General features: G+C 37.1%; 50 protein-coding genes and 1 pseudogene (1 of these 51 running past the window's edge). 24 read left to right on the top strand and 27 right to left on the bottom strand.

Going from position 1 to position 57,671, the window contains the following annotated elements; all coding sequences use genetic code 11:
• Positions 1-1,565, bottom strand: the 5' portion of a protein-coding gene (locus EHQ31_RS10735) for a LamG-like jellyroll fold domain-containing protein (protein ID WP_135573856.1). The gene continues 2,143 nt to the left of window position 1, outside the view; 1,565 of the gene's 3,708 nt are visible here — the first part of the coding sequence; the start codon lies at positions 1,563-1,565; its stop codon lies beyond the left edge, outside the window.
• Between the two features lie 378 nt (positions 1,566-1,943).
• On the opposite strand from EHQ31_RS10735, the gene EHQ31_RS10730 reads away from it, so the two are divergent.
• Positions 1,944-2,207, top strand: coding sequence for an RNA recognition motif domain-containing protein (locus EHQ31_RS10730; RefSeq protein WP_100744458.1), 264 nt, complete (start codon positions 1,944-1,946; stop codon positions 2,205-2,207).
• 62 nt (positions 2,208-2,269) lie between these two features.
• On the opposite strand, the pseudogene EHQ31_RS10725 reads toward EHQ31_RS10730, so the two are convergent.
• A pseudogene (locus tag EHQ31_RS10725) lies at positions 2,270-2,479 on the bottom strand (helix-turn-helix domain-containing protein); the annotation flags it as partial.
• 53 nt (positions 2,480-2,532) lie between these two features.
• Between EHQ31_RS10725 and EHQ31_RS10720 the strand changes: the two are divergent.
• Positions 2,533-3,039: an amidohydrolase family protein gene (locus tag EHQ31_RS10720; RefSeq protein ID WP_135573860.1), complete on the top strand. Its 507-nt coding sequence runs from the start codon at positions 2,533-2,535 to the stop codon at positions 3,037-3,039.
• A gap of 33 nt (positions 3,040-3,072) precedes the next feature.
• Here the strand turns inward: EHQ31_RS10720 and EHQ31_RS10715 are convergent, their stop codons facing one another.
• Together EHQ31_RS10715 and EHQ31_RS10710 are read right to left on the bottom strand one after the other, a co-directional pair.
• Positions 3,073-5,073, bottom strand: a complete 2,001-nt coding sequence (locus EHQ31_RS10715; protein ID WP_135573862.1) for a sensor histidine kinase — start codon at positions 5,071-5,073, stop codon at positions 3,073-3,075.
• Positions 5,074-5,274: 201 nt separating this feature from the next.
• Positions 5,275-5,850 carry a WG repeat-containing protein gene (locus EHQ31_RS10710; protein WP_135574141.1) on the bottom strand — a complete coding sequence of 192 codons (576 nt, stop codon included), beginning with the start codon at positions 5,848-5,850 and terminating at the stop codon, positions 5,275-5,277.
• Positions 5,851-6,134: 284 nt separating this feature from the next.
• On the opposite strand from EHQ31_RS10710, the gene EHQ31_RS10705 reads away from it, so the two are divergent.
• The 3 genes from EHQ31_RS10705 to EHQ31_RS10695 all read left to right on the top strand — a co-directional run bounded on the left by EHQ31_RS10705 (position 6,135) and on the right by EHQ31_RS10695 (position 10,195).
• Positions 6,135-8,009 (top strand): AMP-binding protein, encoded by a 1,875-nt coding sequence (locus EHQ31_RS10705; protein ID WP_208652769.1) that lies wholly within the window; start codon positions 6,135-6,137, stop codon positions 8,007-8,009.
• A gap of 69 nt (positions 8,010-8,078) precedes the next feature.
• Positions 8,079-9,512: a RecQ family ATP-dependent DNA helicase gene (locus EHQ31_RS10700; protein ID WP_135573866.1), complete on the top strand. Its 1,434-nt coding sequence runs from the start codon at positions 8,079-8,081 to the stop codon at positions 9,510-9,512.
• 137 nt (positions 9,513-9,649) lie between these two features.
• Positions 9,650-10,195, top strand: a complete 546-nt coding sequence (locus EHQ31_RS10695; RefSeq protein WP_135573868.1) for a chemotaxis protein CheD — start codon at positions 9,650-9,652, stop codon at positions 10,193-10,195.
• 47 nt (positions 10,196-10,242) lie between these two features.
• Here EHQ31_RS10695 and EHQ31_RS10690 read toward each other — a convergent pair whose 3' ends face one another.
• The 6 genes from EHQ31_RS10690 to EHQ31_RS10665 form a co-directional block, all read right to left on the bottom strand.
• Complete coding sequence (locus EHQ31_RS10690) at positions 10,243-10,611, bottom strand: response regulator (protein ID WP_135573870.1); 369 nt, start codon at positions 10,609-10,611, stop codon at positions 10,243-10,245.
• Positions 10,612-10,623: 12 nt separating this feature from the next.
• Positions 10,624-11,655 (bottom strand): protein-glutamate methylesterase/protein-glutamine glutaminase, encoded by a 1,032-nt coding sequence (locus EHQ31_RS10685; RefSeq protein WP_135573872.1) that lies wholly within the window; start codon positions 11,653-11,655, stop codon positions 10,624-10,626.
• The gene (locus tag EHQ31_RS10680; RefSeq protein ID WP_135573874.1) at positions 11,652-13,520 is read right to left on the bottom strand and encodes a chemotaxis protein CheA; all 1,869 of its coding nucleotides are present in this window, start codon (positions 13,518-13,520) and stop codon (positions 11,652-11,654) included. The genes EHQ31_RS10685 and EHQ31_RS10680 overlap by 4 nt, the downstream gene beginning before the upstream one ends.
• Before the next feature lie 8 nt (positions 13,521-13,528).
• A complete protein-coding gene (locus tag EHQ31_RS19035) occupies positions 13,529-15,049 on the bottom strand; it encodes a methyl-accepting chemotaxis protein (protein ID WP_135573876.1) in 1,521 nt (506 codons plus the stop codon).
• Between the two features lie 14 nt (positions 15,050-15,063).
• Entirely contained in the window at positions 15,064-15,588 is a 525-nt protein-coding gene (locus EHQ31_RS10670) for a chemotaxis protein CheW (RefSeq protein WP_135573878.1), read from the bottom strand.
• A gap of 72 nt (positions 15,589-15,660) precedes the next feature.
• The gene (locus EHQ31_RS10665; RefSeq protein WP_135573880.1) at positions 15,661-16,896 is read right to left on the bottom strand and encodes an ATP-binding protein; all 1,236 of its coding nucleotides are present in this window, start codon (positions 16,894-16,896) and stop codon (positions 15,661-15,663) included.
• Between the two features lie 983 nt (positions 16,897-17,879).
• On the opposite strand from EHQ31_RS10665, the gene EHQ31_RS10660 reads away from it, so the two are divergent.
• Positions 17,880-18,305, top strand: a complete 426-nt coding sequence (locus EHQ31_RS10660; RefSeq protein WP_244247343.1) for a hypothetical protein — start codon at positions 17,880-17,882, stop codon at positions 18,303-18,305.
• A gap of 9 nt (positions 18,306-18,314) precedes the next feature.
• Here the strand turns inward: EHQ31_RS10660 and EHQ31_RS10655 are convergent, their stop codons facing one another.
• From EHQ31_RS10655 to EHQ31_RS10630, 6 genes are all read right to left on the bottom strand, one after another.
• Positions 18,315-18,689, bottom strand: coding sequence for a high-potential iron-sulfur protein (locus tag EHQ31_RS10655; protein WP_135573882.1), 375 nt, complete (start codon positions 18,687-18,689; stop codon positions 18,315-18,317).
• Between the two features lie 2 nt (positions 18,690-18,691).
• The gene (gene katG, locus EHQ31_RS10650) at positions 18,692-20,923 is read right to left on the bottom strand and encodes a catalase/peroxidase HPI (protein ID WP_135573884.1); all 2,232 of its coding nucleotides are present in this window, start codon (positions 20,921-20,923) and stop codon (positions 18,692-18,694) included.
• 355 nt (positions 20,924-21,278) lie between these two features.
• Positions 21,279-21,722 carry a cupin domain-containing protein gene (locus tag EHQ31_RS10645; protein WP_135573886.1) on the bottom strand — a complete coding sequence of 148 codons (444 nt, stop codon included), beginning with the start codon at positions 21,720-21,722 and terminating at the stop codon, positions 21,279-21,281.
• Positions 21,723-21,739: 17 nt separating this feature from the next.
• Positions 21,740-21,943 carry a hypothetical protein gene (locus tag EHQ31_RS10640; RefSeq protein WP_135573888.1) on the bottom strand — a complete coding sequence of 68 codons (204 nt, stop codon included), beginning with the start codon at positions 21,941-21,943 and terminating at the stop codon, positions 21,740-21,742.
• A gap of 22 nt (positions 21,944-21,965) precedes the next feature.
• Positions 21,966-22,199 carry a hypothetical protein gene (locus EHQ31_RS10635; RefSeq protein WP_135573890.1) on the bottom strand — a complete coding sequence of 78 codons (234 nt, stop codon included), beginning with the start codon at positions 22,197-22,199 and terminating at the stop codon, positions 21,966-21,968.
• 12 nt (positions 22,200-22,211) lie between these two features.
• Positions 22,212-22,433, bottom strand: coding sequence for a hypothetical protein (locus EHQ31_RS10630; RefSeq protein WP_135573892.1), 222 nt, complete (start codon positions 22,431-22,433; stop codon positions 22,212-22,214).
• Positions 22,434-22,728: 295 nt separating this feature from the next.
• Here EHQ31_RS10630 and EHQ31_RS10625 point away from each other — a divergent pair, with 295 nt between their 5' ends.
• The 4 genes from EHQ31_RS10625 (at position 22,729) to EHQ31_RS10610 (ending at position 26,713) form a co-directional block, all read left to right on the top strand.
• Positions 22,729-24,114, top strand: coding sequence for an ethanolamine ammonia-lyase subunit EutB (locus EHQ31_RS10625; RefSeq protein WP_135573894.1), 1,386 nt, complete (start codon positions 22,729-22,731; stop codon positions 24,112-24,114).
• 5 nt (positions 24,115-24,119) lie between these two features.
• Positions 24,120-24,902 (top strand): ethanolamine ammonia-lyase subunit EutC, encoded by a 783-nt coding sequence (gene eutC, locus EHQ31_RS10620; RefSeq protein WP_135573896.1) that lies wholly within the window; start codon positions 24,120-24,122, stop codon positions 24,900-24,902.
• A gap of 304 nt (positions 24,903-25,206) precedes the next feature.
• Positions 25,207-25,473, top strand: a complete 267-nt coding sequence (locus EHQ31_RS10615; RefSeq protein ID WP_338069463.1) for a cysteine-rich CWC family protein — start codon at positions 25,207-25,209, stop codon at positions 25,471-25,473.
• A gap of 154 nt (positions 25,474-25,627) precedes the next feature.
• On the top strand, positions 25,628-26,713 hold the full coding sequence (locus EHQ31_RS10610) for a helix-turn-helix transcriptional regulator (RefSeq protein ID WP_135573898.1): 1,086 nt from the start codon (positions 25,628-25,630) through the stop codon (positions 26,711-26,713).
• A gap of 48 nt (positions 26,714-26,761) precedes the next feature.
• Here EHQ31_RS10610 and EHQ31_RS10605 read toward each other — a convergent pair whose 3' ends face one another.
• Together EHQ31_RS10605 and EHQ31_RS10600 are read right to left on the bottom strand one after the other, a co-directional pair.
• Positions 26,762-27,823 carry a DUF1554 domain-containing protein gene (locus EHQ31_RS10605; RefSeq protein ID WP_135573900.1) on the bottom strand — a complete coding sequence of 354 codons (1,062 nt, stop codon included), beginning with the start codon at positions 27,821-27,823 and terminating at the stop codon, positions 26,762-26,764.
• Positions 27,816-28,778 (bottom strand): hypothetical protein, encoded by a 963-nt coding sequence (locus tag EHQ31_RS10600; protein WP_135573902.1) that lies wholly within the window; start codon positions 28,776-28,778, stop codon positions 27,816-27,818. The genes EHQ31_RS10605 and EHQ31_RS10600 overlap by 8 nt, the downstream gene beginning before the upstream one ends.
• 239 nt (positions 28,779-29,017) lie before the next feature.
• Between EHQ31_RS10600 and EHQ31_RS10595 the strand changes: the two genes are divergently transcribed.
• From EHQ31_RS10595 to EHQ31_RS10585, 3 genes are read left to right on the top strand one after another with little or no spacing between them, the layout of a single operon-like run.
• Positions 29,018-29,722: a glutathione S-transferase family protein gene (locus EHQ31_RS10595; RefSeq protein ID WP_135573904.1), complete on the top strand. Its 705-nt coding sequence runs from the start codon at positions 29,018-29,020 to the stop codon at positions 29,720-29,722.
• Between the two features lie 41 nt (positions 29,723-29,763).
• Positions 29,764-30,111 (top strand): ArsR/SmtB family transcription factor, encoded by a 348-nt coding sequence (locus EHQ31_RS10590; RefSeq protein ID WP_135573906.1) that lies wholly within the window; start codon positions 29,764-29,766, stop codon positions 30,109-30,111.
• A gap of 1 nt (position 30,112) precedes the next feature.
• A complete protein-coding gene (locus EHQ31_RS10585; protein WP_135573908.1) occupies positions 30,113-30,595 on the top strand; it encodes an SRPBCC family protein in 483 nt (160 codons plus the stop codon).
• Positions 30,596-30,650: 55 nt separating this feature from the next.
• Here EHQ31_RS10585 and EHQ31_RS10580 read toward each other — a convergent pair whose 3' ends face one another.
• On the bottom strand, positions 30,651-31,022 hold the full coding sequence (locus tag EHQ31_RS10580) for a hypothetical protein (RefSeq protein ID WP_135573910.1): 372 nt from the start codon (positions 31,020-31,022) through the stop codon (positions 30,651-30,653).
• A 318-nt stretch (positions 31,023-31,340) separates the two neighbouring features.
• Here EHQ31_RS10580 and EHQ31_RS10575 point away from each other — a divergent pair, with 318 nt between their 5' ends.
• Together EHQ31_RS10575 and EHQ31_RS10570 are read left to right on the top strand one after the other, a co-directional pair.
• Positions 31,341-33,131: a methyl-accepting chemotaxis protein gene (locus EHQ31_RS10575; RefSeq protein WP_135574147.1), complete on the top strand. Its 1,791-nt coding sequence runs from the start codon at positions 31,341-31,343 to the stop codon at positions 33,129-33,131.
• A gap of 19 nt (positions 33,132-33,150) precedes the next feature.
• Complete coding sequence (locus EHQ31_RS10570) at positions 33,151-34,443, top strand: alanine racemase (RefSeq protein WP_135573912.1); 1,293 nt, start codon at positions 33,151-33,153, stop codon at positions 34,441-34,443.
• 43 nt (positions 34,444-34,486) lie between these two features.
• Here EHQ31_RS10570 and EHQ31_RS10565 read toward each other — a convergent pair whose 3' ends face one another.
• Positions 34,487-35,515 carry an extracellular catalytic domain type 1 short-chain-length polyhydroxyalkanoate depolymerase gene (locus EHQ31_RS10565; RefSeq protein WP_135573914.1) on the bottom strand — a complete coding sequence of 343 codons (1,029 nt, stop codon included), beginning with the start codon at positions 35,513-35,515 and terminating at the stop codon, positions 34,487-34,489.
• A 129-nt stretch (positions 35,516-35,644) separates the two neighbouring features.
• Complete coding sequence (locus EHQ31_RS10560) at positions 35,645-36,625, bottom strand: LLM class flavin-dependent oxidoreductase (protein ID WP_135574149.1); 981 nt, start codon at positions 36,623-36,625, stop codon at positions 35,645-35,647.
• 247 nt (positions 36,626-36,872) lie between these two features.
• Here EHQ31_RS10560 and EHQ31_RS10555 point away from each other — a divergent pair, with 247 nt between their 5' ends.
• Together EHQ31_RS10555 and EHQ31_RS10550 are read left to right on the top strand one after the other, a co-directional pair.
• A complete protein-coding gene (locus EHQ31_RS10555; protein WP_135573919.1) occupies positions 36,873-37,646 on the top strand; it encodes a helix-turn-helix domain-containing protein in 774 nt (257 codons plus the stop codon).
• A gap of 54 nt (positions 37,647-37,700) precedes the next feature.
• Positions 37,701-38,537 carry an SDR family oxidoreductase gene (locus EHQ31_RS10550; protein WP_135573920.1) on the top strand — a complete coding sequence of 279 codons (837 nt, stop codon included), beginning with the start codon at positions 37,701-37,703 and terminating at the stop codon, positions 38,535-38,537.
• Between the two features lie 2 nt (positions 38,538-38,539).
• Here EHQ31_RS10550 and EHQ31_RS10545 read toward each other — a convergent pair whose 3' ends face one another.
• Positions 38,540-40,654, bottom strand: a complete 2,115-nt coding sequence (locus EHQ31_RS10545; RefSeq protein WP_135573922.1) for a cellulase family glycosylhydrolase — start codon at positions 40,652-40,654, stop codon at positions 38,540-38,542.
• A 412-nt stretch (positions 40,655-41,066) separates the two neighbouring features.
• Here EHQ31_RS10545 and EHQ31_RS10540 point away from each other — a divergent pair, with 412 nt between their 5' ends.
• Together EHQ31_RS10540 and EHQ31_RS10535 are read left to right on the top strand one after the other, a co-directional pair.
• The gene (locus EHQ31_RS10540; RefSeq protein ID WP_135573924.1) at positions 41,067-43,220 is read left to right on the top strand and encodes a neutral/alkaline ceramidase; all 2,154 of its coding nucleotides are present in this window, start codon (positions 41,067-41,069) and stop codon (positions 43,218-43,220) included.
• Positions 43,221-43,313: 93 nt separating this feature from the next.
• Positions 43,314-43,973, top strand: coding sequence for a TetR/AcrR family transcriptional regulator (locus EHQ31_RS10535; protein ID WP_135573926.1), 660 nt, complete (start codon positions 43,314-43,316; stop codon positions 43,971-43,973).
• Positions 43,974-43,997: 24 nt separating this feature from the next.
• Here the strand turns inward: EHQ31_RS10535 and EHQ31_RS10530 are convergent, their stop codons facing one another.
• Positions 43,998-44,654: a TetR/AcrR family transcriptional regulator gene (locus EHQ31_RS10530; RefSeq protein WP_135573928.1), complete on the bottom strand. Its 657-nt coding sequence runs from the start codon at positions 44,652-44,654 to the stop codon at positions 43,998-44,000.
• Positions 44,655-44,782: 128 nt separating this feature from the next.
• On the opposite strand from EHQ31_RS10530, the gene EHQ31_RS10525 reads away from it, so the two are divergent.
• Together EHQ31_RS10525 and EHQ31_RS10520 are read left to right on the top strand one after the other, a co-directional pair.
• Complete coding sequence (locus tag EHQ31_RS10525; RefSeq protein WP_135573930.1) at positions 44,783-46,780, top strand: oxidoreductase; 1,998 nt, start codon at positions 44,783-44,785, stop codon at positions 46,778-46,780.
• A gap of 10 nt (positions 46,781-46,790) precedes the next feature.
• Entirely contained in the window at positions 46,791-48,539 is a 1,749-nt protein-coding gene (locus EHQ31_RS10520) for an acyl-CoA dehydrogenase family protein (protein ID WP_135573932.1), read from the top strand.
• A 17-nt stretch (positions 48,540-48,556) separates the two neighbouring features.
• On the opposite strand, the gene EHQ31_RS10515 is transcribed toward EHQ31_RS10520, so the two are convergent.
• Positions 48,557-49,738, bottom strand: a complete 1,182-nt coding sequence (locus EHQ31_RS10515) for a serine hydrolase domain-containing protein (protein WP_135573934.1) — start codon at positions 49,736-49,738, stop codon at positions 48,557-48,559.
• 157 nt (positions 49,739-49,895) lie between these two features.
• Between EHQ31_RS10515 and EHQ31_RS10510 the strand changes: the two genes are divergently transcribed.
• Positions 49,896-50,234 (top strand): EF-hand domain-containing protein, encoded by a 339-nt coding sequence (locus EHQ31_RS10510; RefSeq protein ID WP_135573936.1) that lies wholly within the window; start codon positions 49,896-49,898, stop codon positions 50,232-50,234.
• Positions 50,235-50,342: 108 nt separating this feature from the next.
• Here the strand turns inward: EHQ31_RS10510 and mgtA are convergent, their stop codons facing one another.
• Positions 50,343-52,913, bottom strand: a complete 2,571-nt coding sequence (gene mgtA / locus EHQ31_RS10505; RefSeq protein ID WP_135573938.1) for a magnesium-translocating P-type ATPase — start codon at positions 52,911-52,913, stop codon at positions 50,343-50,345.
• 139 nt (positions 52,914-53,052) lie between these two features.
• Here mgtA and trhA point away from each other — a divergent pair, with 139 nt between their 5' ends.
• Entirely contained in the window at positions 53,053-53,880 is an 828-nt protein-coding gene (gene trhA, locus EHQ31_RS10500; RefSeq protein WP_135573940.1) for a PAQR family membrane homeostasis protein TrhA, read from the top strand.
• 155 nt (positions 53,881-54,035) lie between these two features.
• Here the strand turns inward: trhA and EHQ31_RS10495 are convergent, their stop codons facing one another.
• Positions 54,036-54,995, bottom strand: coding sequence for an NAD(P)-dependent alcohol dehydrogenase (locus EHQ31_RS10495; RefSeq protein ID WP_135573942.1), 960 nt, complete (start codon positions 54,993-54,995; stop codon positions 54,036-54,038).
• Positions 54,996-55,129: 134 nt separating this feature from the next.
• Here EHQ31_RS10495 and EHQ31_RS10490 point away from each other — a divergent pair, with 134 nt between their 5' ends.
• Positions 55,130-55,828, top strand: a complete 699-nt coding sequence (locus EHQ31_RS10490; RefSeq protein ID WP_135573944.1) for a TetR/AcrR family transcriptional regulator — start codon at positions 55,130-55,132, stop codon at positions 55,826-55,828.
• Positions 55,829-55,984: 156 nt separating this feature from the next.
• Here EHQ31_RS10490 and EHQ31_RS10485 read toward each other — a convergent pair.
• The coding region (locus tag EHQ31_RS10485; RefSeq protein WP_135582929.1) for an alginate export family protein at positions 55,985-57,671 on the bottom strand (1,687 nt) is incomplete at its 5' end.

Genomic DNA, 57,671 nt, shown 5'->3' with positions numbered 1-57,671 from the left:
CCTGACCATTCAGATATAAATAAATTGGTACCATCGGTTGTAATTCCATGAGGATCGTTAAATTGTGCCAAAGTCCCAATTCCATCGGTAGAAGCTTGCACTCCATCTCCCGCAATTGTATCCACTGCATTGGTTCCCGAAAGGGCAATTCTACGAATTTTATGTCCGCCACCAACACCAATATCAGTGACGTAAAGGTAGTTACCGAGGCCAACTATAGCGATTGGTGAGACAAAACGTGCGTTAGTTCCGACTGGGTCATTCGCAAAACTGCAAATAGTGGGTCCACCGGCAAGTGTGCTCACCGCTGTAGTGATGGGGTTAATGACGCGAATTGTACAATTTCCTCGATCTACAACATAGAGGTTCCCATTAAAAAGCGAAATCCAACTTGGACTGTTGAAGGAAGCAAGAATTCCTGATGTGTTATCTGCTGCTGCTGCAGTCCCAGAACCAGCAAAAGTAGAAACAACGGAGGTAGCTAAGTTTACCTTACGAATCCTTCTTCCACTTGATTCTAAAACAAATAAATTATTCCCATCATTGGTAAGACCTGTGATTCCATTGAATTCTGCCGCAGTGCCTACTCCATCTTTACAGTTGGTAGTGACTGTTCCTGGGCAAACTATACCACCTCCAGAATTTCCACCAGCTAAGATGGTGGTAGTTCCGTTCGATTTGTCAATCTTACGAATGACAGCATTGATCGAATCAGCAAGGTAAACAAAATTACTATCAGCTGTGATCATATTGGGGCCACTAAAACGAGCAGCCGTTGGTCCGGCACTGGCAGCAGCACCGCCAGGATTTGCACCACCTCCACCCGAATTGAATGGAAAAGAACCAACAAATGTCTTTATGAATGTTTGCCTACCAATTAGATTCGTGCCCAAATCCGAACTTGCTGTGGAATGGATGTTTCCACCTACAATATATCCATTCACACAAGTAATAAATATCGTAACATTTGCCGCCGCCATTGTCCCTAAAGTCAGAGTGGGGTCATCAAACGAACAGATTGTGCCGGTTGGCTGTGCTGTGAGAGTGACAGCATAATTAGATCCTGTAGAAATTAGAGATGTAAATTTTGTTAATCCGTTTGTAGCAATGTTTAGAGTATCTGCCCCATTGTTTTGGACGGTAATACTACCGCTGAGACCAGAAACATTCACACCTACTTCATGGAAGTTTGCGCCAGCACCGCATGTGATACTAATATTTGTTATACTGCTATTTTGGACCACACCTTGAGCATTGGCTATGGAACATGTGAGTCCCGAGCCATTGGTAACAAAACTAACATTGTAATTTTGGCCAGAACTAAGCTTTGTCGGGAATGTAAAATTACCATCACTTGAAACCGTAACCGAATCTTTGTTGTTGGTCAAGGTAACAGAGGTTCCGGAAATGAGTCCAGAGACAGCACCACCAAGACTATGTCCCGAAAATTGAGGGCCTGTGAAAAAACGTAAGAAGGTTAGATATTCTAGAGGATCTCTTGCAAGCGAAGGCAAGGTACAGGAAGAGAGAAAAAAAAATACCAGGGGTAATGACAGTCTCTTCATATGCAAAATCGTCGTTATATGGAACTATGGAATGATTGGTATATTTATCAAGAAATTTCGATGTCAAAGTTTGGAAGTCAAAAAATTTGTAATAAATTGGTATATTTAAACGGAATACTGATCAAAATTCAAAGCAGTTCTTTAGTAAAAAAAAACATAATAGATCTTGCTATTTAAATGGAACTATATTTAGTTGGTAACAGATTCAAAGTATATACGTTTTTTTAACCACTAAGTAGTCCTCACTTTCTTGCATCCTGATCTCCTTTAAAAGTTTTCCCCTGCATTTTCGTTGTGTTTTTACCTAATTTCCTTTTTGGAAAGTCGTTTCTAATTCATTAAAATTTAAGAGTCAAAATTAAAATTTGAGGAAATCAAATGTCAGTAAATATCTATGTAGGCAACCTTTCTTACGAAATGACAGAAAACAAGTTAAATGAGCTTTTTTCAGTACACGGAGCAGTATCTTCTGCGAAAATCATTACAGACCAGTATACTGGTGGTTCAAAAGGTTTCGGTTTTATCGAAATGAAAGAACGTAAAGATGCAGACAATGCAATCAATGATTTAAACGGAAAAAATATTCTAAACCGTGAAATGAAAGTGAATATTGCAAAGCCAAAAACAAATAATTGGAATTAGTTTTTAATTATTAAAGTATAAAATACAAACTAACAAAGTTATGTCGATTTGGTATTTCTTTGTTAGTTTTTTAAATTTTTTCTAAATTTTTTTGGCGTTGTTCCTGTCCAATTTTTAAACGCATGATAAAAGTTTGTTGGATCACTGTATCCTAGCTTTTCTGAGATTTTTTCAATACTTAGATTTGTAGATTCTAATAATTGAAAGGCTTCTTTTTTCAAAATTCCATTTACAATATGTTTATATGAGTATCCCTCTTTTTTAAGTCGCCTTCTTAGGGTCCAATGCTAGTTGTGCCGAGTATCAAAAATACAACGGCAAATCAATTGGCGAAATTGCTTCATTAACATCAAAACCACCGTTTCGAATTCTAGTAGAAATATTAAAGTTTTCTCATGCAGAGGCAAGAATGATATTACATAAATACTACCATAAAAATTTAATCCCACTACTAATGAAACACCCGGCTTCAATGTTTATGACCGATGCATGGCCTGAGCCTTCCGGAGTTCAAAATGCGAGCGCATTTGGAGCATTTCCAAAATTTTTAAGTATAGCGCGTGATACAAATTGTCTTACACTGGAAGAGGTTATTTTTAAGATGACAGGGTTAGCGGCCAGTAGGTTTAAATTGAAAAATCGTGGTATTATTGCCGATGGTAATTTTGCTGACTTAGTTGTTTTTGACTGGCATCAAATTCAAGATAATACAAGTCCAGAAAAATGTGATGCGGCTCCCACCGGTATTTCCCATGTATTTATCAATGGTATTCCTTGCATTTTGGATTCGAAGTTAACAAACCAAAAACCCAATGGTGAGTTTATCATTTAACTGAATGATTTGCGGTCTGGTCAAAGTATTCTTTTAAGAGATTTTGTCGTTTGAACTTCCATTAGGAAATTCTAATACAAATTTGCTTCCTGTTCTTCCATCTGAGTACACTTTGATACCACCACCATGAAGTCGCATAAGTTCAAAACAAAGTTTCAGACCAATCCCAAATCCTTTTTCACCCATAGTGCCAAGAGATGTTATGGGATTTGAAAATAAATCTGTTTGGCGTTCCCTAGGTATACCTTGGCCATTGTCTTCAATGTGAATTTCGGTAAACTCTTGGTTTGTTTCTGCATTTACTTTGACGCAACCATTTGGATAACTAAATTTAATTGCATTGGCAATTAAATTGCGGAGGATCTCAATCAATAAGGAAGTGTCTGCGTAAACTGTAGTAGTTTCAGAAAGCAAAATATCTAACTGTAAGGACTTTTTATTTAATTCAAATGAAAATGAGTTTGCCAACGGTCGCATAATTTCGATTAAATTATTTTCGGAAAACTGTAGGTGGATTTGACCTTTATCTATTCGAAATCGGTTGAGGTTAAGAAGGTGTTCGACTGTAGCCATTGCGTTTTCTAAAATCACGAACACTTGTTTTAGAATATGAGTATTTTCTTCCTCAGTTGAACTTTTGTCAGTGATCATTGTTAATGCTGAGTAAACTGTACTCAAAGGGGATCGAAGATCATGGGCAACAAGGGAAATGAATTTATCTTTCCATTGATTTGCATCTTCGGCAATTTGTTTTGCTTCTTTATATTCTTCAGTTCGAAGGATTACAGTTTTTTCTAATGATTCATTGAGTAGTGAAAGTTCTTTTCCAAGTATTTCATTTTTAAGAAATGATTTTGTAAAATAAGAAGCCAAAACAAGTGATTGAAACAACACGGTAGATAGATAGGAGTATTTAAGGATCAGAAAATTGTCTAAAATTCCGTAAAGAAATAAAGTATCATTGATAGCACTTAAAAATAAAAATATTTGAATCAAAAGAAGTGGAAAGGCCATATCTTTTTTTTGAAAGACGGCATTAAACATACAAATTATAGAATAAAATAAACCTATGATTGTCAGGGATATTCCATAAAAAGTGGTTTGAGAACCTAATTCTGATGGTGTAACCAATACAAAAATAAATAAACCTGTGCATGTGATGATAAAAAAACTGATAATTGAATTTGAAAAATTTTCAGGGAATCTTTGGTATAAAAATAAAAGATAACTCGGCATTGCTAAATAGAATATTAGCGATAGGGAAAATGCCAATCGGTAAGGTACATCGGGAAATAGAAAATATAAAGAATCACCATTTAAAGATATTGAATGTAATGCGATGATTAAACTATACAATCCGAAATAGAATATAATTGTTTTATGTCTTCGGAAAAAATATACTGTGAAGTGATAGAAGGCCATAAAAATAAGTGCACCTGTAAGTAATGCATCTCGAATGGATTCGTTAAATATTTGGTCATTGATTTTTTTGTATAAACCTAAGGTTGGTGGATACCAAAACGATCCATCGTCATGATAAAAATTTGAGATATGGACTAGAACATTGGTTTCTGCGTTTGGATGGGGGAGTAAAACGGTTCCTGAACTTCGAGTAGGGATCATTTCTTCCTTAGTTTTCCCTACTTTTCCGAGTTCAAGTTCCAGTTGACCATCAATAAATATTGACATTGCGGCTCCACCAGTTTGAAAGAACCTAAGCGCATAAATGTTTTTTTTTGCAACTTCTGGAAATAAGATTTTAATTTGGTATGTTGCGTAGCCAGTTCCTTGGAAATGTTTTTTCCATCTTTCACCAATCCTAATGAAACTTTCCTTTGGTTTGGGATTTGTTGGCCCGGGCTGATTTAAATTTTTCCAATCGAATGCCCACTCACCAGCAAGAGAAACCGTTTGGTGGAAATCATAGTTTCTTAAATCTAATTCTCCCTTGGTAGCAATGTTCGCATTTTTATCTTTTGTAACTTGTGAACAACTACAAAGAATCAATAATCCAATCAAAAATGTCTTATTCATTTTTTTGAAATCTGCCGGTTCGGATTTTGCCCGTCACTGCCATCGTTGTAAGAGGTAAAATAATGTCACAGGTATTTTGAATCGAATCACCTGCAAAACTGACTTGTTTTGTTTCGCAAACCGTAAAAGCCCCAAATTAGGAATTTATTTAATTCCTTTTTGAATGACTTGGGTTAGGCAGCCAAAAATCAGGTTAGGATTCTATTTAAAGTTGATTTTTGTTTTATTTTTGTTGGATACCACGGTTGCCGTTTTCTTTTTTGCATCAACAGAATCGATTGCATCATAGGCAACGGGTATGAGAATTTTCCCTTTTTTATTGATCACTCCGTATTTACCACCAATGATTCTGCTGTGTTCTTCTTCTAATTGAGACTCACAACCATTACAAACGATAGAAGTTCCATTTTCAAATGGATAAACAAAATCGTAAGCTGCTGAAATTTGTTTATTGCATCGTGAATCGAAAAAACCAAATTTTTTGTTTTCTACAAAACGAGCTAAGTTTTCTGAATAGTAGTCGGGACCATTATCATAAACAAATACTTCTAATAAAACTAAGTTCTTTGTATTGATACAAACCCATCGGTTATCCTTTACTACAAAGGCTATCTCCTCTTTTGTGAAGTCCATCGCATGTTGGTACTGAGGTTTGATCATAACCTTTCCAGATTTGTTTTTAAAACCGTAAAGATTGTTTTCTTCAAAAGAAATCGGAAGATTTGATTTCGCCAATATTGGCAAAGTTAAGAATATAAAAGTTAATATAAATTTCATAAAACCTACTGCATATAAATTAAAAGAAAAATAAATTCGATTCATTGTTTCTCTTATAGTCCCATTAAACTAAGTCGTAAAAAAAAATATGTCAAGGATTTTGGATTTATTCTAAAAATAAAAAATTTGTCTCTATGACTAGATGAATTCAATTATTAATGTATGAGAGAATACGTATGTAGATGTTCTTTTTACCTTTCTTTCTTTGTTTTTGACATATATTTAAAATTTTAGTTGGGATTTTACACGAATTCCCATCTTATAATCAATTAGGAAGTGATAGTATGGAACAAAAGGTTCATAACGAAGATACAACTAATTTTTGGATGTCTCAAATGAATCGTATACCTTGGGAAAAGAAGCCGACAAAAGCATACGGGATAGCAGGCGATGGACTTAATCATTGGTTCCCGGATGGAATATTGAATACATCCTATCTTGCCTTAGATCATCATGTAAATGATGGAAAAGGAAATGATCTTGCAATCATTTATGATTCTCCTGTAAGCAAAATTAAATCTAAATTCACCTATTTTCAACTTTTAGAATCTGTCGAAAAAATGGCCTTCGTCTTAGATTCCTTAGGTATCAAAAAGGGAGATACAATCGTCATTTATATGCCTATGATTCCAGAGGCATTGGTATCTATGTTAGCTTGTGCTCGTATTGGGGCTGTTCATTCTGTAGTTTTTGGCGGGTTTGCTCCTCATGAACTTGCTGTTAGGTTAGATGATTGTAAGCCTAAACTTGTAATTACCTCCTCTTATGGAATTGAAGTTTCGAAAATAATACCTTATAAACCTTTATTAGATGAAGCAATGCACCTATCTAATCATAAACCAGAATATGTAATTCTAAAGTCTCGTCCAAATTTAGAAGTAATCATGCATACTGGACGTGATTTTGATTGGGATGAACTGATGGAAACAGCAGGCAAAAAAAAATCAGTGCCGGTTGCCGCTTCAGACCCACTTTATATTCTTTATACATCAGGTACAACCGGAAAACCAAAGGGGGTTGTAAGAGATAATGGCGGCCATGCGGTAGCTATGCATTATTCAATGGAAACAATTTACGATATGAAACCCGGCGATGTTTTTTTTGCTGCATCGGACGTAGGTTGGGTTGTGGGACATTCCTACATCGTTTATGCACCGTTAATCTATGGTTGTACCACTGTTTTGTATGAAGGAAAACCTGTCCGTACACCTGACTCTGGTGCATTTTATCGAATCATTGAAGAATATAAAGTTAAAACATTGTTCTGTGCTCCCACTGCATTTCGTGCGATTCGAAAGGAAGATCCAGAAGGAAAGGAATTATCAAAATATAATATTTCATCTCTTAAATATTTGTTTTTAGCGGGAGAAAGGACTGATCCTGTTACTTATGATTGGGCTTGTGAACTTCTGAAAGTTCCTGTGGTGGATCATTGGTGGCAAACAGAAACAGGATGGGCCATAGCGGCCAATATGATGGGTTCTAATCCATTGCCAGCTAAAGCTGGTTCAGCGACGAAGCCAGTAACAGGTTTTGATGTTCGAATTCTTGATGAAGAAGGACATGAAGTTAATCAAGGTGAAAAAGGAAACATTGTAATCAAACTCCCTTTACCGCCAGGTTGTTTGCCAACACTTTGGAATGATCATTCTAATTTTGAATCTTCCTATTTATCTCATTATCCAGGATATTACCTAACTGGGGATGGTGGGTATTTTGATGAAGACGGTTATTTGTTTATTTTAGGCCGAATTGATGATGTGATCAATGTTGCTGGTCATAGATTGTCGACAGGTGAAATGGAAGAGATTGTGGCTGAAAATCCTGCCATTGCCGAATCGGCAGTAATTGGAATTGCTGATGAACTTAAAGGGCAAGTTCCATTGGCAATTGTAGTTTGTAAAGATGGTGTTGTTTTGGATCCAAAAGCTATTGAGTCAGATATAACTCACCGAATTCGAGAAAAGATTGGAGCCATTGCTTCATTGAAAACCGTTGTGTTTGTAAAAAGACTACCAAAAACTCGCTCAGGAAAAATTCTTCGTAAAACGATGAGGAAAATGATTGATGGAGAGACTTATGTTATCCCGTCAACGATTGACGATCCTTCTATTTTGGAAGAAGTAATGGATGCGGTTCAGTTAAAAATTCAAAGATAACATTTTGTCAAATCTTTAGAAGTAACCTCTCGAAAAACTTTAACTTGTGATAGGTGGGTTACGATTTCTTTGGATTTAGATAGTATTAAAAATACATTTGGGATTTCTTCTTTTCGCGGAAAACAAGAGACCATCATTAACCATATCATTAATCGGGGCGACGCTTTGGTCCTTATGCCTACAGGTATGGGCAAGTCTTTGTGTTATCAGATTCCCGCTTTAATTTTGCCAGGTATTTGTATTGTAATTTCACCATTGATTGCATTGATGAAAGACCAAGTTTCTGCCTTACAAAAGAAAGGTGTTTCTGCTGAATTCATTAACTCAAGTTTGTCAAAATCAGAAAGATTAGAAAGGTATAATAATTTAAAGTCAGGAAAATATAAAATTTTATATGTATCTCCTGAAAGGTTCCAGAAAAAAGATTTTTTGGATGCCATTTATACTCAATCAGTTTCTCTACTTGCTATCGATGAAGCGCACTGCATAAGTCAATGGGGTCACGACTTTAGACCCGATTATACAAAAATATCTTGGTTTCGTGAGATCTTGGGAAATCCGACTACGGTTGCATTAACGGCAACGGCATCCCAACGTGTTCAGGAAGATATTGTGACTCAATTGGGAGTTGCGATAGAAAAAATTAAAATCTTTGATGATGGTTTGTTTAGGCCAAATTTAAAATTGTCTGTTGTTGATTGTTTTGATACAGAAGAAAAATATCATAAAATTTTTTCCGATTTGAAAATCAATAATGGTGCATCGATTATCTACTTTAGTTTAATTCAAGAGTTAGAAAAATTTAGCCATTGGTTAGACACTAAACATAAAAAACATTTAGTTTATCACGGGAAACTTTCATCAGAACAAAGAAATAAAATACAAACTAAATTTCTAATTACAGATGATGCCATTCTACTTGCAACAAATGCATTCGGAATGGGTATCGATAAACCGAATATCCGTTATATATACCATGCACAAATTCCAGGAAGTATAGAGTCTTATTACCAAGAAATTGGTCGTGCAGGTAGAGATGGTAATCCATCTGATTGTAAACTTTTTTATTGCCAGGATGATCTTACCGTGCAGATGGAGTTTATAGACTGGCAAAATCCCGATAGGGCTTACCTACAAAAATTGTTTGGATTTCTTTCGTTGAAACAGAATGAATTATCTGGTCTGGATTATGGAACATTGCAGTCCTTTATGACATTCAAAAACAAAGGTGACCACCGAATTCAAACTGCACTAAATTTATTGGAAAGTAAAGGTTTAGTTTCTGGAGATTTAGAAAGAGGAACCTTACAAATTGAATCTGAATGGTCAGATTCTTTGTTTTCTGAACAAGAGTTATTAGAAAAGAAAAAAGACTCTCAAAAAAGATTATATCAAACTCTTTTGTATACTAAAACAACAGATTGTAGAAGAAAGTTCATTCATGAATATTTTGATTCCACTTTTAACGGATGTGGGAATTGTGATTTGTGTTTGGAAGGTTAAATTTAGTATTTTTTTTATCTTTTTGATGTTTGCTAAAATTTATAAAAGACCTTGTTCAATGATAAATTTTCCTGTATAAATGTTAGAGGGAATTTTTTTTAGAATTACATTTTCCTCATTAGTAAGGTAAGTTAGTGATGAAACAAAAAGTGTATTTGAATATCGGAGAAGCCTATTTTACTTCAGGTAATTACGAAATTCGTACAATTCTTGGCTCATGCGTATCTGTTTGTTTATTTCATGAAAAAACAAAACTTAGTGCCATCAACCATATTCTTTTGCCTGGAAGTATGGATAAATTGGAAGAAAAACAAAGTTTGCGTTATGGTATTACGGCGATGGAGTTATTAATTAATGAGTTCGTGAAAATGAGTATTTCTAGAAATCATTTGAAAGCTAAGATATTTGGTGGTTCACAAACTTTAAATTTAAAAACCAACAATGTAGGTTCGAAAAACATACTATTCGTAAAAGATTTTTTACAAACTGAAAAAATTCCAATTATTAGTGAAGATACAGGCGGTGAATTATATCGAAAACTTGTTTTTCATACTGATAATTTTGATGTTTTTATCACAAAACTACAACCGAACGTATCTAGTGAAATTCTAACGCAAGAACGCCATTTCGAAACAAAGGTACGTGAAAGAATGGTTAAAAAAACATCAATATTTACATTTTAAATCTAAGCCCCATTCTATAAAAATGGGAATGTATTCAATTATTCTTATTAATTAATAATCCGTTTCAATACTTCGATTAAGTCTTCATCATCAAATGGTTTGACAATCCATGCTTTTACCCCTGCATCTTTTCCTGCTTGTCTTAAATGGTCACTAGATTCGGTGGATACAATTAAAATATTAGCACCAACTCCTTTGGGGTGTGCTAAAAATTCACGGGACAATTCAATTCCATTTTTACCTGGCATATTGACATCAAAAACACATCCATCAAAGGGACCGTTTAATTCTAAACTTTTCATGGCTTGGTCTGCATTTTCAGCTTTAAAGATCTCGTATCCTTCATCACCAAGAACCATTTCCATGAGTTTCAGTGCAGTTGGTGCATCATCGCATAACAATATTTTTTTTGACATTTTTGTTCCTCTTTATGATTCTAAGATTTGTAATATAACATTGGGAATAGTAGAGAGGCTGGCTTGTTTTTCTACTGCACCTAATAAAAAAGCTTCTTTTGGCATTCCGTAAACAACACATGATTCCTCGTCTTGTCCAATGGTCCTTCCTCCTGCCTCTTTTACGCCTTTTAAACCAGTGGCACCGTCTCTACCCATACCTGTTAACAGTATAGCCAAACAGTTGTTACCCATCTTCCCTTGCGATATGGAATTAAATAAAACATCTACTGACGGCCGATGTCCGCTTACTTTATCAAAAAATTCAACTTCTAAATAATATCTACCAGCCAAACGGCGAACTAGTAAATGTTGATCACCTGGTGCAAGATAAACATGACCAGTCTCAAGGATATCTCCATTAGCGGCTTCTTTTACAGGAAGACCAGTCGTTTGGTTTAAACGTTGTGCAAACAAAGTAGTAAAATGTTCTGGCATATGTTGCACTACTACAATTGGAGGTAGGTCATTTGGTAAGTGGTGTAAAATATAATCTAGGGCCTGCGTTCCTCCGGTAGACGCTCCAATTGCAATCAATTTGATATTTGTTTGTTTACCTTTGAGTCCAGCAAGTTTAGTCGGATTTTGGGGTGTAATATGTTGTTTTGGTTTTGATAGAAGACCAAATTTTCTGATTTTGAATGTTAACTCTTTAAGCATTCGTAAAAAATCAGATTCAGTTCCATCTGGTTTTTTTACAAAATCCATTGCACCACGTTGGAGAGCTTGGATAGTTGCATTAGCACCTGTTTCAGTATATGTGCTTAACATGATTACCGGCGTGGGAAAATTTGGCATTAGCCAATCTAAGAATTCGATCCCAGTCATCCCAGGCATATCCACATCTAAACTGATTACATCTGGGCGAAGTTGCGGAACTAATTTTTTGGCTTCAAGTGCATTGGATGCTGTACCTACAACTTCTATTGATTTGTCACCAGAAAACATTTCTGAAAGTACATTTCGTACAACATTTTGATCATCAACAATCAGGAGCTTTATCATGTTTCGCTTCTGTGCATTGCCTGAAAAATTGATTTTACATCTAAAATTAAACTTACGTTTCCACTGCCGAGAATAGTAAAGCCATTCACTCCATTAGCTTCTTCTAATATGCCTTGTAATGGTTTTATGACGACGTTTTGATTTCCTACAATTTCATCGACACGAATACCAAGTAGTTTTTTTTCGTATTCCAGAATAATCATTAATGGGTCAATACCATCATAAACAACTTCATCTCGATGGTTTAGTATTTGGTTTATGTCAAAAATTGGAATAAAAGTTCCCCTAACATCGATTACTTTTTGGTTATCTTCAAGTGGGATCTCTTTTTTATCACGAAGACTAACAAACTCACGTAACTCAATGGTCTGAATGGTGAAAAACTTTTTACCGATGCGAACGACAGTACCTTCCATGATTCCCAGGGACAGTGGAATGCGTAAAATGAAACTAGTACCCTTATGCATTCGGCTATGAATTTCAATTTTTCCACCCATTTTTTCGATATTTTGACGTACAATGTCCATACCTACGCCGCGTCCAGATATATCTGTCACTGCATCGGCAGTGGATAAACCTGGTACAAAAATTAGATTATAAATCTCTTGGTCAGAAAGATGTTCGGTGTCTCCACTGAGAATTCCTCGTTCAACTGATTTTTGTATGATTTTTTCTCGATTAAGCCCGCGACCATCATCACGAATCATAACCCAAACTTCATTCACTGATTGTCTAGCACTCAGTTGAATTGTTCCCACTTCAGGTTTACCAGATAACGCACGTTCTTCTGAAGTTTCAATTCCGTGGTCTATAGAATTTCTGAGTATGTGAATGATTGGGTCAGCAATTAAATCAACAATTGATTTATCAATTTCCGTTTCTTCGCCGCTGATGTATAAGGCAACTTTTTTGTTTGCCTTTTTTTGAAGGTCACGAACCAAACGTGACATTTTTTGGAAAACACCACTGATAGGTATCATTCGTGTAGATAAGGCTACTTCTTGTAAATCTAGAACAATTTTATGGAGTCGATTGATGGAAGAATTAAAGTCTTCGTTTTTGAGAGATTTGAGTAGTGAGTGTTGTGTTACATTTGATTCTGCAATCACTAATTCTCCAACTAAATCCATAAGTGCATCTAATTTTTCATTGGCAACTTTGATTTCTTTTTTCTGGGTAGTCGTTGTATTGTTCGTAGAATCTTTTTCTAATTGGGTTTTCTCTGCTTTTAAAATTTCAGTGTTTTTCTTTTCTGTTTTACTTTCAACAGCAAGAACAGGTTCAGCAGATAATGTTGATGCATCTAACTTATAATTTGGCGATTCATCGAAAATTTCGAATGCAGGTTTTTTTGTGGAAACAATAGGTTCCGTTTTAATCTCATCCTCACCAAAAATTTCAAAACTCTTTTTCTTGATAGGAGTTAAAATTTCTGGTTCGGCTCCGATTGTCTCTAACTGTAATTGTTTAATTTCCCTTTGTAAAACTTCAATGATTGCTTCTGATTCGTCGTCTAACTCAGGGTTTGATTTTGTCTTTTCTACTTTTTGTAGAAGTGTTCGCAACTGATCACAGGTATTTATTAAAACTTGGCAAATATCTTCGCTAGGAAGCTTTTTTTCTTTACGCAAAATATCCATTAAGGTTTCTGCTTCATGAGAAATCTTAACTAAACTCTCTAACTTTAGTAAACCAGACGAACCTTTAAAAGTGTGAACTGCGCGAAAGAGGTTGTTGATTAGATCCTCATCATATTCACCATCTTGTCCATTAATTTCTTCAATAGACAAGATAGCCGATTCACAAACTTCAATCAGTTCAAAACCTTCAGGTATGAAGTCGAGTAGGAGTTGTTCTCTTCCCATAATGAAACTCAGAATTTTTCAGTCAGAGAATTGTGTTCTATTCCCGACCCAAAACCATTTGAGTTTTTGTTATTTTTCCCAAATTCTGCTGCAATGTTTTTTAGATCACCTGGTTTGTTTGTATTAATTCTTTTTTGTTTTGCTAATGATAATTTATCTTTATCTATTTTTACTAGAGTTCCCATAATTTCCATTAGGTGACCAGATTGTTCTTTTAATTCATTGGATGTAGCTGCCAATTCTTCCGATGAAGAGGCTGCGATTTGAGTTGTTTGGTCCATCTGTGTCATAGCCAAAGTAATTTGGTTGATTCCGGAGGATTGTTCTCTCGAGGCATCTGCAATAGAAGAGACAAGTTCCGCTGTTTTTTGAATGCTTGGAACAATTTCTTCAATGACTCTTCCCGCTTCTTCCGCGAGCGAAACACTATTGAAAGACAGTTGGTTGATTTCTTGGGCTGCTACCTGGCTTCTTTCTGCCAATTTTCTGACTTCATCAGCAACGACCGCAAAGCCTTTACCATGTTTTCCTGCACGAGCTGCTTCAATTGCGGCGTTTAGCGCTAGTAAGTTGGTTTGATATGCAATTTCTTCAATGATTTTGATTTTGGATGAAATATTTTTCATTGCATCCAATGTTTTAAAAACTGACTCTCTTCCTTTGGTTGTTTCATTCGCTGATTTAGATGCGATATCATTAGTTTCATTTGCTGCTTGCGAATTTTGAGTTACCGATGATGACATTTCTTCAATAGATGCAGTTGATTCTTCGATAGATGCCGCTTGTTCACTTGCTCCTTGGCTGAGTGAATAAGCGGTAGAGGATACTTGTTCTGCTGCCGTTGAAACTGTTGTTGCAATTTCTACTGCAGAGTTTAGTGCCTTGGTTATGCTGACAATAATCCAAGCGGCGATTAGGACAGAAACTATTGCAGATACAACAAAAAGACCAGCCATGAAAATAAATATTCCCTGGTAATATTCATCTGTGAGTTTATTTGCTTCATCCATATCTGCGGCAGCCATACCAGCAATATCATCAGCAATGGCATCAAATCGGTCAGCTGCAGGTCTTCCTTTTATGCTTGAAATATCTTGTGCTTGTTGCGTTAAATTTTTTAAAGCTACAACCTTAACTTCTTCAAAAGCAGCAGCATACTCGTCATATGCAACTCTAAGTTCTTTAAGTTTTGCTTTGTCTTTTTCATTACCAAGTTTTTCTAAGTCTTCAATGTATCCAAATAGTTCTGAGGCATATTTTTTTCTAGCGGTAAGCCTTTGGTTCATTAACTCCATCGTCTGATCTAGAATTAAGTTTTTTTCATTTCGTGCAAGCCAGATGAATTTAGTCCTGATTTTTTCGGAGAGTTGTACCTTTGGTGAGTAAATTAAAACTAAGTCGGTGACTTTCTGGTTAAAAATATTAACGCTATAAATACCCGATCCGGTTCCGATACCGATAAAGAAGATTAGCAAACTGAATCCGAGGATCAATTTTCCTTTGACTGTCATTGAATTTAAATTTAACATTTTGTTTTCCTTTTTTAAGATTGGTTGCTAATCGCTGTATCTAGTGCGAGTTTATCTTCGTCTTTAAGTAACTTTTCAATATTTAGTAATACTTTTACATCATCACTAACTTTAGCTATAGATTTGATAAACTGATTCCCTTGGTGTTCACCGAATTTTGGAGCTTCTTCCATATGGTTAGCAGGGATTTTAATCACTTCTTTGACGGTATCAACAATCAGGCCAATTAACTGTTGATTCACACTAAGAATGATGACACAAGTTTTATCATTATATCCTATGGATTGCATCCGAAATCGATCACGGACATCGATGAGTGCAATTACTTTTCCGCGTAGGTTGATGACTCCCTTGATAAAGGTTGGCATATCTGGAATTTCTGTAATGTTTTGCATCCCAACAATTTCTGTGATAAACTTGATTTCTATCCCATAACTTCGATCAGCAAGTGAGAAAATCAGGTAACGGCCTTCGAGAGTGTCTTCATCATCGTAGTCATCAGATTCATCGGAAAGGTTTTCCATTTCTAGGTTGTTCATTTTGCGGCCTTCGTGATTGCGAATTTTTGTATATTCGAATGTTTGTAAACAAGAAAATAGAATTCTTCTATATTAAATTGCTATATCAAATTCCAATGTGACAGAAACTTCAGATGATTGGTTATTGTAAATATTTGAATCTAATAAATTGAAATATATTTTCGCATTCATATCTTCTAATATCTTTTTAACAATCGGTAACCCAAGTCCCAATCCAAATTCTTCTTTGGAGAATCGTTCATCCACATATTTGTTTACCCGATAAAACGGTTGAAACAAAATGATTTCTTCAGATTTTTTAAAGTTTATTTGTTGAATTGATTGGTCCATTGGTGCATTTAAAATTTTAAGAGAAAGTTTTTCGCCTGCTTTCATAAATAGAACATAAATATCAGAGCTTTCTTGACCATATTTCATTGCATTAATTAGTAATTCTCTAATTGCAGTTCGTAATAAGGCAAAATGAGAATAGAATTTAGTTTCTGCACTTGTTTGTGAATTTGAGATATGAAACCTTTGGTTTTTGATAGCAGCCATATCAGAAAGAAATGATACTTCTTCCTGAATCATATTTCTGAATTCTTTAAGAGTGGTTATTTCTTTTTTGGTTTCACTGCCTTCAAAAACAATTTGTGCCTCTGCTAAAGTTTTTACTAACTTTTTAGTGCTACTGAAATTTTCTTCTAACAGATCATAAATGGGTGAGGGGATAATATGATGGCTTCCTTCTTTTTTTGCTTTTTTTATTAAGGAGCCAACTGTGGTAACAAGTGCACCTAGTCCCGATCCTTGCATTAAAGAGGTATTTAAATTGGGAAGGGCTTTCTCCATCCAATCCTTGTGATTCCCTTTTCCTTCAATTTCATGCCGCCAATTGAAGATTTTGATGATTTCTTTATGTAGGTTTTCTTCATACTGAACCACGGACCTTTCGATTTCAGATAAATCCTTATCGGTTTCTTCCTTTAGTTCCAATGCAGAAAATAATACATACTTTTCGGTGCTATTTGGTAATAAACACGGTGCAAGTTTGATCACTAATTGAAGTTTGGGCAAAGAATAACGAGATGCAAACGATGTACCTGACTCAATTACCTGAGTGAATGTATCTTTAACTGCTGCTAAAGATTCGGGAAGGAGGTCTTGAAATGATTTTCCAATACTATTTTGTCCAACTTGCAAAGGGTTTGTTTGAGAAGCTACTGCTTCTAGAATCTCTCCGCTTTCAGAGAGGAATACATAGTTTCCATCGGGTAGAGAAGAAAACAAAGCATTCGCAAATTCTCTGATTGTGGTTTCTGTAGACATTCCTACCATTTTTCCTGCTAAAACAAATTTAAAATATAAGGGAGTAGCTATCCATTATAATATAACTATAGATAAATACAAGACTAAGTATGAAAAAAAATTCATAAATTCTGAACGTAGAATCAAAATTGTATAATATGTCGTATTTCAATTCCGTTTGTTTTTTTAGGTAACGTTTTGTTCGGTTCTTCGTTAAATCAGATAGTTTGCAAGATGAGAATTCATTTTGAACCAAAGTAACTAGAAAGATTAAGGCCAAACGGACCATACACTTCCTGTAAATACGTTAATGTACTAAAAATAAAAACTCGAGTTGCTTCCTTTGGTTTCATCCTTGTACATCTACTTGCATCAAGTAAGAGTTTTTATGAATCCAATGTTCTGCAGTTTCCTTTGCCCAGGATAAATAAAAACAGCGTTCGTTATGAATTTTTTTTACCTAAGCTTGGTTCCACTAATGCCGATTATTTTTTATAAATTTTCCTTACTGATTTCAGAATTCAAGAAATTGAGAAATATTGTTAATACAAGTTTTCTTAGCTGGTTTGTTTTCTGCTGAGGGAAACGATTTAAGCTTTTTGTCTGAATTCGGAAGTCGTAATTTAAGTTCTTTTTTAAAAGCTTTCTTTATGTTTGTCTGTGTTGTCGAGTAAAATTTGAAAAATTAGAGATGTAAATAATATATTATTAAATCTAATTATTTTAAATTTATAATATTAAAACATATTTTGTAGTATCGTGTTCATAATGCAAAAAAAATTCATCCTGGTTTTGTATTAATTTTAAAATGTGTTTGCAATGGTTCAATCGAATTTAGTTGGAAAAAAAGAGATGGAAGTAAAACTAAAAGTTTTTAGAGTCAGTGGAATCAGAAAGGATTTAAAAAATGGTTTTGTATGTACTCTGAGATTAGTTTTTTAATAAGGTATATTGTTGCCTATTTATGCATTTTTGGCTTATTTTTTTCTTGTTCTACCGAGCCTGTGAAAGAAGTCAAGGTTGAGAATGACAAACCAATTGATTTCACCCAAAAAAATTGGAATGTGACACCTCAATGTTGTGATCTCCACTCTGAATTTTTAGGAGTCGTCGTACTCAGTAAAATTTGTGTATCGGATACAGAGACAAAATTAGAATTATATACTAAAGAATCTAAAAAGGTTTGTGTATTAAAAGAAGGTATGGTTTTCCGAGATGATTTAGGAACTTCTTATTCTTTTTTAAAAGCAGAGAGAGTGGGACTTTGCCCAAAACGAACTCAAATGAAAAACACTCCTTTTTCCCTCTATTTTCAAAGTATTTCCTCCCAAGCAGGTTCATTCGATTTGATTGAAGATAAAAATGCGAAACATGCTCACAAACCTTGGGTATTCGAAAATGTCGATTTAACTAAATGTGTTTGGAAATAAACTTTCTATTTAGGATCGCTTGGTCCACGCAGAACACCAACCCTTGGAAGATACAACTCCAGTGGTGATGATATTACATTTTCCCCATCCTTCGTTTACTTGTGTATACTGGACACAGTGTTTACAAAATTGATTTTTTGCGGTGGGTTCCTTTCTCTCTGGATACAAATTAAAATCAGTATCTTTTGCGTCTTGGTGGAATCCAAGAGCTTTGGCAGTGGGATCAGATTCTAAAACTGGATGTAAATCATCAGGGAAAGGTGCAGAAATTTTTTTATCTGCATATATTTGGTTTAGCAAACCAAAACCTCCCTCTAAAAGATAGAGGGAGGCCATCCAAGAGAACGATGTGGTAAAAAATTGTTTTCTTGAAGTTTTTTGCATTGTTATTTGTTCACATCAAAACGATCAAGCATCATTACTTTGTTCCAAGCAGAAACAAAGTCTTTTACAAATTTGTCTTTGCCATCGTCTGCCGCATAAACTTCTGCCACAGCTCGTAACTCTGAATGAGATCCAAAAATAAGGTCCACAGAAGTTGCTGTCCATTTTTTAGCGCCTGTTTTGCGGTCTAAACCTTCGTAAAGTCCATCTTCTAACGGAGACTTTTGCCATTTAGTCGACATATCAAGTAAATTGACAAAAAAATCGTTACTTAGGACTCCGGGACGATTTGTCAGAATTCCGTGTTTTGATTTCCCTGCATTGCCATCTAAAGATCTCATTCCACCTAAGAGCACTGTCATTTCAGGAATGGTTAAAGACAATAGATTGGAACGATCGACTAACATTTCTGTTGGTGACAATGAATTTCCAGGTCCATAGTAGTTTCTGAAGGAATCTGCTTTTGGTTCTAAAACAGAAAAGGAATAAACATCTGTTTGTTCTGGCTTTGCATCTGTCCTTCCCGGTGTAAAAGGTACAGTCAGCTTTATACCTGCTTTTTTTGCGGCTTCTTCAATTCCCGTATTTCCACCTAGTACGATTAAGTCGGCAAGAGAGATTTTGTTCCCAGACTCATTGAATTCGGATTGGATTTTTTCCAATTTTTTCAATGTTTTTGAAAGTTCTTCAGGATCGTTTACTGCCCAATTTTTTTGAGGTTCTAAACGAATCCTTGCTCCATTGGCTCCACCTCTCATATCTGTGCTTCGGAAACTTGCAGCCGATGCCCAAGCAGTTCTCACAAGCTCAGGAATTGTTAATCCTGATTTTATAATTTTAGCTTTAAGAACTTCAATTTCTTTTGTTCCAACTAACTTATGATCGACGACAGGTAATGGATCTTGCCAAATGAGTGGCTCCGTTGGTAATTCTTTTGAGATATATCGAGAGAGCGGCCCCATATCTCGGTGAGTGAGTTTGAACCAAGCCTTAGCAAAAGCGAGTTCAAATTCTTTTGGATTTTCTTGGAATTTTTTGGCGATTACTTTGTAACTTGGATCAAATTTTAAAGCCAAGTCAGTTGTGAACATAATAGGAGCATGGCGAAGTGTTTTGTCATGGGCATCCGGAACCATATTGGCACCAGCTCCATCTTTTGGAATCCATTGGATGGCACCAGCTGGACTTTTCGTTTGCACCCATTCGAAACCAAATAAGTTGTTTAGATATTGAGTGGTCCATTTCGTTGGATTTGCAGTCCAAGCACCTTCGAGTCCGCTGGTAATTGTATCTTCTGCATTTCCTTTTTTATAATTATTTTTCCAACCAAACCCTTGTTCTTCGATTCCCGCTGCTGCTGGTTCTTTTCCCACATGTTTGGATGGATCTGCTTTTCCATGAGCCTTACCGAAAGTATGGCCACCGGCAATCAGAGCAACAGTCTCTTCGTCATTCATTGCCATTCGACCAAAGGTTTCTCTGATATCTTTAGCGGCTGCTAGTGGGTCTGGGTTTCCGTTTGGACCTTCCGGGTTTACATAAATAAGACCCATTTGAACGGCCCCAAGTGGATTTTTTAATTTTCTATCACCTTCATATCGTTCGTCGGCCAACCATTTTTTTTCTGGTCCCCAATAAACAAGGTCGGCTTCCCAATCATCGGTCCTACCACCTGCAAACCCATAAGTTTTGAATCCCATTGATTCGAGAGCGACGTTTCCTGTTAAAACCATTAGGTCTGCCCAAGAGATTTTTTTTCCGTATTTCTTTTTGATAGGCCAAAGGAGGCGACGGGCTTTGTCTAGGTTGGCATTATCAGGCCAGCTATTGAGTGGTTCAAATCTTTGTTGTCCCCCACCGGCTCCTCCTCGTCCATCGGAGATTCGGTAGGTTCCTGCACTATGCCAAGCCATCCGAATGAAGAAAGGGCCGTAATGTCCGTAATCAGAAGGCCACCAATCTTGCGAGGTTTTCATCAATGTTTTGATTTCTTCTTTTAGCTGTTGGATGTTTAGGTCTTTGAATTCTTTGGAGTAGTTGTATTGTCTACCCATTGGGTTTGATTCCGCCGCGTGTTGGCGGAGGGGCGCTAAATCGAGTCGTTCTGGCCACCAAAACTGATTGGAAATGTTTTGCCGTTCCATAGAACTCGAAGGTTCTTTTGTGTCTGCTGCACCCAATGGGCTCAAAACGAGCACCAACAGGGCCATTGTAGAAATCTTTATTGTTCTCATATTGACCTTCACTTTCTAGATTCAGTATAAATTTAGATTAAATCTAGTAAATGAAAGCAAGCAAATTTTTTTAGATTTATTCTAAATTTATACTGTTGGGGGCAGAAAAACGAAATTTTGTCAAGGGGAACGGTAAAAAATTCTGAATTTGATTCTTTTTAGCCTGCGTTAGAGATCGGTAGGGCTTGGTCAGCCAGAGGCAGACGGGAGCGGACGCGGACCCCGGACGAGCTCGGCCCTTGGTTGGATTTATTTATGAACTACTCAGGATTGGGAACGCCCAATCTTTAATAATAAAAAAATCTACCTTTAAGAATCGGGAAAAGTGAAACAACGAAACAAGAGTTAACGGTTGTTATTGTTTATTAATCCAGTAACCATGAAAAATTAAAAATTTTAAAACTTTGCCTTTTGTTGGTTCTAAATCAATGGCATTGGCGGGAGGAAAATGCACCCAATCATTTTCTTTGATGGGAAATTCAGCATCATCAAAATGAATTTTACCTGAGCCAGATAAAATATATATGGCACGGGGCACCAAAGATGCGTTAGTTTTCTCTTTGAAAACAGTTCTTGATTTTGCTACAGCAATCGAAGAGGAAAAACTGCCAAGGTTTGCAATTTGTGTTTCAACGTTTTCCATTTCTGATGCCGATTTGGTGTTTGATTGAAACGCAGAGAGGGAGATGGTTTTGATTTCTGGATTCCCAACAAAGTCTTTCGTATCGACAGACGTTGTTGGTTTACAGAAAAGGTAGGTTATACCGAAAATAAAACAATAAATGATTTTTTTTGCCATAACCTACCTTTGTTTTTTTACTCGTAAGAGATGGTTACGTCTTTACAAGTTACTTTTTTTCCGTCAGCAGCAACTTCGCATTTTTCAACTTCTGTGTTGAAAGTGAATACTCCGCGATAGAAACGGTATGTGGAATTTCCAACTTGTGTCAAATTAACTGTCGAACAAGAAATGAGAAAACTAGAGGAAAGAAGGGTAAGAGTTAGTAATATTTTTTTCATAATTTATATTTCCTTCGATTGATTAATTTTTTGCACCAAGGCTCGGGTTATTCACGTAAGAACCTTCGATGTTGGCACAGTTTAAATCGTCTTGTGCAGTTACATCACAAGAATATTCATCTGAAAAAATCCAAGGACCATTTTTTACTACTGTTACTTTTCCTTTGTTACCAGATTTAATAGAATAAAGAGAAACACAGTTTGTGACAGAAGCTACTAGAAAAAGTGTTGCGAGTACTAATGTAATTTTTTTCATATTTTTTTCCTCTTAGTTAGTTAGGTCCAAACGTACACGTTTGCATTTAAGGTTTCCAGCAGCATCGGCATCACATTTAGAGATATAACCTTCAGCAGTTCCAAAAAAAGGTTGTTTCAAAACAGAAACATAAAGTTTTCCGTCAACATTTGCACTATCAATTACAAAGTATTGCGTACAATTTGCAAGACAAAGTAATGAAAATAAGATTCCAGCTAATGCTAGTTTTTTCATAGTTTCCTCAATCGATATGAATTTTTGGACTATGATAGTTTTTCCTTTCTTTTATGTCAATTGAATCGAAAATTTTTGGCAGATTGCAATTTGATTCAAAACCTTTAAGTATATCAGGAATTTCATTACAAATGAATGCGCAATTTGTATTTTTATTTTGTTGTGATGATTTTTTTTTGTTTTTGCAATAAACTGAGATTTACTAGTTATCTGTTTAGGTTTTGTCGTATGTTTGCATTAAAATAGAATAGAAAAGTTCTGTGCGGAAGATTTCTTTTCCATAACTATTGTTTGTATGGGTTACAAAACAATCCTCGGAACCAAAACTTACCAGTTCCCCGATCTAAAAGATCTTTTGGCCAAAGCCAGTCCTCATCGTTCGGGTGATGTTCTGGCAGGGATATCCGCCACGAGCCAAGAAGAGAGAGTGGCCGCACAAATGGCTCTTGCGGATGTTTATCTTTCGGAATTTTTAAATGTAGAACTTGTCCCAGCAAACAAAGATGAGGTGACAAGACTCATTTTAGACTCCCATAACAAAGAAGCTTTTGCTTCAATTTCCCATCTGACTGTAGGTGGATTTCGTGATTTTTTATTGGCGGAAACAACAGATGAAGCAGTCATATCATCGATTCGGTGGGGAATTACTCCTGAGATGGTTGCTGCGGTTTCCAAACTCATGTCCAACCAGGATTTAATCTTAGTTGGTAAAAAAATTAGAGTCATTACAAAATTTAGAAATACGATTGGATTACCAGGTAGACTCTCTGTTAGGTTGCAACCGAATCATCCTACGGATGATCCCAAAGGAATTGCAGCCAGTCTTTTAGATGGGTTACTGCTTGGAAGTGGTGATGCTGTGATTGGAATCAATCCCGCAACAGATAATATTCCCACTTCGATTGCGCTTTTAGATATGTTGGATAACCTCATTCAAAAGTATTCCATTCCTACTCAATCCTGTATTTTATCTCATGTAACTACTTCAATGGAAGTGATGAAACGGGGAGCCCCTTTGGATTTGGTATTTCAATCGATAGGGGGAACAGAAGACTTAAATAAAAGTTTTGGGATTAATTTATCTATTCTTAAAGAAGCTAGAGAAATGGCATTATCTCTTGGACGTGGAAACGTCGGCAATGACGTAATGTATTTTGAAACAGGGCAAGGCAGTGCTTTGTCAGCAGGTGCCAATCACGGGATCGACCAACAAACTTTAGAAGTACGAGCTTATGCCGTTGCAAGAGAATATTCGCCGTTATTAGTAAATACTGTCGTTGGATTTATAGGACCCGAATATTTATATAATGGAAAACAAATCATTCGAGCAGGTCTGGAAGATCATTTTTGCGGAAAGTTACTTGGGCTACCGATGGGTGTGGATATTTGTTATACTAATCATGCCGAAGCTGACCAAGATGATATGGATGCACTATTGACACTGTTAGGTGTTGCTGGTTGTAATTATATTATGGGAGTACCAGGTGCTGATGATGTGATGTTGTCTTACCAAAGTACATCCTTTCATGATGCATTGTATTTAAGGCAAGTATTGGGATTAAAACCTGCACCAGAGTTTGAGCTTTGGTTGTTAGATAGAGGAATTTTTTCTAACGAAAATGGTTTTTTGCCAAAAGAAAATCGAAACTTGAGTTTACTCGAAGAGTTAATAGGAAAGTAAAGCGAATGTCTTTTTTAGAAGAATGGAAAAAGTTTAGCCAAGCAAGGATTGGTTTAAATCGAAGTGGAAGTTCTATTTCCACCAAAGATATGTTACGTTTTCGCCTGGATCATGCGCGTGCCAGAGATGCTGTATTGCTTAGTCCCAATTTTCCAAGGTTACTCGAAAAATTAATAACGATTGGCGAAAGGAAAAAACTGCCTGTTGTATTTGTGGAAAGTCAAGTAAATTCCAAAGAAGAATATTTACTACGCCCTGATTTGGGAAGAAAATTGTCGCAGGATTCTGTTGAAACTTTGCAAAAGTTAGGTGGCGAATTCGACTTAGTATTGATTGGTGTGGATGGGTTGTCAGCAAAAGCAATCGATGAAAATTTTCTTCCTTTTGTAACCATTTTAATGGAAGAATTCAATAAAACTAGTTTTCGATTGGGACCAATTGTACTATCGAAGTGGGGACGTGTTGCCATTGGTGATGAAATTGGTGAAGTTTTGAAGGCAAAAATTTCGATCGTTGTGATTGGGGAACGTCCCGGTTTAACCTCTGCTGATAGTTTGGGAGTTTATATCACCTATCATCCGCAAGTGGGTAAAACCGATGAAAGCCGAAATTGTATTTCCAATGTTAGACCTAGTGGTTTTGGGTTTGAAAGTGCCGTGAAAAAAACAATATATCTAATCTCTGAAGTTATACAAAGAAAATTGTCTGGTGTAGGATTGAAAGATGAAATGCCACCAGAGTTTCTATTGCAATCAAAAGAAAATAGGGTTATCGGCGAGTCGCATTGACCTAGAGTCATAACCGAAAAAATAAAAATGATAAGAACAGAAGATTGACAGATTCAGTGAGTTCCTTTGATCATCATAGTAATTCCGGGAGGAATGAGGTGAAACTCCTCAACTGACGGTGCAACCGTAAATTCTCATCCTTATTTATTTTGGATGGAAAAGTCGGATCTTCCCACAAATGTATCGCCCGTAAACGATCATTCGTTCCTCAATTTTTCTAAGGGATCCCGGACAAAGAATTAGGAATTTCCCAACCTATGCGGAAACGTTTAGGTTAGAGATTTCAACGGGAAAGGAGATTTTCTTGGAAGATTTTAATTTCAAAAGTATCAATCAAGTCCAAAGTAATAGTAAACATGAAGATAAAATTTGCCCCCATTGTTTGCGAATTTTCGAATGTAAGGTTGGCTCCATAAGCCTATGCCAATGTACGAAAGTGAACCTTTCCTTAGCTGAAAGAGAATACTTGGCGACACAGTATACCGATTGCCTTTGTTATCAATGTATGGAAATACTATCCTTTGAGTATAAAATGAACCTATCTTATAAATCGATCTCTTGGCGTTTTTAAGATTTAAAATATTCTGAAGTTTTTCCTTCTATAGTTAAGTTCACCAAACGATAGTATTATTTTAATTCATTCTTTTTTTTAAAATCGTAAATTTGAATGGTAAAAAATCTAAGCTCAGGTGTTAATTAGTATTAGTTAGGTTAAACTTTTTTAGATGAGTGTTTTCTTTTTAGTCCCTTTGTTTGCATCTTTGGCAAATATAAGTTGTTTTATTGAAAATATTACACGTGATCATCGTTTCCATAGACTCCTGAGTGTTTTTTATTTTACTATTGGCATTCAGAATGCTGCCACAGCGGCCCTATGTTTTGCTTCCGATGAGACTACAGGTCTAGCGTTTTGGATCTTTCAGTGCCATTCTTTTTTTCTACTGGCTCCCGTACTTGTTGCGATCTGTTCATTTTGTACTGGGAGAAAATTAATGAATCAAGGAACCATCGGCATTGCTATCTTTGCCTTGGTAGTTGATTTGATATGTTCTTCGATACCTAAGACTGTGATTTACGGTTTTGCTAAGTTTTCTTTTGGAATGGCACCTTTAGTTACTGAAGTTGGTGGAATCCTTGGCGGCTCTGTACATTTTTTCGCCATTTTATTGTCGTTATACTTTGTTTTATTTCCTTTGGAATGGAATGTTTTTTTTGAAAGACGGACCTTTATCATTGCTTTGTGTGTTTGGTGGTTTGGACTGTTTTCAAATTTCTTGCCAATGTATGGATTTAATTTTCCTCCCCTTCATCCAGTGGTAGATGCCACTCTATCTGTCTTGTTTTCTATTTACCTAAATCGGTTTAATGCAGCAAAACCAAGTGTTTATAGTTTTATTGCTTCCATTTTGATTTCACTTGCTGTTGGTTTACTCATCGGGATTTTGATTTTAGGAATTTTGCCAAATTTTATCTATAGAGAGTTCGTGACTTCTATTTTGACTACTTTAATAAGTCTTTTGTTTTTCGCTTATTTGTTAAAGACAACTCTTCAAGAAAACAAACCTAATCTTTCGTTTTCGTTACCTCTTGAACCATTTGGATTGTCCAAACAAGAACTAAGAATTTGTGAGTTGATTGCAGAAGGACATAGTCGATCTTTTATTCGTTTGATTTTGAATGTTTCTGATGGAACTCTAAGAAATCATCTCAAAAATATTTACGGAAAGGTACTTCCTGAGTCCAATTCCACATCCAAAGACCAACTGCAACGTTTGACTGTTTTTTTATCTAAACAAAAAATCACAGACTAACAAAACATTGAACAAAATCTATAATTTTGTATATCAAAAAATAGTTCGTTATTGCTCGACACAAACTAACTCGCGATTGACGGAACATTGTTGTAGTCCTTTTCCTGCTGTAAGGGTCAAAATATCTTGAGTATAGGCATCTCCGGCATTTCCAAGTTCCGAAGCCGAGATTGTAGTCCATTTCAAACAGGCCCCATCTAAATAGGATGTCCAATCTAAATTGAGTCCCGTCCAATGGTCGGAGCTAATGGTTGTTATGGGTGTCGCTAGACTTGTTGTAAATAATCCATTGGCATTGGATGTTTCTATATTGATTCCATTTGGCCGAATATAAGCCTGGTTTGCCTTAAACACCCAATCGATTTGACCATCGCCGATATTGGCCGTGATACTGGCTCGTCGTGATATTCCATCTACGACCATAGCTTTGTAATTACCAGAACCAGGGTAGTTTGGATCCGAGTGGCAACTGGAATCAAAGTTCGATGCTTTGCCAACATTGGCAGGATATCCATTTTGAGTGATAAATATAATACATTTTAAGCAGGAAGCCTGGCAGTTGATTTCGACATCATTGATGTTTTTGTTGGAGATGGTTCCTGTGGAATTGTTCAACTTACAGTAGTTACCTTCTGCCTGCGTTGCAAAATTTACTTCGTAATTGGCACCAATAGGGATTTGAACAGGAAAAGAAAAATCTGTACTGCCAGGAGGAATCATAAGGGAAGTTTTTTGGTTTAAAATCAATGTCAATCCGCTTCCAGTTAAACCAGAAATTTTACCGCCAACAAAAAAACCTGTTTGGTTTGAAACATTCGCAGAGAAACAGAGGTGGTTTTTGTCACCTAATATTGATTTAGCGGCAATGGTTTTTGAAAAAGATTGGGAACTTACATCACAAGTATTTTCTAAATGAGGTGGAGAACAGTTTGTTATGATTCCAATCGTGAAAATGAACACATAAGCAAACTCGAGTAGGAAATGGTAAAAGTTGATTTTTTTATTTTTTTGTTGAGTTGTAATTTTTTTCCAATGATTTCCTATTCCAGATGTCCCAAGGTAGTTCTCTAAAAAGAGACATCTGGCAAAGTTCAATCCGCAATCATTCATTAGGAATGGCTACATATCCTTTCAAAAGCGAAGATCTTTGGGGTTGGTCAACAATAAGCAGTGATTGGACTTCCGCACAGAGAAACTCTTTTTCATTAAAACTAAAATTTGTTTTCAATGTATGTAAACCTGCCAAAGGAATCCCAATATCTAAATCAACGGGTGGTGCAATGGACTCAGGTAAACTTCTTGGGCTAATGACACTTAAATCTAAATGCAATGATTTTCCATCAATGGGAAGATTGTAATTTGCAGTGATTTCAATTTTGTCACCAGACTTTGTTGTTTCAAAACAATGGTCTGAACAATTTCCAAATGTACTTGGTGATTTGATCGCATCTGCGCATTTCCTCGCATGTCCGATTCTTAATTCTTTTGAAGTGATTCCAAATTCATTTTTTGCAACTACGAGCACTTTATACTTTTTGTCTGAATCGCAAAGGTAAGTATGCCCTGAAAAATTACTGGCTGTTCGTTTTAAAGTATCTAATGCATTGGTTACAGTTCCATCAGAGTTTAATTCCATATTTTTTTTCCCAAAATAGAGAGAGATTTCTGTATTTGCAGGAACTGGTTTCTGAAAGCTAATGCTTGATTTTTGAAATTGTAACAAGCCTTTGGTGGAGTATGGGTCGTCTGCCGGATTTGCAGGATTTGTGATATAAGTAATTTCATTCAGAAGAGGAGGGCTTTGAGGGATCTCACCTGTTCCAATGGGTGTTTCTATTCCCACGGAGCCACCTTGGTTACCTCCTTGTTTTAATGTGGTGTTGGATTCTGTTGCCAGTAGGATTGGAACTAAATGAGTTTCAGCACCAGCAGAAGTTCTCTCACATCTAAGTGAAAAAAGGGAAAACACTGTTATAGTTAAAACCGGTAAGTTCCAACGTAGAAACTGAATGGTCCTTTGGCGAAGCCTGTCAAATTGTCGATATGTTGGGTTGGGTGTTTTCATGCTCCCAAACTAACATAGAATGACCATTTCTCCTATGTCCTGGATGTCATTAAGTCCGTTCCGAGACCTATCCCAAATGTCATGTTTTTAGTAAAACACCAGATTCGCACTTTTCTTTATACCTAACCGATTGCTTCACCTTACTAACTTTCCCCGATTTGAAGATTATTTTATATACTTTCCTCTTTAGCTAACTATTATGATTGCAATCAAATCTCCCCTTGTTAATAGTTTCCCAAATGGATAACTATCAAAAACCTAACCTCTTGCTCTATTACCACCCTCTTGCTTCCTTCTGCCATAAGGTTCTAATTGCTTTGTATGAAAATGGCACTGAGTTTGAACCCAGATTGGTGGATTTTTTGGTAGAAGAATCTAGTGCGGAACTTTTTGCTTACTGGCCTGTCGGTAAAATTCCAATCCTTCGCGATAGATTCAGAGAGAAAACGGTTCCTGAAACCACGATCATCATTGAGTATTTACATAAATTTTACCCAGGAAAGGAAACCCTCATTCCCAGTGATTTTGAATTGGCATTAGAAGTAAGGCTTTGGGACCGTTTTTTTGATCATTATATAAGTGAACTTGTTCAGAAAATTGTAGTCGATCGATTGCGACCTGAAGGCCAAAGGGACATACTCGGTGTCGAACAAGCCTACCAAAAACTTCCTATTTCGTATGGAATGTTGGAAAAACAATTGGAATCTCGGAGTTTTATAGTTGGTGATCATTTTAGTATGGCAGACTGTTCTGCGGTTCCTGCTTTATTTTATGCGGATACTCTTTTGAGTTTTAGAAACACATATCCTAAACTTACTGCATATTTTGAGAGATTATTAGATCGGTCTTCCGTCAAACGAACAATAGACGAAGCAGAACCTTATTTTTATATGTATCCGTTATTTGATAAAATTCCAAAACGATTCCTAAAAGAAAAAAAGTAAGGACTTTTATTTACCTGCGAAAACTATGAATTCATTCCGTTATGAAATATAATTCTCAAGGTTTAGAACATATTTTCCATGCTCTCGCTGACCGTAGTCGATTGCAAATGGTGGAACGATTGAGTTTTGGTCCTGCCTCAGTAAAGGAATTAGCGGAACCATTGGAGATGGCACTACCTTCAGTGTTAAAACATTTAAAAGTTTTAGAAGAAGGTGGCATAGTTTTTTCTGAAAAACTTGGTAGAGTTCGAACCTATAGATTGGATCCAAAGCAACTAATAGGAATTGAATCTTGGATGGAAGAAAGAAAGGCAAGTTGGAATCGTAGTTTTGATCGTTTGTCTAATTTTTTAATCGAATCATCAAATGACAATTCCGACGGAGAATAAAATGAAAGGAACACAAGTTAGAAATTCAACTTTTACCATCGAAAGGATTTTGCCTGCATCTAAAGAACGAGCTTTTGCTGCTTGGTCTAATCCAGAAGCCAAACGAAGATGGTTTGCTTGTCATGATGAATGGAAAACTGTTGAATTTGGTTTGGATTTTCAAGTCGGTGGAAAAGAAACCAATTTAGTTTTAACTCCATCGGGAAGTCGTCATGTATTTGATGCCACTTATTATGACATCATACCTAACGAAAGGATAGTGTATGCTTTTGGAATGTACGTAAATGACATCCGAATCTCTGTTTCCTTGGTAACTGTACTTTTTGAGTCAGAAATCATTGGAAGAACAAAGATGATATTTACAGAACAGATTGTACTCTTACAAGAACCTACAACGGATGGATATTCTACGGAAGAGGAAATCCGTGGTCGTGTGGAAGGAACAAACGCTGCTTTTGACCGATTGGTGAAAGAATTTACCTAGGTCCTTGGTTTTAGGAACCTAGGTCTTTCCATCGGGCTTTCATTCGATTAATGAATCAAACTGGATATAAAAATTCGTAAAAAGTACCATTGACCGTAGGGATTCGGATATTTATGACATCATTTCCTTCTTCCATTTCTAAAAATTGGGAAAACGTTTTTTCTGGTTTATAAAAATATTTGGATCTTGCTTGGTCTAAGGCTTGCAAGGCATTCTGAATGTTGGTTTCCTTAGATTCATTGGTTTGGTAGAGTTGAAATAGTTGGCGATTTTTTATGGAAGCCGGCAAGGAACACTCCCAACAGATTTCTTCTTCGATAGATAAAATTTCGTCATAAAGCTCAGAATTTTTATTTGGTCCTCCGAGAGCCGATAAAGTTTCAGAAAGTTCATAATATTCTTCCAAAAGCGATTCAATGTATTCCATTAGTTTCTAACCTCAATAAGAACAGAATACTAGGGAGGTAGGACAAAATAAGGTCCTCCCGAGAGATTGAATCAAAAATCTGAAATTAATTCACAAAAAAATTCTAAAAAATATCATATCCTCGTATTATTCCTAAGAAAACTGGATTTTATTTCGGTTCGGGAATTTTGATCCGGCCTTTTTCTGCATAATAAGGGGATTGTACGAAATGTTCTTTGAAAACTCTCATATAAAAAAAACCAAAGAAAATCTTTGGTTACGCTAAAATTTTTAGTGATTGGTTCAGGTTATTATAATACAAATAAAAAGAAACTTTATATGACAAATTCTACTTCCATTTCCCAAACATCCCTAAAAGAAAAAGTTAACAAGAGCAAGGCGATAGGTATTAAGGGCCAACTTATGTTATTTATATTTTTGGTCCTTTCAATTGTTCTGTCCTTTATCTTTTATATTTCTTATACAACTGCAAAAGAGCAAGTTTTGAATGTTGGCGAGGAAATGTTTACCAATGTCCTAAAAGATGCAGTTGGACTTGTGGATGCTTTAAACGAAAGGGTTAAGGCAGGTGACATGACTTTGGAAGATGCACAAGAGATGGCAAAAACCTATATAGTTGGACCTAAGATGCCTGATGGAAATCGCGATATTTCCAAAACCAAAATGTCAACCAATGACTATATGTATCTCTGGGGAATCACGCCGGAAGGGATTGCAACTATGCACCCTTTTAATATTGAAGGTGCTAATATTTGGGATTATCAAATCGAAGGAAAGTACACAGTGCGTGATACTTGGGGAAATCCAAAAGCAACAGGATATCCACTACGCGAAATTTGGCAAAACCCTGGTGAACCTATATATACTTTTATGGCTTACCAAGCATATTATAAACCTTGGAACTGGGTGATCGGTGCTGGTGGTCGGGAAGAGATCATATACCAAAGACGATTGCGCGGAATGCAGACGATATTTTTAATTAGCGCTGTAATTAGTTTAGCCTTATCGATGTTATTTTCCTATATTCTTGCTTCCTTTATTGCAAAAAGAATTCAGAAAATCAAATTTGTAGTGGAAAAAGCAAGTGAAGGTGACCTCCGCGAAAAAGTAGATTTAGCCTTTAAGGATGAGTTTGGGATTCTTGGAGATGATTTTAATAAAATGGCAACTAACCTGCGCGAGATGATGAAACATGTATCCAAATCATCCGTAAAAGTTGCAGAATCTGCAAAAGAAATGTATACAAGTGCGGAACATTCTTCTGCTGTTGCTGGAAGCATTGCTAAATCCATCCAACAAGTTGCGGTAAGTACAGAATCACAGTTAGTTGCGTTTACAGAAAACAAACGTGCAATGCTTGAAAACTCGCAAGCTGTGGCAAAAATAGCGGAGTCTACTGCAACGGTTTCTGATTTGGCTAATGGTGTTTTGGAAAAAGTACAGGAAGGAAGAAATGTAATTGGAACTACCATCAAACAGATGTCGGTTGTAAACTCATCAGTGAGTGGAATTTCTAGCAGCATACATGTATTAGGTGAAAATTCAAAAGCTATTGGTCAAATAGTAGAGACTATTAATCAGATCGCAAGCCAAACTAATTTATTAGCTCTCAATGCAGCGATCGAAGCTGCAAGAGCTGGAGAACAGGGAAGGGGGTTTGCTGTAGTGGCAGATGAAGTTAGAAAGTTGGCAGAAAGATCTGAAGATGCAACAAAACAAATAAGTGTATTAATCGCAGAAATCCAAAAGAATACAACTTCAGCTGTTGCTATGATGGAGAATGGTAGTAAGGAAGTGGACCAAGGTGTTACAATGGTCAACGAAGTGGGACAAACATTTGAAAGGATCGCCGGCTCTATTGAAAAAGTAACTGACGAAATGCAAGGAGTTTCTGCCACTACAGAAGAAATTTCCGCTAGCACTGAAGAATTAAATGCATCAACCGAACAACTTGCACAGATTTCCAATGGAATTTCCGATAGCACACAAGCCATCGCCGCTTCTTCTGAAGAGCAACTTGCTTCTTCCGAAGAAGTTACTGCAGCTGCAAATAATTTGGGTATGTTGGCTGATGAGCTCAAGTCAGAGATTGATAAATTTAAAATATAAAGGAGTTTGAAAATATAATATGTTAGTTTTAAAACTCCGTAAGATTCAAATAAGTGTTTTTCTTGTTTTAGTAGTTGCTTTTGTTTTTCTTATTAAACCAAAAGATGAAGGTTCTTCTTATACAGAATATTTTTCTAAACTTAACAATGAACTAAAAACAAATGGATTTGGAAAACCGGTAGTGCTTTTGGATTTGGACCGGTTGAATGAAAATTTATCCACACTCTCCAAAAATATCCCACCGCCTTTACACTATCGTATTGTTGTAAAGTCTCTACCATCATTGGATCTCCTTCGCTATATTACAAAATTTACAAATACCAATCGTCTGATGGTTTTCCATTCGGGTGACATTGTGATGTTACTTAGCGATCCGGAGTTTTCTTCGTTTGATATTCTTCTTGGAAAACCGATGCCAGCGCGTGCTTTAGAAGATATTTATCAAAAAACAAAGGTGGACCGGTTTCAAAAAATTCATTGGTTAGTGGACACGGAAACAAGACTCAACCAATATTTAGAATTTGCAAAATCGAAAAATATAAAATTACATTTGGTTTTGGAAATCGATATAGGCCTGCATCGTGGAGGGTTTGGCAATCCCACGGATACAAATACCGTATTTTCTATGGTCCAAGAAAATTCTAAAAACTTAGAATTTGATGGTTTTATGGGTTATGAACCACATGTCGCATCTGTACCAGTTTTGTTAGGTGATAAGAATGAGGCCATAGAAAAAGAGATCCAATCCTCTCTAGTTAAATATGAAAGATTTGTAAGTTTAGGTAAAAAATCTTTTCCTACTTTATTTTCTAAGGAATTACTTTTGAACGGTGGGGGAAGTAAAACCTACAGGTTTTATCAAAAGAACCAACAAGTTGTAAATGATGTCTCGGTTGGCTCGGCCCTTGTGATGCCTACTGATTTTGATGTGAGTACACTCACAGAACACAAACCTGCTTTTTTTATTGCGGCACCTGTTCTGAAACGATTAGAAGGAACCACCATTCCTTTTTTAGAATCTTTTTCCTTTTTATTTCCTTTATGGAATCCTAACTTACAAGTTACGTATTTTACTTATGGCGGAGCCTATCTTGCCAAAAAAGAATCACCTAAGGGTCTATTTGATAATAGCCTTTATGGGGCCAGTACGAATCAGGGAATTTTAAATGGAAGTATTTCCACTGGATTACAACCTGATGATTACGTTTTTTATCGACCAACACAAAGTGAAAAGGTGATGGCGGAGATGGGAGAAGTGGTTCTTTTGCGAAATGGGAAAATTATAGGAACCTGGAAGTGTTTTATCAACTAGTATAAAGAGTGTTTCTATATACTAGTTTTTGATTTTGTAATGGTTAATTTTCTTTAAAAAATTCCCACATAACATCGTTTGCTTTGATGGCATTGGATGGGGAAGCAGAACCAAAGAATAGGGAAGGTTTTTTGCCACCAGGCCAAGAATGTCCTCCCTTTTCAGTGATACAAAGTTTTACCTTCACACCCTCTTTGCATTCGCTATATTCATCGCAAGTCACACCAGGTTCTTCAAAAACTCGTTTGGGTTTTGGGTTACACTGGTTGTAATTGACCCATTTGGATATGGATTTAGGAACAGAAATAAAGTCGGTAACAAGTGATCTATCCTTGAAACTATCTCCTGCGCCACCGTAAAATAAAACTTTATCATCATCTTTTGCATGAATATGCAAAACAGAAATTGGTTTGGACGGATTACAAGAAATTGTATTATCGGTTCCTGCAACAGTGGCGATGGCCGAGAGATTGTCCGTCATTTCACAGGCAAGTCGATAGGTCATCATGGCGCCATTGGACATTCCTGTTGAATAAACTTTGGATTTGTCAATATGTAGTTGTTTGGTGGTTAGATTTAAAACTTCTTTGATAAAACCAACATCATCGACTTTTTTATCACGAGCTTCTGCGCAACAATTTCCTGCATTCCAGGTAGCGATTTTTCCAGATTTGTATTTGCTATAACCATTGGGAAAAACTATGATATGCCCATTTTCTTCTGATTTGGAAATTTGATGGTAGTATTCTTCGTTTGATTGAATTTCCATATCACCACCACCACCGTGTAATACAAAGAGTAATGGAGTTTCTTTGTTAGGTGAATATGACTTTGGTACGTGTACTTTGTAATATCTTGGAATTCCGCCAAAAGGAAAGGTAAAGGTATAATCACCGGGAGATTCAATCTTTTGGGTTATATCCGTAGATGCAATGGGTGCTGGTTTTTCTTCCATTTTTTTTAGAAATCGTTCTTGGATTTTACCGCGTAACCAACCACGGGAACAGGAGGCAGTGGAAAAAATGATGAGGGCAAGGAGGACAAACCATAGAGCTATTGAGTTATATTTCATATAAGAACCTTCATTTCGGAATTCGACCCGAGTTTTCTATAAAAAGTTGCAGATACTTTTAATATCAATACCAAAACGATAGTGACAAAATAAGAAACCGATGCAAAAGGGAAATTTGGTTTTATGAAGTTAAATTTCCAATTTTGCCAAAATTTCTAAGGATCTGATTTTAGCATCCGTATCATAAACGGAAGTGACCGTCATCAGTTCATCGGCTTTGGTTTCCTCGAGAACCTTTTTTATTCCCACCTTAATTGTGTCAGGTGCACCTACTACAGAATAAGATAACATCTGGGAGGCCATTTGTTTTTCTTGAGGGGACCAGTAGGAGTCTATGTCTTCGATGGGAGGCGGAAAGGTGCCCCTTGCATTTCTGAGGATACGAGTAAAAGATTGTTGGGAACTTGTGAAAAGAAACTTTGCTTCTTTGTCTGTATCAGCTGCAATCACATTCACTCCTACCATTACATAGGGTTTGTCTAGATAGACAGACGGACGAAATTGTTTTCGATAAATACTGATGGCTTCCATAAGAGCCCCTGGCGCAAAATGAGAAGCAAAAGCATAAGGAAGTCCAAGGATGGCAGCCAGTTGGGCTCCAAACAAACTGGATCCCAAAATCCAAACAGGCACATGAGTTCCCATGCCGGGAATGGCACGAACCTGTAATTGGTTTGCATCATCTTCAAAATAATTCAGTAGTTCTTTAACATCTTCTGGAAAAGATTGTGCACTCATGGAATCTCTACGTAACGCTCGTAAGGTGAGTTGGTCGGTTCCTGGAGCACGTCCCAAACCTAAATCGATCCTTCCTGGATATAAACTTTCTAATGTCCCAAATTGTTCGGCAATCACAAGTGGGGAATGGTTAGGTAACATGATTCCTCCGGCACCGATTCGAATGGTTTTTGTATTTCCTGCCAAATGACCAATGACCACAGAAGTGGCTGCACTCGCAATGGCCGGGAAGTTATGATGTTCTGCTACCCAAATGCGGTGGTAACCCAAACTTTCTGCCGCTATCGCAACCCGAACTGAATTGGCGAGAGCGTCTTTGGGTGTATTTCCTTCGTTGATAAAAACTAAGTCTAAAATCGAAAATTTTGCCATTACGATCACAATCGCTTTTTGCTCTCTCACGTGTAAATGTGTAAAAAAAATAAATCATGTTTTGTATAAAAAAAAAATTACATCTGTTATATGTATTTTTTAATTTTGAAGTTTTATTTGATAAAAAATATATCAAAAAATATAGAATATAAGTCTAAGTAAATTGTAAAACTATAATCCTTCATTATTTATGTATGAATAAAATTTAAGAATGTGTCTGTATAAAGAAGTTTAGAATCAATATCGCATGAAAGTAACAAACCCCAAACTAAATACTAAGGAAAAAATGCTGATCCAATCTGTTTTCGTTTTTGAATCAGATAAAGAAGAAAAACAAACTCTTCCTTTTTATGCGGATGGATTTCCTGGAATTGTTTTTTTTCATTCTAAAAAACCGGTTACAGTTTATGTTGGTTCTGCATCCAAAGTGATGGATCCAGTTTTTGTTTATGGTCAAACCATTGAACCAATACAAATAGAAATTAATGGTCCCTTTTTCTTTGTGATGTTACAACTTTTTCCTGCGGTTGTAGAAACATCGTTGGGAATTCCTGCGACGGAACTCACCAATTCTTGCTTTTCCATACCATCTTCCGATTGGATTGAGGAACCTAACTTTCAATTGTCGATTCAGGAATTTTCTTCTGCTCGCGCTCACACCGCGTTGGTAAATTTTATTCTGGAAAAGGGTAAGTCATTTCGGCCAGACCCCATTTTACAGGTTTGTATTGAGGAAATTTTGGAGGAAAAAGGGAACTGCGAAATTGGAAAGTTATCAAAAAAACATGGGTTGTCAGAACGTACATTACAAAGACGATTCCAAAATTATGTAGGCCTTACTCCTAAACAATTTTCTACCATCATTCGATTTCAATCTAGCTTGCGTGAGTTAGATGGTGAAAATAAATCTAAATTAACTGATGTTGCTTATGTGAGTGGGTATTCTGACCAATCGCATTTCATTCGCCAATTCAAATCTTTTACCAAAGAAAAACCGTTTCAATTCCGAGAAAAAATTTAAACTCTGTCGGGTTTGTTCAATTTAAATCTTTAAGTTTCTTGTATTCTTAAATTTATGAAACCTAAAACACTTATCATTGGATCCAGTGGAAAAACTGGATCAAGAATCTTATCTAAATTGAACCAAGCAGGTTATCCTGTCCGATTGGGTTCAAGAAAAGCGGAACCAACCTTTGATTGGGAAAAACCAGAGGGTTGGGAAGATGTCCTCCAAGGGATAAACCAAGTTTACATTAGTTTTCAACCTGATTTAGCAGTGCCTTCCTCTCTCGAAGCCATAAAAACTTTGGTTCAGGTCTGCCGATCAAACCAAGTAAAACGTTTGGTATTGTTATCCGGTAGAGGAGAGCCAGAAGCGAGGGCCTGCGAACAAATCGTTCAAAACTCCGGATTGGAATGGACCATCCTTAGGTCGAGTTGGTTCCTACAAAACTTTAGCGAAGGAATGTTTTTAGAACAAATTTTAGAAGGGAGAGTATTATTCCCAAAAGTAGCAGCTAAAGAACCGTTTGTGGATTTGGATGACCTTTGTGAGTTGGCATTTGCTTCACTTGTCACCGACAAACATAAAAACAAACTGTATGAACTAACAGGTCCAGAACTTGTCAGTTTTAAAGATGTGTTTGAAACCATTGCGGAAGTTACAAACCAACCAATATCATTCGAAGAACTCCCATTAGATGATTATTTGGTTACTTTAAAAAGCTTTGGCCTTCCTGAAGATGTGCTTTGGCTTATTTCGTATTTGTTTCGCACTGTCCTTGATGGGAGGAATGAATCTGTGGTTAACGATTTAGAATTGGCACTAGGTCGAAAGCCAAAAGACTTTCAAACCTATGCCAAAGAAACAGCCAAATCTGGAATTTGGAAAATACAGGAAAGAGTCAGCTAACTCTAATTTGATGATTCGGCGGGGTATCCGCCGTAGGTCATTTTACCTGTTAAATAAATCGGACTTTTTTGTTCAAAAAGTATTCGGGTATTGAGTTTGGATTGGATTTCCTGGAGTGTTTGTGATGTATATAATCCACTTGCACCATCCACAATCAAAACATAATGGTAGGAAGAATTTGGATTTTCATCCAAGTCCAAATCATCCCATATATGTAAAATATTTCCAGAACCAATTTCCCGATTTCGATCAGGAGTGACTACGACCTCATTAACTTCTTGGTTAGGACTGGTAGGAATACCTTGTTGATAAATTCTTTTTTCAGAAATCAAAACGGTCTTTGTTAAATCAAAATGATTTGGCAGATAAATTTCTGTTGGTGCATCCGAATACCTTCCTTTCCAAACTACCAACTGGAATCGTTTTCCGACAAAGTATTTTGGTTCGGTTTCACCAGGTTTGATTGCCGCCCAAGAAAATACATTATTCCAAGTATCAAATCCTACCGTATTGTAATGACTACTTATGATTCGGCCTTGGGACTTCCGTAAATACCCACGTTCTATTGTGTAATTGTTTACATTGAAACTGGTTCCGTAATTTCCTACCACAGAAAAGTCTTCTTCATTCCATGCATCTTTTGTGGTAACAAGTTTGTTTGGATTACCATTCATATATTCTGCATGGTTGTTGTAATAATAATCCCAATGCCACTGGGTTCCGGATACTAAGGGATTGTAAAAATCAGCGAATCTAGATTTGGAAGTTTGGTTTCCATCAGAAATTTCCATCGATTGGTAAATGGCACTAATCATCCGAGGAGTGTCCTTTGCTCCTGTGCCTTTCAACCACATTCCAAACTCACTTAGGAAAACTGGAATTTTTAAAAATCTAGACTCCTTTCTGATTTCATCTAAGTATTTGAAATACGTTGCGTTATCAATTCCTGTAAGATCTGTTCCCATCCGCCCTGCATCATAAAAGTGTGAATTAAAAACAAAACCAGGGCCAGGTGGAGAAAGTAAATGTCCGCCTCCTGTTGCGGGTGCAATCGCCGAACCTACGTTTGTATTCCAGAATACAAGAGGTTCCGCAAATACCCATTTATTTTCCCATCCATTTTGATTTAAGATAGTTCTTACCTTTTTATACATTGGCCATAGTTTTTGATTGTCCCACTGCGCTGGGGTTAAACCTTCCATTCCCCCATCCACAGGTTCATTCAATGGATCAAGGCCAAGGACGTAAGAAAATTCTTCTGCACTTAGTTTCTCTTTGAGATACGCTACAGTTTTTCCAATTTGCCAAAGATATTCGGATTGTATGTTCCTAGTTCCAAGTGTTGTCGATAGAGGGGCATTGTTCCAAAAATTACGAAAGGCGCGGCGTACTGCTTCGTTTGTTAAATTGTTTTGGCTCCAACTTGCACAAATGATTCCACAGTATTCGTTTGGATAATTTCCTCCTTTGGTAATCCATGCCGGTGCGCCGTTTCCAGTAAACCATGAGTTTTTATTAAAGAGATGGCGTGAAAACAAATCTTGGTGGTAATCCAGTAAGATATACATTCGTTTGGCGGTAGCTTTTTTGATTTGGTTTACGACAGCATCTAGGTAATTGTAATCGATAGTGTCTACAGCAGGATGAACTCCTTCCCATGCAATCGTATAACGAATGATATTTGAACCCGTAGTTTTCCCAAGTCTCGAATAGGCAATCTCAGCATCGGTTTCATTGGCAAAAGGTTTGAATCCGTGTTGTGCGAGTTTCATATTTCCTGAAATATTATATCCTCGGAAAGATACCTCGCGTCCAAGACCATCTACAAAAATTTGGTCCGTAAATTGGTTATTCGTTTTTTCTGAAATCGAAATTTCTCTTTCTTGCGATGTTAGATTGTAATCAAAACTATGTGGGGAATTCACCGTTTGGACAGTCTTAGAAAGTCCCAAGGAACCAATTCCATTAGATTCTGATTGTCCACTCCCACCTGACAAAAGTAAGGAGAGAAATACCTGCTCCGTATTTTTTGCCTGAGTACAGGACAGTGTGATTAGTAAACAAAGTGAGGTAAAGATCGACCTCAAGGTTTGTTGCGGTTTCCAGTTAAATTTCATAGTTCCTCGATTCGCATTCCTTTTCGAATGGATTTGGTCAGTTGGGCCAGGATGATCGACAATTGTCGATTAAAAAAATGACACTAATTTACCATAAATATGAAAATGGTTCTTAACTGATTCGGAAAATTTGAAAAGAGGCGAGTTGGCGGGTCGGAAATGGAGTGCTTTACGAAGATTGAATCATTGAATCCAAGAAATTTGTCCTTTAAATGGGTAGAATCCCCTTTCTTTGTAGTGAAATCCTGAACACTGGTCTATAAAAATCGACATATGTCGATTAAATTTCTTGCCATATTTTTAACACTGTTTAGACTTATAAACCGAATTTGGTTTTGGACCTATCCTATGTAAGTCGCAAAACCTAAGCGAAAAACCGTTTTATTTAGAAATTTAGATTCGGAGAAAGTATATGAATTCCAAAAGAGAATCCCGAGTGCGCTTGGGTTTTACCATTGTTTGTAGTTTTCTGGTATTACATTGTTCTGACCAGAAACCATCCCCATCACCCATCCTTGGACTCGTGAACACAGGAACCACTGATAGTTCCCAGTCAGATTTGGTAAGCTCGTCTGGAGTGAGTCGAGCAATAGCACCATCGCTTGGTTCATCGCCCTATTTAGTCGGTGCGGGAATTTATGACATCACAGGCCCGGCAGCAGAAGTAGGGATGATGGGATTTGCAGAAAGTGCACAAAAGACAGAAGGGATTTATATGCGCCTTTGGTCAAGGGCCTATATCATTGGAGATTCATCCAAACGAGTTGTATTTGTCAGCGCTGACTTAGGAATGATTTTCCAATCCATCAAACAAGCGGTGAGTAAAAAAATTGCTTTGGATTCTGAACTTTCACCATATTACAACGAAGCCAATGTTTTATTGTCTGCCACACATACGCATAGCGGTCCTGGTGGGTATTCGCATTATTTTTTATACAATGCCACCACTGCTGGTTTTATTAAAGAAAATTATGATGTGATTGTGGATGGAATTTATCGTTCGATCAAATTAGCTCACCAAAACTTGGTTCCAGGAAATGTTTACATCAACCAAGGAAACCTAACAGATGCTAGCAAGAATCGCTCGCCTGTTGCTTATGATAAAAACCCAATCAGCGAAAGAAATTACTATGCATCGAATGTTGACCAAACAATGACATTGCTAAAGTTAGTTTCTGCCGACGGTAGAGAACTTGGAATGGTTAACTGGTTTGCGGTACATCCCACCAACGTGGGTCCAACCAATAAATTGATTGGTGGTGATAATAAGGGGCTTGCCTCTTATTTATTTGAAAAATCCAAAGGAGCCAATTATTCGTCCAACCAAACCTTTGTGGCAGCTTTTGCCCAATCGAATGCAGGCGATGTGACACCAAACCTTTGGGGTCCCGCTGATGGTGTGAATGATTATGCGCGCCAAAATATCATAGCAGAAAAACAGTTTAATAAAGCTCAGTCTCTTTATACCTCGGCTAATACTCCAGTGACTGGTCCTGTTGACTTTCGTCATACCTATGTTAACTTCTCCAATTTGTATATCAGTAGTATAGGAACCACTACTTGTCCTGCGGGAATGGGAGCATCTTTTTCTGCCGGTAGTGTGGAAGACAACGCTGTGTCTGTTGATTTTTTTGATGAAGGAACCACAGTAGATTCCCTCGATTGGAATACGAATACTGCCGATGCATTTAAAGCCAGTTTCCTTGGCGGATTTCTCGGTGTTTTATGGCCAACTTCTGTCAGTGAAGCCTATAAACTTTGCCATGCTGAAAAACCAGTCTTGATTCCTACTGGTGTTGCCAGTTTTGATGGAAATCCGTGGACTCCTCCAGTGATTCCTATGCAGATCATTAAAATTGGAAACTTAGCGATCCTTGCCATTCCTGCAGAAGTATCCACTATGGCAGGCAGAAGGCTTCGTTCTCTTGTGAAAAATGTTTTGGAAAACGATTATACTGTGATTGCTGGACTTTCCAATTCTTATACTTCGTATCTCACAACAAGAGAAGAGTATTCTTCACAACAGTATGAAGGTGCATCTACACAATTTGGACCGAATACTTTACTAGGATACGAACAAGAATTTGGTAAACTAGCAAGTGCTATGCGAAGCGGTGCAAGTTCACCTGCGGGTCCTACTCCACCAGACCTAACAAATTACCAAGCTACTTTTCAAACGGGAGTTGTATTTGATGATGTCCCTCTCTTTAAAAGTTTTGGAAATGTTGTGACACAGCCCGCAGCCTCCTATAGCAGTGGGGCCACAGTGAATGTTGTATTTTGGGGAGCTCATCCTAAAAACAATATGCTCATCGGTAGCAGTTTTGTGGATGTGGAAAAACAAAATGGATCTTCTTGGACGGTGGTAGCAAGGGATTACGATCCATCTACCACTTACAAGTGGCAAAGGGATGGAATTGCTTATTCCAAAATCAATGTTTCCTGGAAAACATCTTCCTTCCCATCCGGAACTTATCGAATCCGCCACAGGGGCCATTGGAAATCAGGATGGACTGGAGCCATCTCTGCTTACCAAGGAGTCACAAATCAATTCACCGTACAGTAAAATCTGAACTATCACTCACCTGGCCTTAAAAAAGGTCAGGTATTTTCTTTGCAACGGGATTGACTAGGGATGATTTTCTAGAAGGCTCGTAGTATGGATAAATTGGTAGACGCATCCTTATCCCCTGACCTTGCTTCAAGGCCTTTTAAATTCACTAGCAAACAAGGTAGAAATAGGCGCACAAGACTTTTGACCATTGCCTTAGAATTTCTTCGCGAGAAATCTCCTGAAGAGATTAGTTTTGCTGATATCTGTAAAGAAGCGAATATCCCAAGGCCTTCTGCCTATCATTTTTTTCCTAATGTAGAAGCCATATTTCATGGAATCAGATTGTTACATTCAGAAAGTTTGATTGAAAAATCACTTTTGTTGAAACGTGAAACCTTTGTTAGTTGGGAAAAGCATATTGAACGTTCTATCGATGTGGCCGTAGAAGTGACCAATAAGGAAATTGCATTCCCTCGTTTGATTTACGGTTATAGGATGAGTAACCCGGAGATGCGCCAAGTAGGTCAAGAATTAGATGCAAAACTAGCAAACCTAGCAAAACTCGGGCTCATGGATCGGTTCGAACTGCCAGAATTAGACCAAGCGGATCAAATCTTTGGTATTGCGTTTTCGATTGCAGACTCTTTATTAAAACTCTCTTACAGGACCTACGGGGATTTTACTCCTTGGATGGTGGGAGAAACAAAAAAAGCAACCATATCGTATTTAAAAAACTACTTACCAGAAATCTGCAAACCGAAATAGGAAATTGATCCTGAAAGTTTCGGGTTATACAGACTTCATTCCAACGTAGGCGTATTCTGTTACTGTTTGGATAAATTTTTCCATTTCTTTTAGATCGTTTTTCATCTGCAAACGACCTTCCAGAAATAACATAGCAATACCATGAATCATTGCCCAAGAGGCTAAGGTTTTTTCTCTAGTATTTCCTTTTTCTAAATGACCTAGGTTTTGTCCCATTCGGATGATTTCGTGTAACTGGCGATAGGTTCTTCTGGAAACTGCAAGTAATTTGGGATGGGTTTTTACATCCACTCCTGTCCCACCAAACATGATTCTTGCGAACTGTCTATTGGCCATAATAAATTGGAAGTAGGTCCAACCAAGAGCTAGGTATCTGCCCTTAAAATCTTTATCTGTTTTTTGTAATTCGTTTTGGTAGGTTTCAAAATACTTTTGAAAACCGATCTCGGCAATCGCAGCAAATAAGGCATGTTTGTTTTCAAAATGATGGTAACTTGCGACATGACTCACACCGGCATGTGCCGCAACCTTGCGAAGTGATATATCTTCTAAAGAAGTATTTTCTAAAAGTTCCACACCTGCTTGGATGAGGGCATCTTTTACATTCACTCCTTTATCTTTGGAAGGGCGACCCACTGTCTTTGTTTTCTTTGGTAAGGATTTTTTTTTCGAAACCGCCATTTCCCCAATTCTACGTTTCAGTCTTTTAGTGACTAGTGTTAATTACCGGTGGTAATTTTACGGCTTGCCTAAGTTGAATAAAATATTACCAATGGTAAATTATTCGGATTTAAGGATTTTTTACGAGTATGAATACAGCATTTTCACCTATTTCCATTGGAAACTTAACACTCCCCAATCGTTTTATTATGGGATCCATGCACCTGGGTGTGGAAGGAGAAACCGGCACTGCCGAAAGAATGGCTGCCTTTTATGGCAAACGTTTTGAGGGGGGAGTTTCTCTCATTGTGACTGGTGGGATCAGTGTGAATGAGGAAGGAAAAGGATCTCGTACTTTTTTTAACATCCAAAATCCAGACCATGCCAAAGAGTTAAAACGTATGAACGAACTTCTTTATGGCAAAGGAACCATGTGTGCCCAACTTTTTCATGCAGGTCGTTATGCCGCAGACAGAAATTGTGTGGCACCTTCGGCCATTCGTGCACCAATCAATCGTTATGTGCCAAAAGCCCTTACAGAAGAGGAGTGTTGGATAACCATCGAAGACTTCGGACTTGCTGCAAAACTGGCAAGGGAATCGGGGTTTGGTGCCGTCGAAATTATGGGAAGCGAAGGTTATCTCTTAAATCAGTTTTTTTCAGCAGTGACAAACCAAAGAGATGATTATTTTGGTGGAGATGCCAAAAGAAGGATGAACTTATCCATAGAAGTCCTCCGTGCCGTAAAAAAACAATTACCCGAAGGTTTTCCTGTAATCTTTCGAATGTCGGGAATTGACCTTATCCCTGGGAATCCAAGTTTTGAGGAAGTAATTCAGCTAGCACAAGTTTTACGAGATGAACAAGTCTCTGCACTTAACATCGGCATTGGTTGGCATGAATCAAGAATCCCAACCATAAGCCAACTGGTTCCAAGAGGAGCTTGGGTTTCTATCGCCAGTCGGATCAAAGAAAATACACCTGGTGTTCCTATCATTGCTTCCAACCGTGTCAATGATCCGATTACCATGCAAAGAGTTTTTGATGAAAACAGAGCCGATATCATTTCTATGGCAAGGCCATTCCTTGCTGATCCAGCCATCGTAAAAAAATTCCAAGAGGGAATGTCGGAACGAATCAACACTTGTGTGGCTTGTAACCAAGCTTGTCTTGATCATGCTTTCCAAGAAAAATTTGTATCTTGTATCGTAAATCCAGAGGCCGTACACGAATTAGAATATTCGAAACCGAAAACAAAGGATCCAAAAAAAGTTCTAGTGATTGGAACGGGACCTGCGGGCCTCGAAGCAGCACGAGCCAGTGCCAGTCTTGGACATAAAGTCACTTTAGTAGAAAAAGCAAAAGTCCTTGGTGGACAATTCCAACTGGCATCCAACATTCCAGGTAAGTCAGAGTTTAAAGAAACCATTCGTTATTTTACCAATGAACTTCCGGCACTTGGTGTAGACATTCGTTTGAATACAGATGCAACCTTAACATTGTTAGAAACAGAAAATCCCGATGTTACGATTTTTGCAAGTGGTGTAAAACCGCGTGAGTTTTCATTAAAAGGACTAGAAAATCTTCCGTTTGGAAATTATACTGAGTATCTTACGGGAAAATTCAAACCAGGCAAACGTGTTGCCGTGATTGGTGGAGGAGGGATTGGAGTGGATGTAGCTCACAGGTTGACAGAAGAGGAAGATCCTACTTTAATTTCATATGATAAAAAATACAATATCAGCTCTTTTACCAATGCGGGAGTTCAGAAGGAAAAAGCACACCGGGATGTAGCTGTGTTTCGAAGAAATGGAAAACACGGAGCAGGGCTTGGACCAACAACATTTTGGGCCCTCAAACAAGAGTTAGAGTCTGTGGGAGTTGAGTTCTATCATGGACTCACATACAAAGAGGTCACAAAAGAGGGTTTAAAAGTAGAATTAAAAAACGGAGAGGAATTTTTGTATCCTTGTGATTCTCTAATTTTGTGTGTTGGTCAGGAAAAGGAATCTTCTGTTTTAGAAGAATACCAATCCAAATACCCAAACAAACAAACCATCGTGATTGGTGGGGCAAAAGATCCAAGGAATATTGATGCCAAAAAGGCATTTTTAGAAGGTTTAGAAGCTGCGCATAGCATTCATTAGGAGATAAAATATGATCGCAAATAACTATTTTTCAGAAGACGAAGATTTACAGGTAATTTTTAACCAACTTTTGGATTGGGACTCCATCATCAAAGAAACCGAAGGGGAAGGTTTTTTTGACCACCAAACATTTGTAAAAACAAATAACCCTCGTTATGAAATGGCACCGTCCACAAAAGAAGAAGCCTTCGAATTATACACTTCCAGTTTGGATGCAATGGGAGATTTTTTTGGAAACGATGTCTCTCAAAAATCCCAAACCATGGATCGGAATGAACTAAAGTATTCCAATGGAAAGGTGATTTTCCCGAAAGAAACTATAGAGATCTACGAAAAATTTCGTAACACCGGCCTTATGGCATATTCTCTTTCTAGGGAAGCCGGTGGTCTTGCCTTCCCAGCAACTGTTGGCGCCTTGTATGCAATGCTTATGGCAAGAGCCGATGTTGCATTTTGTATGACAACCACCTTACTCAACTTAGCTCAAATTGTGGACCGCTTCGGAACCCCAGAACAAGTAGAAACCTATGCCACAAAGGCTGCCAATGGTGAATGTTTGTTTGCCATGTCACTCACGGAACCTGATTACGGATCAGATCTTAATAATGTAAGAACGGTTGCAGTCAAACAAGAGGATGGAAGTTACCGTTTAACAGGAACCAAACGATTTATCTCCCAAGGTTGTGGATTGGGTGACCATCCTGCTTTACTACTTACTTTGGCACGCACTGGAAAATCGGAAGGTGGTGCAAGAGGACTTTCCGTATTTATTGTTAAAAGTGAAGATGTATTTGTGGCAGGAATCGAAAAAAAGATGGGAATCCATGCTTCTCCTACTTGTGAGATCGTTTATGACAACACATATGGGGAAATTTTAGGGGAAGAAGGTCTTGGTCTCACTCGTTATACGGCAGGAATGACAAACTTTATGCGTCTTGTGAGTGCTTCCGGTGGATGTGGTGGGGGAGCTGCTGCATATTTTGAATGTGTAAAGTATGCGCAGGAAAGAAAACAATTCGGAAAACCCATTGGTGAAATTCCAGCCGTGGCAGAGATGATTCATAAAATCAAACGGGAAACAAACGCTATGCGTCTTCTCACTTTAGAAACGGCTCGAGTGATTGATATGTACCAACACCACCAAATCCGTATGGAAAAAGCTGGTAAAGATGACAGAGAAATCCGAAAAGATGAAAAGGTAAAATATTGGTCCACACTTGCCTCCACACTCACACCAATGGCAAAGTATTATAGTTCCGAAGAAGGACATAAATGTACAAATTTAGCAGTACAAGTGTTTGGTGGTGCCGGGTACACTGAAGATTACGATATCTCTAGAATGTTCAGAGATTCACGTATCAATACTATTTATGAAGGTACAAGCCAAATCCATGTTCGTATCGCTACTGGTGCCATCCTTGCTGGTATGGCTGGAGATGGAAACTTTCGTAAATATCTAAATTCTTTGAAAGCAGAAATTCCATCACCTTCCACCTTTCTTTTAGAACAAGAACGAGTCTTAGAAGAATCCATTCGTGTGATGCGTAACATTCAGGAAGAAGTAAAAAAAGAAACTGTGGCAGAAAACCTAATGATCCAAATGACTCGTTACATTTGTAGTTTGTTATACGAAAAATCCATTTCTAAAATCAAGGATTCTGAAGCTAGAGAAACTTGGGTAAAAGATTGCAAGGCATATGTGATTGATTGTGCCGCTATCGCTCAATCCTGTTTGTATCGAATTCAAAATTTTGGATAAACAGGGGATATAACATTTCACTTAGCGGTTGTTATGATTTTTTCGACAAGGTCCAAAATTCTTTGGATGGTAGCCGGATCTCCATAACCACCCGCAGTGGTAACGATCACCATATCTAAACTAGGGATGGAGAAAATGAGTTGGCCTCCATTCCCTAGTGCCAGTGACCAAGGGATTTTTTTCTCTAAAAAAATGGTTTCCCCGAGCCACCACTGGTAACCGTAACCAAGAGGCCTTTCGTCTTTTCTAAATACTTTTACCTCTGAATTTATTTGGTGTTTTAGGGAATCGTTTAACCATTGTTTTGAGACAATTTGTTTTCCTTTCCAGTTACCGCCATTTAAAACTAACCTTCCTATCTTTAACATATCTCTTGGTTTTAAACGAAGGCCAGCATGAGCAAGGGCTCTCCCATTTTGATCTTCCACCCATTCAAAGTTTTGAATTTCTAAAGGATCAAATAACCAATCTTTCGCCAATTCCTTTAATGATTTGCCAGTTTTCTGAATTAGAATCGAAGAAAGAACTGAAGTTCCACCTCCGTTGTAATTGAATTTAGTTCCTGGTGGATGTAACATGTTTCTATCAAAAACAAAACTTGGGATGTCTTTTTTCCATAGGAGTCTTGTCTCATCACTAAATAAAAATCCATACCTCCATTCTTCCCAATCGAGTCCACTACTCATTGTTAAAAGGTGTCTCCAAGTAATTTTTTGTTTTGGATCATCGGGGGGAATGGATAACTCTGGATAAAAAGAAAGAACTGGTAAATCTAATCTATTGATTATTTTTTTATCAATGGCAATCCCAAACAGTAATGAAACAACCGATTTACTGACTGACCTTACATCGTGTAAGGTGTTCACATCAAATTTTGTTTTTCCATCAAAAGGAAATCTTAGACCATAGCGTTTGTTAAATGGATGGTCTTTCCCTTCATTATAAACCTCTGCGACTATTTTCCCATGTCTTTCGATTAAAAACGAATGAAACTCGCTTTCCTCGGATCCAATTTCTTTCATATATAAACAAAACTTTTTTTGATCAAATTCGGATTCGATTGAATGCGAAATTTCCCAGTCATGATCGGCAATGGGTCTCGGGCAATCTTCAATGTTCGTTGGTTCCGTTTGGATCGAAAAACTTGTAAAAACAAATAGAAAAAATGCTACATTAATCAAATACTTTCTTTGGTTCATTATTTGTGTCCAAGGACATTCGTTCAGAAATGATAAATGAAAGAAAATTGAAGGGAAATCAAAAAATAGAATGAATATAAAAAATTTCCAAAGTGAAAAATCGGTGAAGGGGTTGACTTACATCTAAATTTGTTAAAGAATTCGGCTGAGGTTTTTTATGAAAAAAATTCTAACAGTTTTGACTGGTTTAACCTTTCTTGCGGTGACTTCCGTATTTGCTCATGACCACGATGGCCACGGAAGAAATGCGATGGCAGGGGATCATTTCAAAAAAATGGATTCCAGCGGTGACAATAAGGTCTCTAAAGAAGAATGGCAAAAGTTCCATGATGGGTTTTTCACCGAACTTGATAAAGACGCTGATGGATCGGTAACTCTCGAAGAGATGAAATCCGCACGTATGGAAAAGAAGGAAGAAAAAAAAGAGGAAATGAAAGAAAAAGCCAAAGAGGCAAAAACAAAGAAAAACGATAAAAAGAAAAAAACTGCCGAATAACAACCGTTTGGATCGGGGCGCCTCGAACCGGATGGTTATAATAAATCCATTGAGGGCTCGACCGGGCTCTCCGCTCCAATCTTTGCACCATAGTGCAAAGTATTTCCGCTACGATCCCTGGCGCATGGGTTTCATTTTTTTATCGTGAATATAATAGAAAATTCGTTTAGCTGATTCAACTACTGCCAAATAAATGACAACCATCAAAGCCAAAATCGCATAAAACTCCATAGGTGGCGGAACTAATCCAAAATAAGAACCAACGGATGTGAATGGCAAAAAAGCTCCAATTCCTGCAACACTTAAAGATACAATTGCAAGTATTCGATTAGGCATACTTTTAATCGGATTTCCTTTTGTCCGAATGATAAAGATAACCAATACTTGTGTACAAAGAGATTCCACAAACCAACCCGTTTGGAATAACGCTTCGTTTGCGTTTAAAATGATAAGCATGACGTAGAAAGTTAAAAAATCAAAAGCAGAACTAATGGGTCCAATGGTTAACATAAAATTACGGATAAAACCAATGTCCATAATGCGAGGTGCTTTCAATTCTTCTTGGTCTACTTTATCAAGGGGAATTGGTACTTCAGAAAGATCATATAAAAAGTTATTGAGAAGAATTTGTGTGGGTAACATTGGTAAAAAAGGGAGAAACAATGCTGCCCCTGCCATACTAAACATATTTCCAAAATTAGAACTTGTTCCCATCATTATGTATTTCATAATATTCCCAAAAGTCCTCCTTCCTTCCATAACGCCTTCGTATAAAACATGTAAATCATGATCTAACAAAATCATATCCGCGGCTTCTTTTGCCACGTCAACCGCTGTATCGACCGACAGTCCGATGTCAGCGGAATGAAGCGAAGGAGCATCGTTTACACCATCACCCAAATATCCAACAACATGACCTCTTTGTTTTAAGGCTAAAATAATTCTGTTTTTCTGAGATGGATTCATTCGACAAAATAAGTTGGTGTTTTCCGCTTTTACTTGGAGCGCGGTATCTTCCATTTTATCGATATCTTTACCTGTTAAGACTCCTAAAATCGGTATTTTCAGTTCAGAACAAACATGTTGAGACACAAGTTCACTATCACCTGTTATGATTTTTACAGAGACACCAATATCATTTAGCGCAGATAAGGCGGACTTTGCACTTTCTTTTGGTGGATCTAAAAATGCAGCAAATCCCGAAAGTGTTAATTCTGTTTCATCACTAACGACAGCATGATTGTGTTCAATTGTTTCTTCTCTCCATGCAATTCCCAATACGCGAAATCCCTCCATTTCAAGTGCAGTATATATCGACCTGATTTTTTCCAGAGCATTGGAATCTATTGTTTTTGTAGTTTTATTGTCTGTTTCATAATGGGTACAAAGTTGAATGATCTCTTCTGGCGCACCTTTTACCACAAGTATACGTTTTTTGTTTTCAGAATGATTGATTAATACAGAAACTCGCCTTCTTTCAAAATCAAAAGGAACCTCATCAATTTTAGTCCATTGTTCTACAGAAATTTCATCATGTTCAAGGATTGCTTCATCTAAAGGACTTTTTAAACCGGTTTCAAAATAACTGTTAAGAAAGGCCAATTCTAATACGCGATGACTTACTTCTCCATTTAGGTTTACATGTTTTTCTAATTTGATTTTGGCTTCCGTTAGAGTCCCCGTTTTGTCTGTACAAAGTGTATCCATTGAACCAAGATTTTGGATTGAGGAAAGTTGTTTTACGATGACTTTCTTTTTAGCCATCATCATAGCACCACGTGAAAGAGTAATAGAAATTACCATCGGTAATAGTTCCGGTGTTAACCCGACAGCCAAAGCAACGGCAAATAAAAAAGAATCTAACCAAGGTTTGAGTAAAATAGCGTTTACTAAGAGGACAAAAAGTACAAGAAGTACTGTCATTCTCATAATGAGAGATCCAAACTTTTCTGTCCCTACCTCAAATGAGGTTGGAGGAGGTGTTTTACTTAGATTTTCAGCAATCGTACCCATGGCCGTATTCAAACCTGTGTTCACAATGAGAATTTTGGCACTCCCGCTAATGACAGTGGTTCCCATAAATACAGCATTAGAGGCATTTGTGATATCATTAGCCTCTGAATTTAGTTCACCGGGTTTTTTTTCGATGGGATAGGTTTCTCCTGTAAGTAAAGCCTGTTTAACAAAAAAATCATTTGCATCTAACACCCGTCCATCGGCCGGAATCATATCACCTGCGGAAAGTAAAACAACATCACCTGGTACAATTTGTGCCACGGGAGAACTGATCTTATTTCCATCCCTGACTACTGTTGTGCGAATAGAAACGGAATGCCGTAGACTTTCAGCAGATTTTTCTGCTTTATGTTCTTGGAAAAAATCTAAGAGAACACTAAAAAAAACCAAAACGGTAATGATTAAAAAATTGGAAATTTCTCCCATGAAGGCAGAAACTCCACTAGCAAAAAGTAGAAGTAGAATTAAAGGATTTCTAAACTTTGTTATTATTTGTCGCCATATTGGTTTGGTTTTTCGAATGGCAAATTGATTGGCTCCAAATTGCTGTAACCGAACGGCTGCATTGTCTGAACTGAGACCTAAGTTATCTACTTTTAGGTAAGATAAGGTTTCATTTAAAGAATTCAGCCACCAGGTGGATGTATTAAAATTGGGCTGCATCAATAAACCTCAAATAAGAACAAATAGGTAAATGTAGTTTTTATAAAAATGGTTCACTTAGCGCTTACAGTCAATCACATGATTTCTTTCGATTGACGTTTGCAATTGAAAGGAACCAAATAGATATTACAGAAATCCTATGAAAGTGAAAAAAGCTAAAGCCAAAGTAACAAAAAAAACGAATCGTTCTGACCAACAAACAAAGAAACAAACCATTGTTTCCAAAAGAACATCCAACGAAAAAAGTGTAGTTTCGCTTTCGGTACCTAATCCATCAATAGATTTGCATCAATCCACTAGTGAACTCATTGATACCATTCATGAATATTCTATTGGGCATGAAATTGCAAATGCTGTCACACATGGAATTGGAGGTGGCCTAAGTATCGCTGGACTTTCCCTTCTGTTGACAGTTGCAGTTTTGTATGGAGATGTTTGGCATATTGTAAGTTCTGCCATTTACGGGGCAACACTTATCCTTCTATATCTTGCCTCCACTCTTTATCATGGAATTTATCATACCGCTACAAAACGCATCTTTAAAGTGATAGATCATGCTTCCATTTATTTGTTAATTGCGGGAACGTATACGCCATTTACGCTTGTTAGTTTGCGCGAAAGTTCAGAGTGGGGTTGGACATTATTTCTTGTAGTATGGATTTTGGCATTTACAGGAGTCATTTTGTTGTTGTTGTTTCCAGGAAAATATAGTGGCGCTCGCGTTGTTGTATATATCTTAATGGGTTGGCTTGCCATTTTTGTGATCAAAGACATTCGTCAAGCGATCGGGATTGGTGGTATTTCTTGGCTTGTCGCAGGTGGTCTTAGTTATACGGTTGGGGTGATATTTTATCTTTGGGATCGATTGCCATTCAACCATGCTATTTGGCATCTCTTTGTTCTCTCGGGAAGTCTTTGTCATTTTTTTGCAATTTTGTTTTATGTTTTACCACCGATCAGAAATTAAAAATAGAATTGTTAATGAGTTGCTCTCCATTTAAATTCGGAAAGGCCAGTGAACCAAAAGGTTGTAAATTTCTAGTTTAACATCCGGTTTCACACTTGAAAATATAAAGTTTTGATAAGTGGGATCAAGCTAATGTTGATCTCACTTAAACTATGTTAATTGATTATATCAATTACTACATTACCTTTTTTGTGTCCAGCTTCTACATATTGGTGTGCCATTGACATTGATTCAAGGGGAAAAGATTTATCGATTACCACTTTAAATTTTCCCTTTTTAGCGAGTTCAGTGATATAATTCAGATTTTCTAAAGTTTCTTTGATTGGTCCAAATTTTATTTGGATTCCCCGAGATAAGGAAATCCATGCAGCTTGAAACATATCTTTAAAAGATGCTCCGACTAATACTAATACTCCGCCTTTTGTAAGGTGTTTTAAATTGGAAGGAATGGATGATTTACCAACACATTCAAATACAACATCATAGGTTTTGTTATGTGATTCAGAATGAAAACTATCATAATCCATTACAAAATCTGCACCGATTGATTTTACTAAAGAGAAATTTCCTGCACTACAAACTGCTGTGACAACGGCTCCCATATGTTTTGCCAATTGGATTGTGGCTGTTCCGACTGAGCTTGAGGCCCCATAAATAATTATGGTTTGATCTTTTTGAATCTTAGATTTTTGAAGGAAGTCGATCGCTGTTAAACTACCAAATGGCAAAGCAGCACCTTGTGGGAAGGATATTTCTTTGGGAAGTGTAGTCATAACCGACGATTCATTGATACAAATGTATTCCGCATAACCTCCCATTTGCATTCCAGTGGATCCAAAAACTTTGTCTCCGATTTGAAATTTTGTCACGTTTTTACCAACGGCATCCACCACTCCTGCAAAGGAAATTCCAAGGACAGGTTGTTTTGGTTTCAAAATTCCAAAAAACAATCGGACGAGTTTCGGATCGGGTTTACGCAGGCGCCAATCAGCAGAATTAACGGCGCCATTGTGATTTTGGATCCGAATTTCATTTTTTTGGGGGGAAGGGATTTCCCAATTTTCCACTCGAAACACATCCGGGGATCCATACTTTCTTGCGGTGACTACTCTCAATGGTAATTTCTCCTGAAATCACTATTTATACTTACACCGTAAGTAAGTCAAGGAAATTTATTTCTATATGAATTCTTGCTAAAAACAATAGAAATATAGTGGAATTTGTGATATAAAATATAAAAGGAGAAGACGTGGATAAAAAAAAGAAACCCAGATTATCGTCTGCGAAGCTCTCTAAAAAAGTTAAAAAAAGACAGACATTATCTCGGATTTTAGTTTTAGAATCTGCCATTCGCATTGCTGATGAGTTCGGTTTGGAAGAATTATCAATGCGCCATTTAGCATCCAGTTTGGGTGTGGAAGCCATGTCATTATACAATCACGTAAAAAATAAAGACGAAGTTTTGGATGGAATCGTGGATCTTGTGATTTCAAAAATCACATTACCTTCGATAGGTGAAGATTGGAAACAAGAAATGATAAAAAGAGCAAAGTCTGCTCGCGAAATTTTAATTTTACATCCTTGGGCCACTTCTCTTATTGTTTCTCGTATGAATGTCGGAGTTAGTATGTTGACATACTTTGACAGAACACTTGGTTGTTTACATTCGGCAGGATTTTCTATGCAGACCGCCGATCACATTATCAATACAATCGACAGTCATATTTATGGATTTATTCTACAAGAATTGAATTTTCCCATTGATCCTAATGAATACGCAAAAGAAGCTTCAGGGTTTTTGCCTCAGTTGGAGAAGAGTCATTTTTCTCATTTAACCAATTTAACAAGAGAAGTGATATCTGGTAAATATAATGGACTTCATGACTTTGAATTTGGTTTAAATTTGATTTTGGATGGATTGGAAAAACTTAGGATGGAACGAAAATAAAGTAGGAATATTTCCTGATCCTTACTCTATAAGAATAAGGGATCAGGTTTTTTCTTCGTTGTCCGATTTAGATTTTTTTAATTCACAATAGCTTTCGTTAATTGAGTTTGTTATAATGAAAATAACTTAACCATTGAAAATTTTTAAAATATAAATCTAAATGGCAAACACACTTTGAAATGTAAAATAACTTGAGTTAGGTTTGAAATCGTATCTATGATACAGATCGGTTTCATACGGATTGTTTTTTTGATTTCTGATAGCATCCCCTGCATAAAGAGAACTTGCACCAAACCAAAACGAAACATTTTCAAAAGGTGTCACTATATAGATAAAATTAATTTCTGTAGCAACGTGTTTTCCTAGTTTAGGTCGGTTTTGGTTGTATGCTTCCGTGTTAAAGTAATCTTCTGTTGAAGCGGTTTCTCCAGTAGCTTTGCTTCCCGCCACATAATTATTGTTATCGTAATATCCATCTTGGAGTTTTACTTTATAGTACCAATGAGGATTTAGAATAAATGTTCCCCACTTCCCTGAATCATATTTTATATTGATGGAGTAGTCTTTGATGTTTTGCCAAAAAACCATTCCTGAGTTTCCATTTCCAGAAAATGCAAGTCCCGCCCCTGCCATCCGTCTAGTGGCAAACAGTGGGTTATAAGTGGCTACACTTCCATCATTTCGGTTGGGGTCTCCCGATGCTTGGACATATTGAACGCCAATGCGAAACTCTTTTACAGGCGTGTAACCTAATTGTACTGCTACAATGTTTGCTTTATATTGTACAGGCGAGGATAAAGGAGGATCTTCTCCAGTCTTTTTATTAGTAGTGTATGTTCCCTTTTGGTTCAGCCAGTCTGGGGAAACTCGTTCGCCAGTAAACCCTGTTTGCCAAGCAGCTTCCACCATCCAATCGATACCAGTATCGGTTGTGATCATATTTCCTTTGGTACGATTGGTGAGTCGAAAGCCAGTTGTATTGAGTTGGTCTGGGCCTCGGTAGTAAATATCTGACCCATAATTTACAGTGGTATTAGTAGCCTTTTGTTTTTGTTTATACAATGTGAAATTATACAAATCGATTCCCAACCAATCCCAAGGTTTGAATCCCAAATGAGCGCCGTAATAGGAGGCATTTCCAGGTCCACCCACTCTCGTAGAATTATTGGAAACAAGACTATTCGCATTATTTTCTGAACCTACAACAGCTCCGAAAAAATCGATACTATGTTTTTGAATGGTGATGGTTGTCCGAACGGCATCAAAAGAATTTCCATTCAAACTATCATTTCTGGAACCTAGAATCCTTCCGTCTCCAAAGTCTATAATTTGGCGTCCTGTTCTGACACGAAAGATTTGGTTGGTTGTTTTTAAATCGACAAAGGCTTCCCGAAACCCAGTGTAATTGTTGATCGGCACTTCTTTTTGTTTCGAAGTGTCGATGGTTGTGCCACCATTGGGAATGATACCTAATCTTTGGTCTGAGGTTCCATTCAGAACCTCTCCTCCCCAAAGTCTTACATCTTGTAAGGTAATTTTAAAAGCTACATTAGGAGATACATCACCAATAAGATAAAACTGAGTTTGATTACTTACTGTATTTCTATTATCTGGAGTAGAGCGATCGAAGTCCGTATTATATTGTGAATCAGCTTTAGGACGAATTCCAAATCCCACCCGAAATCGGTCGGCAAACCAAAGGTTAGTATTTTCTTGTAACGCCTTTCTTTGTTTTGCGGTGATTTGTAAACTTTTTAGGTATTCTCCCGTTAGATTCCCTTTCATTGGACTTACATACTCCGCTGGTTCTTCTGGAGGGGGAGGAGGTGGTGGTGGCGTAGGC

The organism is Leptospira montravelensis, assembly GCF_004770045.1.
Lineage (GTDB): Bacteria > Spirochaetota > Leptospiria > Leptospirales > Leptospiraceae > Leptospira_A > Leptospira_A montravelensis.
Note: the sequence above shows the minus strand (reverse complement) of the source record. Positions and strands in the feature narration are given on the sequence as shown.

Coding starts and splice junctions, on each gene's coding strand:
- EHQ31_RS10730 (WP_100744458.1), top strand. CDS start 1,944: ATGTCAGTAAATATCTATGTAGGCAACCTTTCTTACGAAATGACAGAA.
- EHQ31_RS10715 (WP_135573862.1), bottom strand. CDS start 5,073: ATGAATAAGACATTTTTGATTGGATTATTGATTCTTTGTAGTTGTTCA.
- EHQ31_RS10710 (WP_135574141.1), bottom strand. CDS start 5,850: ATGAAATTTATATTAACTTTTATATTCTTAACTTTGCCAATATTGGCG.
- EHQ31_RS10705 (WP_208652769.1), top strand. CDS start 6,135: ATGGAACAAAAGGTTCATAACGAAGATACAACTAATTTTTGGATGTCT.
- EHQ31_RS10695 (WP_135573868.1), top strand. CDS start 9,650: ATGAAACAAAAAGTGTATTTGAATATCGGAGAAGCCTATTTTACTTCA.
- EHQ31_RS10690 (WP_135573870.1), bottom strand. CDS start 10,611: ATGTCAAAAAAAATATTGTTATGCGATGATGCACCAACTGCACTGAAA.
- EHQ31_RS10685 (WP_135573872.1), bottom strand. CDS start 11,655: ATGATAAAGCTCCTGATTGTTGATGATCAAAATGTTGTACGAAATGTA.
- EHQ31_RS10680 (WP_135573874.1), bottom strand. CDS start 13,520: ATGGGAAGAGAACAACTCCTACTCGACTTCATACCTGAAGGTTTTGAA.
- EHQ31_RS19035 (WP_135573876.1), bottom strand. CDS start 15,049: ATGTTAAATTTAAATTCAATGACAGTCAAAGGAAAATTGATCCTCGGA.
- EHQ31_RS10670 (WP_135573878.1), bottom strand. CDS start 15,588: ATGAACAACCTAGAAATGGAAAACCTTTCCGATGAATCTGATGACTAC.
- EHQ31_RS10665 (WP_135573880.1), bottom strand. CDS start 16,896: ATGTCTACAGAAACCACAATCAGAGAATTTGCGAATGCTTTGTTTTCT.
- EHQ31_RS10655 (WP_135573882.1), bottom strand. CDS start 18,689: ATGCAAAAAACTTCAAGAAAACAATTTTTTACCACATCGTTCTCTTGG.
- katG (WP_135573884.1), bottom strand. CDS start 20,923: ATGAGAACAATAAAGATTTCTACAATGGCCCTGTTGGTGCTCGTTTTG.
- EHQ31_RS10645 (WP_135573886.1), bottom strand. CDS start 21,722: ATGGCAAAAAAAATCATTTATTGTTTTATTTTCGGTATAACCTACCTT.
- EHQ31_RS10640 (WP_135573888.1), bottom strand. CDS start 21,943: ATGAAAAAAATATTACTAACTCTTACCCTTCTTTCCTCTAGTTTTCTC.
- EHQ31_RS10635 (WP_135573890.1), bottom strand. CDS start 22,199: ATGAAAAAAATTACATTAGTACTCGCAACACTTTTTCTAGTAGCTTCT.
- EHQ31_RS10630 (WP_135573892.1), bottom strand. CDS start 22,433: ATGAAAAAACTAGCATTAGCTGGAATCTTATTTTCATTACTTTGTCTT.
- EHQ31_RS10625 (WP_135573894.1), top strand. CDS start 22,729: ATGGGTTACAAAACAATCCTCGGAACCAAAACTTACCAGTTCCCCGAT.
- eutC (WP_135573896.1), top strand. CDS start 24,120: ATGTCTTTTTTAGAAGAATGGAAAAAGTTTAGCCAAGCAAGGATTGGT.
- EHQ31_RS10610 (WP_135573898.1), top strand. CDS start 25,628: ATGAGTGTTTTCTTTTTAGTCCCTTTGTTTGCATCTTTGGCAAATATA.
- EHQ31_RS10605 (WP_135573900.1), bottom strand. CDS start 27,823: ATGAATGATTGCGGATTGAACTTTGCCAGATGTCTCTTTTTAGAGAAC.
- EHQ31_RS10600 (WP_135573902.1), bottom strand. CDS start 28,778: ATGAAAACACCCAACCCAACATATCGACAATTTGACAGGCTTCGCCAA.
- EHQ31_RS10595 (WP_135573904.1), top strand. CDS start 29,018: ATGGATAACTATCAAAAACCTAACCTCTTGCTCTATTACCACCCTCTT.
- EHQ31_RS10590 (WP_135573906.1), top strand. CDS start 29,764: ATGAAATATAATTCTCAAGGTTTAGAACATATTTTCCATGCTCTCGCT.
- EHQ31_RS10585 (WP_135573908.1), top strand. CDS start 30,113: ATGAAAGGAACACAAGTTAGAAATTCAACTTTTACCATCGAAAGGATT.
- EHQ31_RS10580 (WP_135573910.1), bottom strand. CDS start 31,022: ATGGAATACATTGAATCGCTTTTGGAAGAATATTATGAACTTTCTGAA.
- EHQ31_RS10575 (WP_135574147.1), top strand. CDS start 31,341: ATGACAAATTCTACTTCCATTTCCCAAACATCCCTAAAAGAAAAAGTT.
- EHQ31_RS10570 (WP_135573912.1), top strand. CDS start 33,151: ATGTTAGTTTTAAAACTCCGTAAGATTCAAATAAGTGTTTTTCTTGTT.
- EHQ31_RS10565 (WP_135573914.1), bottom strand. CDS start 35,515: ATGAAATATAACTCAATAGCTCTATGGTTTGTCCTCCTTGCCCTCATC.
- EHQ31_RS10560 (WP_135574149.1), bottom strand. CDS start 36,625: ATGGCAAAATTTTCGATTTTAGACTTAGTTTTTATCAACGAAGGAAAT.
- EHQ31_RS10555 (WP_135573919.1), top strand. CDS start 36,873: ATGAAAGTAACAAACCCCAAACTAAATACTAAGGAAAAAATGCTGATC.
- EHQ31_RS10550 (WP_135573920.1), top strand. CDS start 37,701: ATGAAACCTAAAACACTTATCATTGGATCCAGTGGAAAAACTGGATCA.
- EHQ31_RS10545 (WP_135573922.1), bottom strand. CDS start 40,654: ATGAAATTTAACTGGAAACCGCAACAAACCTTGAGGTCGATCTTTACC.
- EHQ31_RS10540 (WP_135573924.1), top strand. CDS start 41,067: ATGAATTCCAAAAGAGAATCCCGAGTGCGCTTGGGTTTTACCATTGTT.
- EHQ31_RS10535 (WP_135573926.1), top strand. CDS start 43,314: ATGGATAAATTGGTAGACGCATCCTTATCCCCTGACCTTGCTTCAAGG.
- EHQ31_RS10530 (WP_135573928.1), bottom strand. CDS start 44,654: ATGGCGGTTTCGAAAAAAAAATCCTTACCAAAGAAAACAAAGACAGTG.
- EHQ31_RS10525 (WP_135573930.1), top strand. CDS start 44,783: ATGAATACAGCATTTTCACCTATTTCCATTGGAAACTTAACACTCCCC.
- EHQ31_RS10520 (WP_135573932.1), top strand. CDS start 46,791: ATGATCGCAAATAACTATTTTTCAGAAGACGAAGATTTACAGGTAATT.
- EHQ31_RS10515 (WP_135573934.1), bottom strand. CDS start 49,738: ATGAACCAAAGAAAGTATTTGATTAATGTAGCATTTTTTCTATTTGTT.
- EHQ31_RS10510 (WP_135573936.1), top strand. CDS start 49,896: ATGAAAAAAATTCTAACAGTTTTGACTGGTTTAACCTTTCTTGCGGTG.
- mgtA (WP_135573938.1), bottom strand. CDS start 52,913: ATGCAGCCCAATTTTAATACATCCACCTGGTGGCTGAATTCTTTAAAT.
- trhA (WP_135573940.1), top strand. CDS start 53,053: ATGAAAGTGAAAAAAGCTAAAGCCAAAGTAACAAAAAAAACGAATCGT.